This is a genomic window from Photobacterium marinum (assembly GCF_000331515.1).
In the GTDB taxonomy this organism is placed as follows: domain Bacteria; phylum Pseudomonadota; class Gammaproteobacteria; order Enterobacterales; family Vibrionaceae; genus Photobacterium; species Photobacterium marinum.
Genome location: NZ_AMZO01000006.1, coordinates 576,713 through 634,383, shown reverse-complemented (window position 1 = coordinate 634,383; position 57,671 = coordinate 576,713). Strand labels below are relative to the sequence as shown.

The following is a 57,671-nucleotide window of genomic DNA, read 5'->3' as shown; positions in this document are numbered from 1 at the left end:
TTCTACTATTTATTCGGCTCCCCGTATATGCGGGGAGCTTTCTCTCCTCCCCTTCAAAGTTACCTCTCTGCTCTACCTTTGTTCAGTAATCTGTATCCTCTAAACTTCAGCACTAAGCTTGGCCTTCTATTCTCGCTACAAACACCCAGACACAAAAAAAGCCAGCCGATAACCGGCTGGCTTTAGTGCTTTCACATCTACCTGAAGAGGTAATTAGAACACGGTTTGCTCATCAATCTTAGTCTGAAGCGCATTTAGTGCTTTCTCAACTAGCTGACGACGTGCGTATTTCTCTTCTTTTGGCTGCATCTTTGGATCACCCAGTGGGTGAGGGATCGCAATTGCAGGAACAATACGGTTTGCACCAACTGTTTTAGAGATTGGCACAACAGTTAGAACGTGAACTACAGGCATTACTTTTTCGATTTCTTTTAGCATCGTTGCGCCGCAACGGGTACAAGTGCCTCAAGTGGAAGTAAAGATAGCAGCTGTAACACCGGCTTTCTGCAGTTTCATCGCAATCTCAGCGCCGTATTCTTTCGCCTTCGCGACCGCCGTACCATTACCGACCGTGGTGTAGAACATGTCATGGAGGCTACCGATAACGCCTTCTCTTTCCATGTCTCGCAACACGTCGACTGGAAGAACTCGGTTAGGGTCTTGGTTGCAAGCAACTGGGTCATATCCGCCGTGTGCTGTTTCATGAGTCTCTGCCGTTAGCGCTTCAAGACCAGCAATGCTGTATTCACCGTACTTAGAAGCACTTGATGATTCAATATGGTCTGGGTTGCCCTTAGGAACAACACCGCCTGAAGTAACAAGCGCAATCTTAGCTGTGCTCATCATTTCAACTGGTGGCTGAGGTTCAACACGGTCAAATGCCGGCATTGGGTATTCTGTTGTGAACTCAGAACCAGCAAGCTTGGCAATCAACAAATCAACTGCACGCTCTGCACCACGTTTTTCAGCAAAGAAGTTTAGGCGGATACCGCGAGGCATATAGCCAGCTTCTTCTGGTGATCCTAGTTCGCCATCTGTTTCAACATAACGGTTAATCAGTTTAACCATCGCAGGAATAGCTTTACGCATACTTGCTGCGCTGTTGCCTGTTTCAACCATGTAAGCGTACTGACGGAACAGTTCGTAACCAGGGTTTTCAGGGTACATACCTGTGATAGTAGTGATGCCCATTTCGTGAGCAACTTTAGCTACCGTACCACAAGCCATGCCGTAACGGCCGGCGTTGAAAGCAGGACCGGCAATAACCAAGTCAGGTTTCAGTGATGCCAGAATTTCCTGAAGGTTATGGCAGCACAGGCTTTCATTTTCGTTGAAGTATGAGTCACCACAAACAATGGTATGAGTAACTTCAGCCTTTTCACCCAGCATGGTGTTAACCTGAGTACCAACACCGATGGTGCCCTCAGTCACTTCCATTGGAGTGTGGGCCATTTCTTCGCCACCTTTCTGAGCGAAGAACTGGTTCAAATAGTAAACGACTTTCAATGTCATGTGAGTATCCTCGCTTAGCTTGCTTTAGTGGTCAGGTTATGGTAGCCAAGTTCACTGGTTGCGCTAAGAATAGCTTGTATCTCAACCGTGATAGAGCCATCTTCATGCAAGCTGCCCTGGAAACCACCAGCAACCATATCAGCGTAACGGTCGTGACCGATCACTTTGTCCATTGCAGGAAGTGTTACCAACTGGTTTGCGTTACCGTTAGTAACTACTGCGTCTGCACTCTTGTGAGAGTCAGCAAGTGACTGGCTTTCACCGTTCTGACCAGCGTATTCGTCAGTCAGCAGAACTGTCTTGATACCAGCAGCTTCAAGCTTGGCACAGTTCATCATAAGGTCAGCGTCAGGGTTACCGAAGCCTTCCTCACTAACGATTGCTGCATCCCAGCCCATTTGTTTAGCAAGCTTAACAACGTAGTTAGAAGAACGTTCTTTATCACGCAAAGTCACGTTTTCGTTAGTGACAATTACGCCCATGAAGTTGTACTTCGAACCGTGGTGACGGTACAGGTCGTAAATAACCGGGCTGTTCTGGTGAACAAAACTGGTGTTCTTATCACACGCAGATACACAGTTACCACTGATGATTGCGCCGTCCATTACTTCTGTTGGGTAAAGCAGTGTTGGCAACATGCCTTTCACGTCAACACCGTAGCAGTAAGTGTCGTGTAGAAGGCCTTGGCTCTGAAGCATGTAAACATAACCAACTTTTGGCAAGTTAGGATACTCAGCAGCCTGCTCCAGCAGAGGCTTAGTTTCGTAAGTGTGGATCTCGTCTGGCTCTACATCAGCAGCCAACTTACCAATCCAGCGACCTGCTTCCAAACCAACCAGACGAAGTACACCTTCGTGATCGTACTGGTCGCAAGAGTCATCCACTTCACACTGGATAACCAGGTTCATGGTTGAGGAGAATGGAGTGTAATCTGCACCAGGGCCGCTCATATCCAGGATACCTTCCTGGAAACCGACAACCTCACCAGTAGTGATAACAGCCATACCTTTCAGAACGTGTGTACGACCTTCACCCACCATTGCTTCTTCACCTAGGTGACGTCCAGGGAAGATGCTACCTGCACCGCTCACTTTTACGCGAGGTTCAATCGCATCTTTCACTGGCATGATGCGGATGCTGTCACCAGGTTTCGCGATTGATAGTTCAATAGAGCGGATACGGTGATCCAATTCTGACAAGTAGCCGGTCAGGGCTTGCTGATCGATCACCACGGTGTTTTCTTTTACTTCGCTCACCGGCCCGAAAGCCAGATCGCGAACATGAATGTTGCCTAGTTCGAGTTTCATTTATATCTCCAAACAAGCGTCAATTGGGTTCAGGGCGGCTTCAGGAAACCTTAATGCCGCTACCGTTTTCGGCGTTGCCGACAACCCAACATGGTTCTTCACAATTGCTAAATTCAGTCAATAAAGCATCCAGACAATCTTTAGGTACAGCTGCCAGCAAGCCGCCGGAAGTTTCCGGGCAACATAGCTTGCTATGCCAGATTTCATCCAGTTCAGAGGCAAACTCAATATCTTCCTTGTAGGCATCCAGGTTGCGCTTAGCTCCGCCTGGGAACAGGCCTTGCTCGGCGTAATCTTCAGCTTCAGTAAGGAACGGTACCTGTGTTGCGTTAAAGTGCATGCACACTTCGCTCTTTTCAGCCATTTCTAATGCATGGCCTAACAGCGAATAACCAGTCACATCAGTACAGGCTTTCACCGGATACCGGGCAAAAATCTCCGCCGCTTTACGGTTAAGCTTTTTCATGCTGTCTGTTGAGGCTTTAATCGCCTTCTGACTCGCCTTACCCCGTTTTGCAGCGGTTGAAATCAAGCCGGTACCAATTGGCTTGGTCAGTACCAGAACGTCGCCGTTTTCAACGGCAGCTTTGGTTTGCACTTTGGAAGGATGAATTGTACCCATGACAGACAAACCGAATTTTGGTTCGCTGTCTTCGACGGTGTGACCACCGACCAATACCGCGCCAGCTTCACGGACTTTCTCCGCACCACCTTTGAGGATCTGGCCAACGATCTCTTCAGGAAGATCACCGGGAACACAAAAGATGTTCATTGCCAATGTTACCTGTCCGCCCATGGCATACACATCGCTCAACGCATTTGCGGCGGCAATGGCACCAAAGTCGTACGGGTCATCAACGATTGGAGTAAAAAAGTCCAATGTTTGAATCACAGCAACATCGTCAGTGATTTTGTAGACGGCAGCATCATCACTTACCGTCAACCCAACCATCAGATCAGGATATGCTTGTTGGGGAAATAGGGGTGAAATGGAACGCAGAACCTGCGCCATGGCCTTAGGGCCAATTTTAGCGGCTCACCCAGCTTTTTTGGTCATCTGCGTCAGACGTACTACTGAATCTGTCATTTCTAAATCCTTACAGCGGACGGCAAGAGCGCTACTCTCCGAGCTGCCGATTTCGCGCTCACGTTTATTTCTTTCTATTACTATCGAATTGGACTGGCTGGAGCCTTGTCAGGCTTTGCCGGTATTAACCAATGTATTTCGCTTCAGTTAACACTGCTTTGGCCTGTTCCAAATCTTCTTTTGCAACCAGTACGATAGGACCAGTACAGCCCATACCTGTGCGGGCAAAAATGTTCGCTTTCCACAGCACCTGGCAGGCATCTTCAATCTCAAGGATATCGATACCGCCGATGTCTGCGTCTGTCACCTTCTCAGGTGGCGCGGTCACTTCAGCCTTCGCTTCTGTTGGTTGCTTTGGCTGCTTGTACTTAGCCAGCGCGCTATTCAAACCTGCCAGTGATGCGGCTTCCCACTCTTCATCGACACGCTTCATAACATTCCCTTTTGCTGCGTCAGCACACAATCTCATGGCTCCTGCCACAACCGGTGCGCCAGACGCTCTCGAGATGATATTTACCAGCTTGTCTGCGCCCTCACCCAAACCAGGACCGTAGCCGTAGCCTGAAGCTTCGTAGCTACCACCAGTGGTAAAGGATGAGAACATCTTCATCAGAAGGTTACCGGTCAGGCTGTCTGTTACCATGACATCAGGTGTACCTTGCAGCAGGTCGTTACCGCGCATTGCGATGCCGCCGTCAGCACGTGCTGACTCTGCAAAGTTGATGTCATAACCCGCTTCTGCCAGTTCACGCAGGCTTCTTTCGCACAACGCTTCGCCATCAATGTTCAGCACACCAACAGTTGGCTTTTCAATGCCGCAGGCTTTCGCCAGCGCAATACCGTAGATGGTATTTTTCAGCATCGCTGCCTGACGGTTGGTATCAGAGGTACCGGTAGTTGATGCGATAATCATTTCGCGACCGATACCAGGGGTAACAACTTTACCCATGGTGCTGACACCCAGCGGGAAGGCATAGTGCAAAGTTACACAGCCATCAATTTTCTTGTCGGCAAACAGTTTTTCCATCACCTGGTGGCATTCGTGCAGGTCCGCTGCCGGATAGCACTCAAAACCACAGTCAGGACCTTCGCAACCAATGAGAACAGGTTCGATGTCGCTGTACTGGCGAGCGGCCAGTTGAGCACCACGAAGCAGTTCTTCAGGGCCATGTTCGCTGCCAGCCAAAGTCAGGCCGATACGCAGTTTCTTACCGAACTGACCACTCAGCAGGCCATCAGCCATGGCGTTGAAGGTGTCGGAAAGTTGTCGATTGATGTTACTCATAGCAACCTCCGATTACTGCTCGCCCTGTTCACGATTAAGCAAGTTCTCAGCTACATCACGCATTGCCTGAGCAACTACCTGTTTAACCTGAGCCTCGTCGAATACTTCACTCTGCTTACCGCTGTTCTTCTGAACAACAAAGCTCAGACCATCGAACAGGTTAGTCATACGGCCAAGGAACAAGCTGCCCTTACCGACCATCATGAAGTTGTTGATGTCGCCGTTCATGATCATTTCACGGCCGAAGCCAAGGAACGGAACACCTGACGGGATGTGGCCCTGAGTTGGCGCAAAGCCAGTCATACCGTGTTCCTGAACGAAACTAGGAAGCTGAGTACGTTCCAGTTGGCCTTCTTTCACTGCCAGTGCCGCAATCATCTTGTAGTTTGATTCTGGCACGTTACCTGCGCCGGCAGGCTTAGTGATTTCAGGGTTTTGCATTTCGACGGAGTATTTGTCGACATCTGTCATTGCCATACCGGCTGCTTTCAGCGGGTTGGCAATCAGCGCAGTCATTACTGCCTGTGGAGATGAACCAGTACCGATCTGGTGACGACCCACGATATCAGTGTTGATTTCAGGGCTTACGCCATCGTTCTCGCTAACCAGGCAGGCAAAACCAGCCAGGCAGTCTTCCAGAACCGGCATGTCATGTTTAACATGGTCACGGCCGTTCATGCCCAGTTTGGCAACTGCGCCACCGGCGACAACCATAACATTCTTGAAGATACCCGCTTTAACCAGTGCTGAAGCCTGAGTCATTGCGTGTGCAGGTGCTGCACAGAAACCACGAACGTCAGAGCCTGATGCCATGGTACAACCAACAACTTCACCGATAGCTTTAGCAAAGTTACCGCCACCGCGCTGGTTAATATCACCGCATGCTTCTTCTGAACATTCGATAATGTATTCAACCGACTCAAGATCGATGCCCTGCTGCTTCAGGTGCATTGCAGACATTACACCGGATGCCTTAGTACAAAGGTTTTCCAGCATGATATGTGCAGACAGGTTTTCATCTTCGTCGTGTGCTGCTTTCACACAGCCCGCAAGTTCACCGTTCATCATCAGCACTTCAGCCTGATGATTCTCAGCCATCGCCAGAATCTCATCTTTTGAGATTACCTGATGACCAGCCATCAAATCGACGTCACCGTAAAGTGGGTGGTGGCTGATCTTTTCCTGGTAGGTTTCGATGAACTCAGGGGTAAAGTAAACCAGGTTAAACACGTCAACGTGGTTTAACATGGCGTAAAATAGTTCCTGGCAGTAGATTTCACCGAACTTGCCCTGCTGAGAAGTATGTTCTTTATTCTCATACCAAGGCTGTGGGATCTCTGCTAATTGCTGGGGGGTAAGGTTACCGATATAACACTGGTTCGCTGGGTATGATACAACATCTTCGTATGGGCGAAGGTGAGCGTTCAGTTGCTGCAAATAGCTGTCTGACGGGTCTTTTGCCCGAGTCTGTACTTGCACAGAACCGTGTTGAATCAACACATCTGGGGTATGGGCGAGCACGTAGCTCACGCCTTTAATTACTGCGTATCCCATTGTTACTCCTGCATCCGAGCCGGATAAAAGGTTCGAACCTGCCTGTTGAAAAACAGATCCGAACCAGCATTGAGATATACTTATGCTAATGCAGTTTCGCTGCGGTATTGTTGCATTTCCGCTTTGATAGCATCGACATCAAGTACCATTTCCATCATTCCAACCTGCTCTTCATAAACAGCCGGATCGACGGCATTTTTAACTTCGTCTTCAACCACGTGATAACAAGAAAGTCCTAACTGGACTCCCGCCAATGGTCCTGCAAAAGTCGGATCGCCGGTGGTGACGGTTTCGCAAGCCAGGCCAGAAGCTTCAGCTTCTGCGCCACCCAGAATCACAACCAGATTCTCGGCGCCTTTTTCATCGGCTAGGGCTTTAATCCGCTTTTGGTTCTCAAGATCCATTGCGCCAGCGCTTGTTCAGACGAAACATTCTGTAGTAGAGAAAGCAACGTGAGCACCTGTAGTTTTCATGCAAGCTTCGATTGCCTGACCAGGTACGCCATCGCGGTCTCCGAGAATGATCACTGTCTTATTAGCGAACACAATCTTTCTCCCGATTAAACATACTTACCAAATTGCTCACGATACTCTTTAACCTCTGCCACGATGGCATCGACATCAAGTACCATTTCCATCATGCTTACCTGCTCGTCGTAGACTGCAGGATCCACATTGTCTTTAATTTCCGGCTCAACCACATGATAACAAGAGAGTCCTAACTGGACTCCGGCTAATGGTCCGGCAAAAGTAGGATCGCCGTTTGTAACGGTTTCACAAGCCAGGCCTGAAGCTTCTGCTTCAGCGCCACCAAGTACGACTACCAGATTCTCTGGGCCGAACTCGTCAGCAAAACCTTTAATCCTCTTTTGGTTTTCCAGATCCATAGCACCTGCGCTGGTTCAGACGAAACACTCAGTAGTGGAGAATAGAACATGTGCGCCAGCAGATTTGATACAAGCTTCGATAGCCTGTCCTGGTACACCGTCTCTGTCTCCCAAGATAACTACTTTCTTATCTTTGAGCATTTTTCACTCCAAGGGTACAGATTACTAAGGTCATGTTAAGCAGATAACTGCGATAACATGGGTTTAACTAAAAGCGTGGGAACAAGAATAAATCCTCAAACACCATGCTTTTTATTTGTGCCAACAGGTCAGATAACCTATTAAATACAAATTCTTTCTATCAGCCTCTCTGCGAGACCGGTTCAGCCTTACGCTTTTTCAGCGATGAAGCTTTCTACTTCTTGTGCGATCTCTTCGATCTCAAGCTCTTCACCAGATAGGTGCTTTACTTTTTCACCGTTCTTGTAGAAAACGATTGAAGGCAGGCCCATCACTTTCTGCGCCATAGCCAAACGGCGGTTGCCCTGAATGTTCAGCTTGCAGAATTTGATGTCTTCGCCGTATTTCTCAGCCAGTTTCATTACGTCTGGCATCAGTTCAATGCAGCGGCCACAGTTTTCGCTCCAAAAATCAACAAGAACGACGCCTTCAATATTCACTTCAGAATCGAAGTTCTCTTTGCTTAATTCGATCATTGTTTTTCCTTAATACAGAGTTTCTAACTCAGCGATATCCTTCACATCCACACGCTTGGCTTCCTGCCCAGCGTCAAATCGAATTACGACCGGCACTTCTTTTACATTAAAGCGGTTGGCAATGTTCTGGCTCTTATAGGTATCGATAGTCACCACACGCTGTTCAGGGTGCTCTTTACAATGCCCTTCAAGCTCGTTGATTACATCAAGGCTCTCTTTGCTCAGCGGGTTCCAGAATGCCACCATTGCAGTGCCGCCAAACTCAGCCACAGACTTGCGCCAGTTTTCTTCTTCTTCGATGTAACGGTCTGCTGCTACTGCTGCTACCGCACCATCGCCGGCGGCTGTTACTACCTGACGCAGGAATTTATCGGTTACGTCACCAGCCGCGAAAATACCCGGTACGCTGGTTTCCTGCTTCTCGTTGGTGATCACATAGCCTTGCGGAGTCAGTTCAATCAGATCCTTAACGAAATCTGTCTTCGGCACAGTACCGACAAACATGAACACACCGTCTGTAGTCAGTTCACTGATTTCACCTGTTTTCAGGTTCTTCAGTTTTACACCGTTAACCAACTCATCTCCGCAGATTTCTTCCACCACAGAGTTCCATACGAACTCAATCTTATCGTTGGCGAAAGCCTGTTCCTGAGCGGTACGATCCGCATCCAGAATGCCCTGTTCATGCAGTACAATCATGGTGACTTTGTTAACAAACTTGGTCAGGAATACGGATTCTTCAACCGCAGTGTTACCTGAACCAACTACCACAACATCCAGTTCTTCATAGAAGTCTGCATCACACGTTGCACAGTAAGAAACACCTTTACCACGGAACTCCGATTCACCCTTGATGCCAAGGATTCGAGGTGTTGCACCGGTTGCAACAATGATACTTTTAGTCTGGAACTCTTCACCTTTGCTGGTTTTCAGTGTTTTGATGAAGCCGTCTTCAGCGATGCTGATATCTGTGATCAAACCGCGGGCAAACTCGACACCAAACTTATTACAGTGGTCACGGAACATATCCATCAGCTGCGGACCAGTTGCTTCCAGAATGCCTGGGTAGTTTTCCATTTCGCTTGTTGTTGCTGCCTGACCGCCTGTATTGCGCTTATCTTCAATAATAAGCGTCTTCATTTTTCCGCGGGCTGCGTAAACACCGGCAGACATACCGCCTGAGCCACCACCAATAATTATGACATCGTATAGTTCTGACATATTTTTCACCGATTTTTATTTTCACTAACACATGTCATCTAAACCAAACTCAGCATCTATATAAGGCTTTATTTATTTGGACTAGTTATGACACTTCAAAACAAATCAGTTTTACAACGCAGACCTATTAAGCCCTGCGGTAAATGCAAACAGTGATTTATGTCATAGTTCACTTGTTAGCATTTTAAATTTGATAGCCAAAGGACTGTCATTATCTATTGGGTGCTTTATATATGTTGTCTTTAATTCCTGTCGAGATAACTTCTTATCCTTAACAACTTGAAGGCGATTATAATTAGTAATGTTTATTTTTTTGTGAGCAATGCCCTGTTGCAGGATAAAAACTCTGAGAATTAGACATTTATGATACACAGGTCATATGTTTTTAGCTGTTTAGGCAATATATGAGTCATCATGACCCTGCTTTTAGTTATAAAAAACAAATAATTTGACTACGATAGGAAACTTTTGCCCTTATAGTAGTCAATATTACCAATTTTCTCTGGCACATTAATAACTTATGAAAAAACTCAACACAGGTCACATTTCATACCAGACCCACCATTGCATTAGTATTTCTAATATCAAAAATTAAAAAATATATTGGTTCAGTTGCATACCAAGCCAACAATGTCCCACTGCTTTAATTTCACGCTCAAATTATTAAACATTCCTAATAAAATAGTATTCTTTTCTCATAAAAATCAATTCAACCGTCAAGCAATAAAACATAGAAGATACGGGATAGTGCAGGGTGTTTTTGAATTTGAAATGCTCTTGGTGATTTTTTTATCTCAAACCCATCAAAACAACAAAACAACAAATTAAATATCACCTTATCAATATCCACATGGAGGATTATTCCGCTGTTATTTGTTCTATAAGAAGATAGTGCTCACAAAAAGATAAGTTAATAGAATGATAATCTCCGCTCCGAATGTTCAACACATACATTTGGAGTTATGCAATGGAAACGCTGGAATTCAAAAATGGCTGGCTCAACCTCAAAGATGAACAAATTGAGGCTATCAATCATTTTTGTAAAAACTACAAACACTTTTTGAATATCGGAAAAACCGAACGCCAATGTGTTAAAGCAGCAATAAAAGAAGCTGAACAACATGGCTTCCGCCCTATCAATGAATTCGAAGAATTAAAAGCAGGCGACAAAGTCTACTTTATCAATCGTAATAAAAACGTTGTATTGACTGTTGTCGGTAAACGTCCGATCAGAGATGGTATCCGCTATGTCGTTTCCCATATTGATTCCCCTCGTTTAGACATCAAACCAAATCCAATCTACGAGAAAAGTGAACTGGCTCTGATGCGCACCCACTACTACGGTGGTATCAAGAAATATCAGTGGGCTTCCCGTCCGCTTGCACTACACGGTGTTGTTGTCACCAAGTCCGGTCGCACCATTGATATTGCTATCGGTGAAGATCCACAGGATCCAGTATTCACGATTCCTGATCTATTACCTCACCTTGATAAGAAAGTTCAGCGTGAACGTAATGCAGCAGAAGTTCTGAAAGGTGAAGAGCTGCAAATTATCGTCGGCTCTATCCCTATGGAGTTCGAAGATAAGAAGATCAAAGATAAGGTTAAGCATCATATCCTAACCAAGCTGCATGAAAAATATGACTTCACAGAAGCCGATTTTATTTCAGCAGAGTTGATGCTGGTACCTGCAGGTAGCGCTCGCGATGTAGGTATTGATGAAGGTATTGTCGGTGCCTACGGACAGGATGACCGCATCTGTGCTTACACCTCACTTGAAGCCATCCTTGATATTGAAACACCAGAACAAACTGCAGTTTGCTTCCTGGTAGATAAAGAAGAAATCGGTTCTACCGGCTCTACAGGCCTTGAGTCCCGCTACCTGGAATTCTTCACAGGCGAACTATTGGTACGCCAAGCTGGCGACAAGTATAACGACCAAATGCTACGCCGCTGTCTGTGGAACTCTTATGCCCTGTCTTCTGACGTAAACGCAGGCTTGAACCCTCTGTTCGAATCTGTTCACGATGCTCAGAATGCCTCAAAACTGGGTTACGGTCTGGTTCTGACCAAATACACAGGTCATGGCGGTAAAGTTGCCTCCAATGACGCAGATGCTGAATACGTAGCATCTCTGCGCCGCATCTTCGACGACAACGAAATCAGCTGGCAAACAGGCCTACTGGGCAAAGTTGACGAAGGGGGTGGCGGTACTGTTGCGAAATACCTGGCTCACTACGGTATCAACACTATCGATGCCGGTGCTGCCATTTTGTCCATGCACTCCCCGTTCGAGCTGGCTTCCAAGTTCGATATCTATGAGTTGTACCGCGCTTACAAAGCGTTCTACATCCAGGCATTTTAGTGCTACGGCACTAATGGAGACTAAGTTATGAAAAAACGTCATCCGTTAACCTTTTATATCCTTTGTTCATGCCAGTTCTGGTGGGCTTTGTCGTTCTACAGCCTATGGGCAATTCTGCCGGTATTCCTCGGTGATGAACTGGGTATCGACCAGAAAACATCCTTTGCAACTTTCGGTGCGTTCGCCGCACTGGGTGCCGCTATCCTGTTCATTGGTGGCTGGCTTGCCGATAAAATCTTAGGTGCGAAACGTACTCTGGTCTGGGGTTTCTTCTTCCAGGGCCTGGGTTACTTCATCATCGCCTACTCAGCTATCACAGCTCAGCCACACTTCGTGTTCATTGGTCTGGGTACTGTAGCTGTAGGTCGTGGTATCGGTAGTGTTGCGCCTCCGACTATCATCGCAGCATCTTATGACAAAGATGACCCGCGTCTTGATGGTGCATACACCCTGTTCTACATGGTTAACAACATTGGTGCATTCCTGGCTCAGCTTGGCGCGCCTATCATGGCTTACAGCATCGGCTGGACTTCAGCGTTCATCCTGTCTGCTGTGGGTATGACAGTTAACGTTGTTACTTACCTTCTGTTCAACAAGAAGATCAAAGAAGCAACCGAAGCCGACAAACATGCTGTACCGTTCAAAACCAACAGCCTGTTCCTGTCTGGTGTATTGCTAGCCATCGCAGCAGCAAGCTACTTGCTGACTAACCTGCCACTGGCTCAAGCCGTACTGGGTATCGCAGCTCTGGTTATCCTATTCCTTATCATGAAGGAAATGAAGAAAGAAGCACCAACCAGCCGCAAGCGTATGGTTGTTGGTCTAGTCCTGATGGTTCAGGCTCTTGCATTCTTCGTACTGTACAACCAAATGCCAACATCACTGAACTTCTTCGCCATCAACAACGTTGAAGCCGAAGTATTTGGTATCGCGGTCAACCCGGTTTCTTACCAGTCACTGAACCCAATGTGGGTCATCTTCCTGAGTCCGATTCTTGCCCACATCTACACCACTCTGGGTGAGAAAGGCAAAGACTTATCTATGCCAGGTAAGTTTGCACTTGGTATGTTGGTATGTGCTGCGGCTTTCGGCTGCGCTGGCTTCTCTCAGTACTTCGGCGACGAAAACGGCATGTTGAACCCATTCTGGATTGCAGCACCTCACTTCCTGTTTGCTATTGGTGAGCTGCTAATCTCCGCGCTGGGTCTGTCTGCTATCGCTAAGCTGTTCCCAAGCCGTATCCGTGGCTTTATCTACGGTGCATGGAACATGACGCTGGCAATTGCCTCCGTAGCCGGTGCCTGGGTTGCTGGCCTGTCTTCATCCGGCGAAGTTGAAATGACACCAGTTGAAAGTTTGGCTTCTTACGGTAACTACTTCTTTGCGCTGGCTGCAGCATCAACAGTTGTGGGTATCGTCTGTGTTATTATTGCTCCTCGCCTCAACCGTCTTATCGAAGCAGAGCCAGAAGCAGAAAAAGAAGAAAGTCTGCAAACTGCATAATTTCATCTTTGACTTTAAAACTATTAAGCGAGAGCTCCGGCTCTCGCTTTTTGTTGCAACAGCGTCAACAACAAACATCCCCTAGGTGCAGTGACTTATACCTCATTGAATAATCAGATATACTTTGTATCTGACTCCTTTATCCCTGAAACCCTACGGACCCGCATTCACCATGATGGATTTCGATGCCCTGCTTACCCTTTCAGAAAACGGAAAGATGTTTGCCAATCCTCGTCGTATCGCACTGCTAAAAGCGATACAGCAAACCGGCTCAATCAGCCAGGGAGCTAAACAAGCAGGGATTAGCTACAAAGCTGCTTTTGATTCCATCAAAGATATGAACAGCCGCTCAGAATCGCCGCTGATCACTAGTGAAAAGGGAGGCAAAGGAGGCGGTGGCGCGTCAGTCACCCGCTTCGGCGAACGACTGATTCAGATGTATGATCTACTCGATACAATCCAGAATATGGGACTGAAAGCGCTCAACGATGATGAAGCACCGCTGCACAGCCTGCTTGGTGTAATGGCAAAATTCTCATTACAGACCAGTGCGCGAAATCAGTTCTTCGGCACCATCAGTGATATTGAAAACCATGCCCTGCACGATCGGGTATTCATCCTGCTTCAAAGTGGTCAGCATGTCATAGCGACAATTACTCATGGCAGCACAGTTCGTCTGCAACTAAAAAAGGGTAAAGATGTTGTCGCCCTGGTTAAGGGCCCCGCGATTGAAATTTGCAGTGAGCCACCAGCAGACCCACAACTAGATAACCAGCTAAGTGGAACCATTCGCCACGTACAATATGATGAAAGTTCCGCCGAAGTATCAGTAAGGCTTGATGACAATGATGAGGTTTGTGCCCTCATCGACAGGAAAGAAAATGAACAGGATGAGCTTCAGGAAGGAAAGCATGCACTGGCATGCTTCTCTTCTTCCCAGGTAATTATCGCAACGCTCAGTTAGTAAACTGAATACAATCTCCACTAAAGGCGCTGTAGTCGGCGCCTTGCAACAGACAATCAACGAAATGTTTGTAATCCAGATACTGGGAAAGAACCAGTAGAACTGCTGTTAACACCAGCCCAAGCAACGAAATGCGAATCAACCAAACTTTCCTTTTCTTCAGTGCTAACATCAGACAAAACAATGAAATTGGTGCAATTAGCAGAGTAAAGGGTAAAAGGCTGGTTACGGAAAGGGCCATATTGAGCATCAAACCTCAGTGGATTCTTCGGGCGTCAATGATAAGCCTTTTTCTGCTCTCAACTCAAAGCTTTCAAACACAATTTGCAATAACTTACATTACTCTGACACAAGCCATTCACAGCCTCACAGGTAAGCAAACGATTCATCATCGTTAATATGAAACATATCAACGATACGTTGTGATCCATCCCTTCTTTTATTCACCAGAAGCATAATAGTTCTGATTTGAGTCACACTTTGTAAGCATAGTTAGTGCACATCGAAACGTTTCGCTCTACATTTACAGTCATCGAAACGTTTGCGTAAACGTTTCGATGAATAAAAATGATTTTGGATGCCACGCCACACAGGCTTGTTCATCTTGCTTCAATACCCTGCTCGAATAAGGTGCAAACCATGAAAAAAAGCGCACTCATCAATTCAGAATTGTCATACGTCATCGCGACTCTGGGACATACTGACGAAATTACCATCTGTGATGCCGGCTTACCGATTCCGAATGAAACGCAACGTATCGATCTTGCGCTTATTCCTGGTGTGCCAACCTTTATCGAAACCGTCAAAGCCGTGCTTGGTGAGATGCAGATTGAAGGCGTTATCATGGCAGAAGAGTTCATGAAAGTCAGCCCAGCTCATCACGAAGCACTTATCGGGCTGATTCGTGAAGAAGAAGCACAATGCGGCAAATCAATTAACCTTAGCTATGTCAGCCACGAAGAATTCAAGATCCACACCCAAAACAGCAAAGCAGTCGTTCGCACCGGGGAATGCACCCCATACGCCAACGTGATCTTCCAGTCCGGCGTAGTGTTCTAAACCCCAATCTTGTAACGAATTGCAAGGAACTGACATGAAACAGCCAATCTTAGAACTACAAGGCATTGATAAAGCATTCCCAGGTGTAAAAGCCCTTGATAATGCTTGCCTTAATGTCTACCCAGGCAAAGTGATGGCTTTGATGGGAGAAAACGGGGCCGGTAAATCTACCCTGATGAAGGTACTGACCGGAATTTATACCAAGGATGCCGGAGAAATCCGCTACGAAGGTCAACCGGTCAGCTTTAACGGTCCTCGCCATTCGCAGGAAGCCGGCATCAGTATCATCCACCAGGAACTGAACCTTATCCCTGAGCTGACTATTGCTGAAAACATCTTTTTGGGACGAGAAAAAACCAATGCCTTCGGCGGTATTAAATGGTCAGAAATGTATCGTGAAGCGGATGCCTTGCTGAAACGCCTGAATGTAAAACACAGCTCACGCCAGCTGCTGGGTGAACTCAGCCTCGGCGAACAGCAGATGGTTGAGATCGCCAAGGCACTATCCTTTAAGTCTCAGGTCATCATTATGGATGAACCGACTGATGCCCTGACTGATACCGAAACTGAGTCTCTGTTTAAAGTTATTAACGAACTGCGCGATGAAGGCTGCGGTATCGTCTACATTTCTCACCGTCTGAAAGAAATTTTCGAGATCTGCGACGACATTACAGTACTGCGTGACGGTAAGTTCATCGGCCAACGTGCGGTAGCCGACATCGATGAAGACACCATGATCGAAATGATGGTTGGACGCCGCCTGGATGAGCAGTACCCACGTATTGATGTCACACACGGTACAACCTGCCTGGAAGTAAAAAACCTTAATGGTTCCGGCGTTCATAACGTCAGCTTTAACCTGGATCGCGGTGAAATTCTGGGAATTTCCGGCCTGATGGGTGCAGGACGAACTGAGCTGATGAAAGTAATCTTCGGTGCCCTGCCCCGTGAATCTGGCGATATTGTGCTTGATGGTAAAACAATCAACCCAATCAGCCCGCAGGATGGTCTGTCGAACGGTATCGCTTACATTTCGGAGGATCGTAAAGGTGACGGCCTGATCCTGGGACTGTCGGTTAAGGAAAACATGTCCATCTGCTCGCTGGAACAACTTTCCAAAGGTGTTCAGCTCAATCACTACGATGAGGTGACCGCAGTTGAAGACTTTATCCGACTGTTCAACATCAAAACGCCGAGCAGAAATCAAATCATTGGTAACTTGTCCGGCGGTAACCAACAGAAAGTTGCCATTGCCAAAGGCCTGATGACCAAGCCTAAAGTTCTGATCCTCGACGAACCAACTCGTGGTGTCGACGTCGGTGCGAAAAAAGAGATTTATCAGTTAATCAACCAATTCAAAGCCGAAGGGATGAGCATCATTCTGGTCTCTTCGGAAATGCCTGAAGTGCTGGGTATGAGTGACCGAATTCTGGTCATGCATGAAGGTCAGATCAGCGGTGAATTTATGGCCGCCGATGCCGACCAGGAAAAACTTCTGGCCTGCGCTGTAGGTAAACAAATTAATGAGGTAGCAGCATGAGCACCAACGCTATGACTAAGACCCCTGAATCCGGTAGCACCAAGCTATTCAGTAAAGAGTGGTTAATCGAACAGAAGTCACTGATCGCACTTATCTTCCTGATTGTGGTGGTGTCTTTCCTGAATCCGAACTTCTTTACCGTTGACAATATTCTGAACATTCTGCGTCAGACATCCGTTAACGCCATCATCGCGGTAGGTATGACCCTAGTTATCCTGACCGCAGGTATCGACCTGAGCGTAGGCTCGGTACTGGCACTGTGTGGTGCGTTTGCTGCCAGCATGATTGCGATGGAAATCCCAGTAATTATTGCCGTTCCGACAGCTTTGCTGGCCGGCGCTGCTCTTGGCGCAATCAGCGGCGTAATAATAGCCAAAGGTAAGGTCCAGGCTTTCATTGCCACCCTTGTTACTATGACCCTGTTGCGCGGTGTCACCATGGTTTATACCGACGGTCGACCAATCTCTACCGGCTTTACTGATGTTGCAGACACATTTGCATGGTTCGGTACCGGTTACGCAATGGGTATCCCTGTACCAATCTGGCTGATGGTTATCGTATTTGCCGCAGTCTGGTACCTACTGAACCACACTCGCTTCGGCCGCTACATTTACGCTCTTGGCGGCAACGAATCGGCAACCCGTCTTTCAGGCATCAACGTAGATCGCGTCAAGATTGGCGTCTACGCAATCTGCGGCCTGTTAGCAGCCCTGGCTGGTCTTATCGTTACCTCTCGTCTTTCATCGGCTCAGCCAACTGCTGGTATGGGATACGAACTGGATGCGATTGCTGCAGTAGTGCTTGGTGGCACCAGTCTGGCCGGTGGTAAGGGCCGAATTATGGGTACTCTGATTGGTGCCCTGATCATCGGCTTCCTGAACAACGCACTAAACCTGCTGGATGTATCGTCCTACTACCAGATGATTGCCAAAGCAGTCGTTATCCTGCTGGCAGTGCTGGTAGATAACAAAAATAAGTAACACCGATTAATTACAACCTCTGTAGCGCGGGCACTCTCCTGCCCGCCTAACCCGACATATGTAGAAAGGAAAACGGAATGAAAAAGTTAGCAACCCTAATCTCAGCTGCCGTAATTTCAGCTTCTTTCAGCACGACCGCTGCCGCGCAAGATACAATGGCGATGGTTGTTTCGACCCTGAATAACCCATTCTTTGTCACAATGAAAGAAGGTGCAGAGGCAAAAGCAAAAGAACTGGGGTATAACCTGATTGTTCTTGATTCTCAAAACGACCCGAGCAAGGAATTGTCTAATGTTGAGGATCTGACTGTCCGCGGTGTAAAAGCAATCCTGATCAACCCAACCGATTCAGATGCCGTTTCTAACGCAATCCGTATGGCAAACCGTTCTAAGATCCCTGTCCTGACTCTGGACCGTGGTGCAAGCCGTGGTGAAGTTGTCAGCCATATCGCATCTGATAACGTTGCCGGTGGTGAAATGGCCGGTAAGTTCATCATGGAAAAAGTTGGTGAGAAAGCACGCGTTATCCAGCTAGAAGGTATCGCTGGTACATCAGCTGCCCGTGAACGTGGTAAGGGCTTCATGCAAGCAGTTGATGCTCACAGCATGAACCTGCTGGCCAGCCAGCCTGCTGACTTCGACCGCACCAAAGGCCTGAACGTAATGGAAAACATGCTGGCTGCAAACCCGGATGTTCAGGCTGTATTTGCTCAGAATGACGAAATGGCGCTGGGCGCACTTCGCGCAGTTCAGGCTTCAGGTAAAGATGTTCTGATTGTCGGCTTCGACGGCACAGATGACGGTATTGCAGCGGTTAAACGCGGCAAACTGGCAGCTACAATCGCTCAGCAGCCGGATCTGATTGGTGCTCTGGGTGTAGAAACCGCCGATAAGATGCTGAAAGGCGAAAAAGTAGATGCGAACATTCCTGTTCCACTGAAAGTTATTTCTAAATAATCAATAGTATCAGGAACCTGACTCCAGGCTCTGTAATGAGCCACTTAGGAACTGGAAGTCAGGTTCCGATCTATTAACCAGAATCTATCGTTTAGTGCCAACGTTGATGCCAAACGAAACACTAACCCATATATTCTGGCCCGATAAAACGGCAAACGTACAGTTAAAAAGGTTTCAATATGAATAAATTAGTTGTTCTTGGTAGCGTTAATGCCGACCACGTTTTACAGGTTGCTTCTTTCCCGCGTCCGGGAGAAACCTTACATGGCCACAGTTATTGCGTTATCCCCGGCGGTAAAGGTGCCAACCAGGCTGTTGCCGCTGCACGTCTGGGTGCCGATGTTGCCTTTATTGCCTGTGTTGGTGATGACAGCTTCGGCTACCAGATGCGAGAAGAATTCGCCAAAGAAGGAATGAATACAGAAGCAGTTCTTGTAGAAGAAAACGTGCCAACAGGCATTGCGATGATTCAAGTTGCTGCCACCGGCGAAAACAGCATCTGTATTTCTGCTGAAGCGAACGCCTGCCTGACACCGAAGCGCCTTGAGCCTCATCATCACCTGCTTGCTAATGCTGATACCCTGCTGATGCAGCTGGAAACGCCGATTGAAACAATCGAAGCTGCGGCAAAGGTGGCACAAGAAGCAGGTACTCGTGTTGTACTAAATCCTGCCCCTGCTCAGCCATTATCTGATGACTTATTGCAACTTATTGATATGATTACGCCTAATGAAACAGAGGCAGAATTGCTTACTGGCGTAAAAGTAGAAGATACAGCGTCAGCACAGAAAGCAGCAGATGTCCTGCATGCCAAGGGGATCAAACAGGTTATGATCACTCTGGGTAGCCAGGGGGTCTGGATCAGCAACGAAGGAAAAGGCCAGCAAGTACCAGGCTTCCGCGTTGATGCAAAAGATACCACCGCGGCAGGTGATACCTTTAACGGAGCCCTTCTGACTGGGCTTCAGGAAGGCAAAGCCCTTGATGATGCGATCCGGTTCGCACATGCCGCAGCTGCCATTTCAGTAACAAGAATGGGTGCTCAGACTTCAATTCCACACCGCAGAGAAGTGGAACGCTTTCTGATTGAGCACCATTAAGTAAATTGCCTGTATAACCAGCTTCAGACCCTGCCACACTCAGGTTAGAAGAATGTCAGTTATACAGGCTGTACCAGTTATCTGGTATGTGTCAGGGAGAACTCAATGGCGACAATCAAAGATGTTGCAAAGCGCGCCGGGGTATCCACCTCAACGGTCAGCCATGTACTCAATAAGACCCGGTTTGTCAGTGAAGACATTTCTGTCCGGGTAATGGCAGCAGTAGAAGAACTGAACTACGCCCCTTCTGCCCTTGCCCGCAGTCTAAAGGTAAACCATACCCGTACCTTCGGTATGCTGGTTACCACCTCTACCAATCCCTTTTTCGGTGAAGTCGTAAAAGGCGTTGAACGCCGTTGTTACGAGCAGGGTTATAACCTGATCCTTTGTAATACCGAAGGCGATGTCGAGCGCATGCGCTCTAACTTAGATACACTGCTGCAAAAGCGCGTTGATGGCTTGCTACTAATGTGCAGCGAAGTCGAAGGCCGGGATTTCGACCTTTTCACCCGCCACCAGCCGGTTCCGACTGTCGTTATGGACTGGGGCCCGATAGGCTTTCCAAGCGATAAAATTCAGGACAACTCACATCACGGCGGCTACCTTGCCACTCGACACTTAATCGAAAAAGGTCACACTAAAATAGGCTGCTTAACCGGCCCGCTGGATAAACTGCCGGCCCAGCAACGTTTGTCAGGTTTTGCTCAGGCAATGGAAGAAGCCGGACTGGAAATCAACAAGCAGTGGATCGTTTCCGGATCATTTGAATGCGAAGGCGGTGAGCAAGCCTTCAATGAAATATACGAGCGAGGCCCACTACCTACAGCCCTATTTGTCTGTAACGATATGATGGCAATGGGCGTGATTAATACAGCTCACAAAAAAGGATTGTCCGTACCGGATGACATTTCCATCATCGGATATGATGACATCAAGCTGGCTAAATATATCACGCCGTCACTCACTACTATCCATCAGCCAAAACATCGTCTTGGCCAGCAGGCTGTTGATACGCTATTGGATAAAATCCAGAACAAGCGAGCTTCTAACAAAGTCATTCAACTCGAACCGACACTGGTTGAGCGTGACAGCGTAAAAGCTATCTAGCTCCATTCGCAGAGCTAATCATCCGCAAGAAGAGTGCACATAACGCACTCTTCTCCTCTTTCACCAAAATACCTTCAATACCCCGAAAACATACCTTTCGACCAAATTATTCACAACAAGAAATATGTTGTCATCCGCAATCAGAGCAAAGCATCCTCTTCAGCACTAAAACCATTGTAAATAGCAGTTTTTTACTCACCATTTTATAAAATGCGCATCACATAACCATGATTTTTGAAATTATTACTGCATCAATTTCATAACAGCAACCAAACAAGCGTTGAGAAATCGACCAAACAAATACCCCTTTAGCAGTATTTATTACCGTATCAGCACTGACTTTTGTAGGATATTTCCGCTTATTTCACCTCATTAAAAAATATAAACAATGTCGATAAACAAATTTCAAAAATCATTAAAAATGAAGACGCTATTCGGGCTGCTGGCTCTTGGCGCACTTGGAGGCATTGCCGCATTTGGCACCGTAGCTGTCGTCATGCACAAAACAAGTTCAACTGAGTTTTGTGTATCTTGCCACTCAATGGAAAAGCCGTTGGCTGAATACCAAGGTACAATCCACTACCAAAATAAACACGGTGTGCGTGCTGAGTGTGCTGATTGCCACATTCCAACCGATACCATTGACTACCTGTTTACTAAAGTTCGTGCAGCAAAAGACATCTATCATGAACTGGCCGGCACAATTGATACTGATGAAGCCTATGAGGCACGCCGCCAACACATGGCAGAAACAGTATGGCAGCAAATGAAAGCCAACGATTCTGCAACTTGCCGTAACTGTCACGACTTCAATGCAATGACACTGCTTGAGCAGCGTCCGACAGCTCGCGATATGCACCAACAAGCGATTGCTAACAATCAAACCTGTATCGACTGTCACAAAGGTATCGCACACCTGCTACCAGACACCTCTGGTTCCGCACAATCAGGCGCAGCAAAACTAGCAAAGGCAGCCTTGTCAGCTTCAGAAACAGCGACACAACTGTTTACTTATGAAACCACCCAGTTCTTCCTTGGTGAAGCGGACAGCCATAACCAAGGTAACCTGCTGCCAACAACTGAAATCGAAGTAACCACCCGTGGTACTGAACGAATTCAAGGGGTTGTTCATGGTTGGCAACAGGACGGTGTTGACTCAGTGATCTACGGGCAACAAGGAAAACGAATCCTTTCTGCGCTTCTAGGTGATGATGCCAAAGCGGCGGTTGAGAAACTGGCAACTGTAACTGACGAAGCTACAGGCATTGTATGGCATCAAGTTAATCTGAAACTATGGGTGGAAACCAACAAGCTGCTTGATAATGACAAAGCCCTTTGGGACTACTCATCTGAGCTAATGTCAGCAAACTGTACCGGTTGTCATGGCTTAACCCCGCTGGATCACTTTAACTCAAACCAATGGATTGGTGTTATCAAAGGCATGGAATCCCGTACGTCTCTTACTCCAGAGCAAAGCAGAATACTAACTCAATACGTTCAGAAACACGCAAGCGATATGACGGGAAGTAAACACTAATGAGCAAGCAATCCATGACCAAAAAAGACGAAGTTTTTCTTAGCCGTCGTCGCTTCCTGAAAAGTGCGGCTGCCCTTGCCGCGGTACCGGCAATCAACAGCATTTTGCCCAAAACAGCGCTAGCAAAAGCCGTTGAAGAAGCACTTCCTCACTTCAGATACACAAAAACAGCCCATAAAGGCATTCTAAGTGCTGCTCACTGGGGCGCATTCCAGGGTGTTGTGAAAGACGGCAAAATGATCGATGCAATTGCCATAGACGATGATCCGGCACCAAATGAGCTGATCAAAATGGTTCCACATCAGGTGCACGCAAAAAACCGCGTTAAATACCCTATGGTTCGCCGAAACTACCTTGAAGGTGGCGCTGGTGCAAGAAAAGAAAAACGCGGTAACGATGAGTGGGTTCGAGTCAGCTGGGATAAAGCCACGGAGCTGGTTGCCGGTGAGATTACCCGTCTACAGGAAAACTTCGGTCCATCATCAATTTATGCCGGGTCATATGGCTGGAAGAGTACAGGTATGTTCCATAACAGCCGTACCCTACTTCACCGCCTGATGAATCTGACCGGGGGCTTCTTGGGCTATGCCGGTGACTACTCAACCGGTGCCGCGCAGATGATCATGCCGCACGTTATGGGCTCTATGGAAGTTTACGAACAGCAAACCGCATGGCCTGTGGTTGTTGAAAGCAGCGAGCTGGTTGTTCTGTGGGGCTTCAATGCAATGGCAACGCTAAAGAATGCGTGGAACGTGCCGGATCACGAAGGTCAGGCAGGCCTAAAAGCACTGAAAGAAAAAGGCACCCGTGTCATTGCTATCGACCCGATCCGCAATGAAACGATCGAGTACATGAACGCAGAGTGGATTGCCCCACGTCCGTATACTGACGTTGCAATGATGCTGGGTATGGCTCATACCCTTTACAGCGAGAATCTGCACGACAAAGAGTTCCTTAAATATTACACCACCGGCTTTGACAAGTTCCTTGCTTACCTGACAGGCGAAGTTGACGGCGAGCCGAAAACGGCAGAATGGGCAGCCAACGTTTGTGGTATCGATGCCGAAACTATCAAGATGCTGGCACGTGAATTTGCCAAAAACCGTACTATGCTGATGGCTGGCTGGGGCATGCAGCGCCAGCACCATGGCGAGCAACCTAACTGGATGCTGGTTACACTAGCTGCAATGTTGGGTCAGATTGGCTTACCCGGCGGTGGCTTCGGTTTTAGCTATCACTACTCCTCAGGCGGTAGCCCAACAGCAAAAGGCGGCATTCTGGCAGGTATCAACGCCGGTAAAGCACCAAAAGATTCTCCGGCTCCTATCCCGGTTGCCCGTATTGTTGATGCCATCATGAACCCAGGTAAGACCATTAAGTTCAATGGCCGTAAGGTTACCTACCCTAACATCAAAATGGTTTACGTGGCCGGCGGTAACCCATTCCACCAGCATCAGGACACTAATACCCTGCTAAAAGCATGGCAGCAGCTTGATACCATTATTGTTCAGGAACCTTACTGGACGGCATCAGCAAAACATGCAGATATCGTACTTCCAGCAACAACCGCTTACGAGCGTAATGATCTGGATATGGGCGGTGATTACTCACAACGTTATGTGTTCCCGATGCATAAAATCGTTGAGCCTCAGCACGAAGCCAAAAGTGACTTTGACATTTATGTATCGCTGGCAGCTAAGCTGGGTGTAAAAGAAGCTTACACCGAAGGCAAAGACGAAATGCAATGGCTAAAAGAAATGTATGACGGCATGGCTAAACAAGCTAGAGCAAACCGTGTACCTCTACCACCATTCGAGATGTTCTGGAATGCTAACGACTACGTTGTCTTCCCGATCCCTGAAGCCAACAAACGTTGGATACGTCACGCAGATTTCCGCGATAATCCGCTGCTTAACCCACTGGGCACTCCATCAGGCCGTATCGAAATCTTCTCCGATACAATAGCTAAGATGGATTATGCGGACTGTGCCCCGCACCCAAAATGGTATGAGCCACGCGAATGGTACAAAGCCGATATCGCTAAAAAATACCCATTGTCGCTCAACACCGCGCACCCGACTCAGCGACTACACTCTCAGTTAGACAACACGCCATTGCGTGATAAATATGCCATCGCAAACCGCGAGGCTGTGATGATCAACAACCAAGATGCAAAAGCCCGCGGTATAAAACATGGCGATCTGGTGCGAGCGTTCAACGATCGTGGTCAAATTCTTGTGGGCGCGCTGGTATCTGCAGATATCCGCCCAGGGGGTGTTCGTATTTGTGAAGGTGCATGGTACGACTCAGATAATCCTGGACAAACAGGAGGTATGTGTCGAAACGGTTGTGTGAACGTACTAACATTCGATCAGGGTTCATCACAGCTGGCGCAAGGTAACTGTGGTCATATGGCACAGCTGGAAATTGAGAAATACCTTGGCGATGCGCCGGTTAACCTGGCCCATACTTCACCAAAAAATGCTTAATTCACTTATTTAAGCCAAATAGCACATATAAATAAAATAAGGGCAGAACAAACGTTCTGCCCTTTTTATATGTGGATAGCTCAAAAAGCTTTATTTCTTCGCCAGTTCATCCAGTGGCAACCAGTTAATCTTTACTCCAGCTTGAGTAAACATATCCTGACTCACTTTGATTTTGTCCCCCCAACGAGACAGGAAATCTTCGGTCTGTTCCGGGCAGTTAACTACAGAAATACCAGTCTGAATGATTTTAGCCGCACAGTTCGGGCACGGAAAGTGTGTCACCCAGATATCACAGCCAGCCAAGTCACGTTTAGAGAACAAGATTGCATTCTCTTCCGCATGCAGCGTTTTCAGTAGCTTCATATCACGGTCATCAATATCCGCACTGTCTGATATACCATGCGGATAGCCGTTAAAACCAACGGATACGATACGGTTACCCTGCGTGATCACAGCCCCCACTTGTGTTGACGGGTCCTTACTCCAGGAACCTACCAACTCGGCCATTTGAAAAAAGCGCACAGCCCATTTAGAAATCATGATCTTCACCTTGTTGTAGCTATTGCCTTTATTCTGCAAGACTTAACAACTCACCACAAGGGGATTTTAAATGATATACAGTTGCAAAAAGGGAAATAAATTCAATAATGGCCAGTTTGATTTCTATTTCAACAACAATGACACCAAATTGTTAGTAATCACCTACTATTTACGACTTAACGACTGACTGAACGTGATAAAAGCTTACAACTATACATAAAATCAATACCCCAATTTACTTCTCATCAAGCTGTACAGGGATGGAAATCCACTGCTGGCCTGCACTTTCCCTCGCAAGAGAGGGTTGATCAAATAAACCTGTCAGCCTGTTGCCAGCTACATCTTCCAATACAGGGTCAACAACTACCTGATACTGGCTGCTCTCCCATAGCTGCTCCGGTGTGAAAATCCACTGCTGCTCATGCTTTGAAAGCGCGATGCTTCCAGCTACTGTGTTTCCGACTTCATCTTTCACCCGAATACGATATGCCAGCGAAACGTGATCCATTTTTCCGTTCAAATCTATCTTTAGCGGCTCATTAGAACCCTGCTCAGGCTGATGGATCGTCCATTCATGAATATCTGGCACTTCGTAATCAGCTTCTGTCGCTGTAAAAGTTTTCCGAAATGTGCGGTTCAGATAGCAGCCATCTACGTCCGCCGCCGATGTATCAATAACTAACTGATACTCTTCACCAGGCTTAAGTGCCCGTCCCATCGCATTATGTGCAACCAGCCCTGTTTTAACCCGCCCGGGGTCAAATAGAAGTGTCAAACGCGAGCTGTCCGGACTCCAAAGATCAAATTTATTATCAAGGAATACACCATCTAGCCTGTTCCCGTCTTGATCCACCAGATAAACCGAGGACAAGATATCCTGACGTTGCATCGGTTTTGAAAAATAGACGTAAAACCGAAGTAAATTCTCAGGCAGAACATCAGCAGTCGGATAGACTGCTGACACCTGAGCTTTGTCTGCCATTGATTCGCATTGAGAAGCTAACACTGTTGAAGAACAAATCATTAATCCCATTGCTATGCTGAACAGATAAGCTGCTTTCATACTTGCTCTCCTTAACGAACCAGATCGCTATAACCAGAATCAGTTTTCAGTAGATTCTGGAATGACCGGAACATATCCTGCTCTGGAACATACTTGTAATTAGAGAAGTTATATTCACTGATAAAATCATTCAGGCGGAAATATGCTCCTTTACGGAACGAGACCAAATCCATATCTCCGGTTACCATGTTTCTTTTCAAGGTTGCAATGAACTGCTCATCCTGATCCGCAGCCTGTAGAACACCCGCCAATGGTACCGGACGAGTTGCTACACCTGCTTTCGCCCACATTTCCGGCGTAGACAGTCCCTTCTGCTTATTAGCATTAACAATGTCCGAGACACGAATTAAATCCGCACTTCGCTCTTTATGAAGAACCAACACATAATCTTCCATTTTCTGCTGTTGATTCTGGGCTGTGAAATGAATGACATCCAATGGCGTGTTACCGTAACCAAGCTCGGCAATGGTTTTTCCTTTCACATGGGCATCGTTTTTTAATTGGCTGGTTGGAATAGTTACTAACGGAGTACAGGTATAAGCCGCCACCACGGTTTCCTCTCCATCCAGATCCAGTACAGTCATAGCCCGAATAGGAGCTCGGGTTTCAGTCTGGTTATGAACCGTATGGTAAATTTCCACATGTGAAGTCGTGGAGGATTTATCAAACGGATACGTAATCTTACGCAAGGTTGATGCAAACTCGCCGGTCGATAGACTGGAAACATAAAGAGTGCCATTAACGTAATCCAAATCAGTAATGCCCAGCGTAGATGCAGGAATGTCGCGCCAGAATTTGACCCCATCCGTTGCGGTATCAGTCAGCTTCTTAACCGTTTTAGGCAACGACTTTAAATCGACCTTAGCTAAATCACCGTTCTGGTTCGCACGGATGATAACTGGCGTCCGTTTTCCTTTTACCTGAGTGGACAAAGAAATAAAGGCTTCTTTACTTACCGGGTGGATCGCAATGTCATGATAGTTAATTGAATGGCTGTCAACACCGAGAAGTTTTGCAATCTTGCTACCGGCACCTTCCAGGTTATAACTGGCTGACGTTTTCGCTGGTTTCACTGTTGGCAATTCATACGCCAGAATTTGCCCGCCGTCTGAATCCGCAACAAAAAGTGTATTTTTATCTGCAAATTCAAGAATGGTCGCTGAGACGGGTTGTGCCCCGGCATTTACTGTCAGGCTTGCAGTTCCAAGTGAAAGAGCAGCAATGGCATTAAGTGCAAATACTTTTGACTTCTTCATGATAACCTCTTCTTTACACGCTCGGTAAAAGCTTGTTCATAGTCAGAATTAACTGTTGTTTGATCTCGGGATTACTCAGCTCCTCTGCTCCCATATCAAAATTGTCAAAGAAGCTGGGTATAGAAAGACTTGCTTTTACATCGGCACCAAAAAACTGTGCAGACTGATTAGCCGACATCAAAACACTCGCCGCTCCTCCAGGTCCCGGAGATGTCGAAAGGAAGACGACAGGCTTATGCTGGAAGACTTCACGTTTAATCCGGCTGGCCCAATCGAAAATATTCTTAAAGGCAGCCGTATAAGTGCCATTATGTTCAGCAAAAGAAACAACAATCGCATCTGAAGATTCAAGTTTTTCAATAAAATCAAAAGCCGGCTGAGGCTGCCCGAACATAGCCTCTCTATCTTCATTAAACAGAGGCATTTCATAGTCATTGAGATCCAGAATTTCCGTTTCGGCTCCAGGAACCAAAGAGGCAGCATAAGCAGCTAATATCTTATTAATCGACGAGTTACTGGTACTTGCTCCAAAGGCAACAACTTTCATTAATTTTTCTCCAATACTGTGAGTAATCTTTTTATGATTTATTGAAATTTCTCAGTGCCTTGAATCAGCACCAATCCAAAATCTTCATCTGAGGTAAGTTTCAATACTTCACCCTCCATGAGATCTCCCACTTTCACTGGCTGTCCATTAGCTACCGCAGTCCCCTTAGTAATCATGGCGACGAAAGGCTGTTCACAACTGACAGACTGGCCTTTTGAGATAAAACCAACCTGACAAGTCATATTGCTATGAAAGCTCTCGGTTCCCTTTCCACCCAGTACGGTTGTCAGCTCACCTTCTTTAAGGCTGAAATTCTGGTAATCCGGCTGCAGACCGTTTTCCGGAGGTAAAAACCAAATTTGAATAATTTCAGCCTTGGCATCGTTCATGCTGAACTCTGCGTGTTGCATTCCGGTTCCCGCCCGCTGAACCTGAACGCCTGGCCCTTCAATGACGGTTCCGTCACCAATCGAGCCTTTATGACCGACAGCACCATTCAGAATCACACTCACAATGTCTACATCATTGTGAGGATGTAGCGGTGCGCCATCATTAGGTTTGAAATAACCACTAGCGAGATAAATGAAATCTCCAAGGCCATGACTGATGTCCTGACGCTGACCCGCGTCCTTCCAAACGGCCGGATTCTTCACCATATGGGTTTCAACTATTCCGGCGAAACCACCGACAGGTAGATCATCCCGATGGATAATGCGAAGAGGCTGAGCATTCATAACTTTATTCTCCATTCCGAGCCTTTAATTGTAGAAATCACCCGCAAATTTAATTGAGTTTAGTTAAAGGCTCTGGTGTTGCGAGCTTGTAAATAAAGATAATCCATTCCTGAAACAATTAAATCTGTGTTAATTTGAATACTTAGTATTCTCTTCAGGAATAGTGATGACTGTGGATAAACTGGCTAGTTTTTAGTTATAAAGAACACGTACCACTTAGAGGATCACACGTTAATATACTTGGAGTTATTGAATACATTACACCATTACCCAGGTTCTTCTCTTTTATTAACCCTTGACTTGTAAGTTCCGCTAATATTTCATTCGCTCTTTTTTCTGAAATATTAAAAACAGTTGTCACTTCGATAAGAGCAACATTTTGGTGACGACTAATAAAGTCTAATACTTGAGCCATACTGGCCTTAATTTCTTTTTGTTTTATTTTATTATCGGACAACTCTCGTAAGCAGAACTCAAAAGTTTGATATGGGATGTAGCCATTTAATATAAATTCATCGTTATTTCCTTTCACAATATAACTAGGAAAACCATGAATAGCTTTTTGTCGACACTCTAGGCGATCACGGTGAAATGCTTTGATAGCAGCTCCACTTTCAATGCTATCTCTGAACAGTTCGACATCCAAACCCACCTCTAGTGCAAGAGCTTCCTGAACTTCTCTATGCTGAATGATTTGTCGTTCAATAGATGCCGCTTCCCGCAATCTTCTCAAATAGCGATGTGCCTTTATTTCTCCTTGAAATGTGGCGACTTCATAAGCAATGCAAGCCGGATGTGTTGAAAAATGCTCATTTTTCATATCATAGAAAACGCGCTCATCTACTGGCATTTTATGGCGGCTTGAAGCTTCCAACCAATGTGCCGCAACGTCTTTATACCAATATTCGCCACCAATACCGTTGGCCGGGTCATGAAATTGCCTGATGTCCTCAACTAAGCCCCCCATAACATAACGAATATGAATCTGTTCACCATACTGTTCTTTTAACTTTCGAAGTATTGGCTCTGATCCCCAACACCAAGTACAATAAGGATCTGTATAACAAATAATTTCAATAATATTCTCTTTCATAATATTCAACTTCAAAGTTATATATACCTATGAAAAATTAATCACGACCAAGATCTGAGCGTTTTTAATCGGCAACCTTAGACATATAAATAATGCAATGGATTTTTAAAAACCTTTACTACTAAAAACAACACTCCACGTAATTCTCATATAACGAGAGACTTTCCACTTCTAAAATCAGCTCTTCAATTTTAATTTAAGTGCCATTTTCAACTGCAGAACGATGCGTTATTTCCTTACTGAAATTTCAACGAAGCAATGTAAAATAAATTTCAACAATAGCCTACTCAACAGTTTTTTAGTGTAATCTATGCTTGTAATAACTACATTCAGGCTTTTATGAATACAAGGTATTCCCAATCGGAATAATGAAGATCAATGGATACACTAATTGCTATGCGCTCATTTGTACGGGTTGTTGAAACCGGGAGCTTTTCCACTGTTGCCAGAGAGGAGAACACCACCCAGGCAACAATCAGCAAACGCGTAGCTGCGCTGGAATCAAATCTGGGCACACAGTTGCTGGTAAGAGGAAGCCGAACTCACACACTGACTGAGACGGGACAAAGCTATTATGAGCGTGTGATTAATATATTACGTGAAATTGAGCAGGCCGAGAGTGAAGCCAGATCGTTAACAACGACACCAAGAGGAAAACTTAGGGTCACGGTTCCAGTCATGTTTGGAACCCTCTATATTGCGCCAGTAATTCCTGAATTTTTAGCCACTTACCCTGAAATCCAACTCGATCTGAAATTTAGTGAGAAGATGGTTGATCTGGTTGAAGAAGGCATTGATGTTGCCATTCGACTGGGTGACTTAAAAGACTCTTCAATGATAGCCCGACGTTTAGGCTCGGACGATCTCATTATTGTCGCCTCCCCCGGTTATCTGGAGAAACACTCAATACCTCAGCACCCACTTGAGTTAAAGCAACACAACTGCCTCGTTTATAGTCTGGGAGCCAAGGGAAATATCTGGAACTTCTCAAACCAGAAGGAAGATAGCGCCGTTCAGGTTTCAGGTAATTTTCAATGTGATACCGGATGTGGTCTGATGGAAATGCTACTGGCAGATACCGGCATCTCGTTTATGCCCACCTGGCTGGTGGCACCCTATATCGAGTCTGGGCAACTGGTTCATATACTCAAAGACTACTATAAAAGGTACCCAATCAATGCCGTTTATCCACTGAACCGTAACATCCCGCTTAAAACAAAATGTTTTATGGACTTCATAGAAGAAAAAATCAAAACGAACCCGGTTCTTGCTGCATAAAACCAAGGTTGAATGCAGCTGATTCAAATTCAACCAAACATGATCTTTCAACATGAAAATGGCTCGACTTTAATCCAGATTAAGGATCTTCATCCGTATTGTCGTTATTGTGCAGTTACTCATCAAACTCACTACACATACATAAAATATTGTATAGCTGTTCTTTTCTGGTTCTTTGTAACACTGATGAATAGCACTAAACCGATTTAAAGAGGATTGGACTTGAGCACTTTGTTTTCAGAAGCCCGTCTTGGCAACATGACGCTTAAAAACCGCTTTATCAGAAGCGCTACATGGGAAAACCTTGCCACAGAAGATGGTCATATGACGGATAAGCTATACGCTATCTACGAAGAACTTGCCAAAGGTGAAGTCGGTCTGATTGTAACGGGTTATGCCAATATTGTAGAAGAAGAGAAGCCCAATGCCGGCATGATGGGAATGTACAATGATTCCTTTATCGATGAGTACAAAAAGCTGACCGAATTAGTACATTCCCATGATTCCAAAATCGTCATGCAGCTTGCCTACGGTGGTACAAAAACCACTCACAACGTCGGAGAAAGGGTGATTTATGCACCGAGTGAAGTGCCAGAACGAGGTACAGGAACACTCGGTAAAGCGATGACTAAAAATGAAATCAACTACATCGTTCAGGCATTCGCACAAGCAAGCCGGAGAGCCCAGGAGTCAGGCTTTGATGGCGTTGAAATTCACGCAGCGCACACCTATTTGATCAACCAGTTTCTGAGCCCGTATTACAATCGTCGAGAAGATGAATACGGCGGCAGTCTCGATAATCGCATGCGATTCCTATTGGAGATATACACAGAGATCAGAAAACTAGTCGGTAATGAGTATCCAATATTAGTGAAACTGACGGCATCAGAGTTTTTTGAGGGTGGCTTAAGCTTCGATGAAACACGCATCATTTGTAAGAAATTAGAAGCCATTGGCGTAGATGGAATCATCATTTCTGGCAACATTCATGGCAAAGCAAACACTATGATTGGTGAGTCTTTTGACGGCCATACCCTGCAGGAAGAAGGCTATTTCCATGAATATGGCGATGTAATTAGCCAGGATGTGAATGTGCCTGTAATTACCGTTGGTGGCCTGAGCGATATTGATGCTATAGAAAAGATCGCAGATAAAACCAACATTCAATACTTTGCTCTATCACGACCTTTGCTTGCTGAACCTCATTTACTCAAGCGCTGGAAAGAAGGTAGCAGAGCACCGGTAGACTGTGAAAGATGCTCAAAATGCCGCACAAGACGTGGCAACTTTTGTGTCGTTCATAAGAAGAGATAATTGAGGCAGATTGCCTAGTAAACACAAACTGAAGTATCAGATCTGGCCTGATACTTCAGTTTGAAAAAAGAGAGTTACCCATTTGGATTAAGGCTCTGGCTCTGGCTCTTAATTCAAAAAACAAAAGCGGCAACTCTCATGTGGATTAATAGGTCTATTGACAGAGATCCAGTTCATTGTGGATCAATACCACACACTGAGAGGCAAACAGCATCTTTGGCCCTAAACTGATTTTTGTTGCTCCTAATCGCTTCAAACTGTTAAAGCTCTTCTTTGGCATAGGGATATGATCTGTAAGTATAAAGCAAGGGTTGCCGTTAAATTCCTGCTCGCGAATAAAAGTACCTTTTTTATCCATCATGAACAGCTGGTAATCCTCAGCTAACTCCTGCACCAGTTTTTCAAAACTAATAGTCTGAACGGTAATCCCGGCTTCTACTTCACGCTTTTGCTCCTTGCTCATACCTTTGGATAGGTCTAATGCCCGGGCTACTTTATTCATAAGCGCTTGCTCATGAAAACCACCGATATTACTAATCTCATTAGCTCTGAAGCAAATGGTACGGGAAAAGTCTTGAGTGCTTTCCAGCACCAAGTAAACCACGACATCTTCGCGGTGCGATTGTGCCACAAAGATAGAGTTCATCAGAGTGTGGGCCAGAATTTCGGTGTGGGCCTCCTGACCTACTGATGCCAATAATTGCTGACTGTCGGTAGGAGCGGATCTGGCTCGTAATACAAAGGCGCGCATAGATGATTGTCCTATTGATATGAATATTGCACTTCTTATAAGTACTGATGCCTATGGTAATTTAGTCACCATACATTGTGGTCGGCTATTATCACAGCTTTAGTTGGTTATGTAACTGTAATTAACCGCGTGAACAAAATTAAAGGAATGAGACCTAACTAGAAATGTGCTCCTTTACGTCCGTTTTTTACCAGAAGGTAAATGTTAGGAGGCCATTGGGGTGAAACGTCCTGCACGGTTGCAACGCATTTTCTAGTTAGACCTTGCACATCACACTGGAGCAGTTAGTTGAATTGGCTCGGTTAAAAAAACATACCGCTCGTTACTATAATCCTGGTGAATGGGAACACATTGACATGACAGTGAAATTGGTAATTGTTTGGAATACAAGAGATTGTCACACCTCAAAATCAGAATCTGGATTGGTGTTTAAAAAAAATGAAAATAAATCTTTACAACGTTCAACACTAAGGTATTATTCATCTCGCTCTGTTGTTCAGAATTATTAGTGAAACTCAAGTCAAAGTAAAACCTCAGAATTCCTTCGTTATTGTTGTTATCCTTAGTGTTTCCCTTAGCTTCATCGTCACATTCAATATTTCAGACCTTCAGCGCATCGCATTATCGCGGTTACATTATGAATTTATATATAAGGGACACATCATGTCTAACAAAACAACTGGTATCGTAAAGTGGTTTAACGAAGAAAAAGGTTTTGGTTTCATTACTCAAGACAACGGCGGCGCTGACGTTTTCGTTCACTTCCGTGCAATTGCTTCTGAAGGTTTCAAAACTCTGTCTGAAGGTCAAAAAGTATCTTTCGACGTAGAACAAGGTCAAAAAGGCCCTCAAGCAGCTAACGTAGTAGCGCTGTAATTTGACAAGTTGGCGTAAGTGGTACTATTACCATTTACGCCAATTAAAACTACCATTCTAAAATTATTCATTCCTCTCTTAAACAGATAACCATTTCAAAAATCTACTCTTTTCATATTGTCATGATCAATGATTTGCAAAAAAATTTGATCTCAGCAATATCGCTTGTTCATTAGCTACTCTCCATAGTGTGCAAAAATGCCTATTTGAACTGAGCTTACGAAGATGAATAACCATTTGCTATGAGATAAATCGTTACTAACGGTTTTGAAGCTACCTTACCCCATTGAACGAACTAAATGCTGAAAGCCATTCTCTGTTAAGCTAGTTTCCATTATTGAAATGACTTTTCGGCTAGTCTCAGAACGCATGACATCAGATTGATATTTTCCATTAAGTATAAGTGAAGAAATATGCTCAATCTCGTATTCAAATCCCCCACCTCTCACGAGTGTAGTAATTTGTTGCTTCTTTCCCTGATATAAAATGTCAATGGTTCTTGGGTTCCACCACTTTTCATGGATGGTTATTTCAAGTTCAGGACCTCTAATTATGGCTTCACGCTTTAGGTTACGAGTAATAGAGGCGCAAATTTTTCCTTTGATCTCTCCCTCAAAAAGTAACTCTACATTTTCGTCTACTTCAGATTTAACATTGTCTTTACTATGTTTCACTGAGGGTTCTAATACTGAAGTTTTCATGAGTTGGCATAAATCAGTGTACAGCCATAAAGCATACACACCCACATCTAATGTAGCCCCACCACATAAATCAGGGTTGAATATTTGCTGACTGGTATCGAACTCATGCCAGTTGCCAAACGCAGCCTCAACAGAGTCAATTTTCATATTGTTATCTTTAATAAGCTGTCGCAATTCACGATAAGCAGGAAAGGCAACTGACTTCATTGCTTCGACTAAAAGTAAGCCCTTCTCTTTAGCGAGCGAAGACATTTCATCCCAGTCTTCTGTATTAGTAAAAGCTGGCTTTTCAACCAAAACGTGTTTACCGTGAGTTAAAAACAGCTCAGCCATGCTTTTATGAAAAGGATGAATTGTAGCAATGTAGACAACATCAACATTTGGGTCTTCTGCTAATGCCTGATATGAACCATAACTATTTTGACAGTTGTATTCACTGGAGAACGCCTCGGACCGCTGCAGGTCTCTTGCCGCGACAGCATATAGTTCTCCATTTTCAACATGCTGGGTAAGATCTTTTGCAAATCGATGTGCGATTTTACCTAACCCGGCAATACCCCAACGAACTTTCTTATTAGTCATACTCATACTTAATAAATCTAATTTTGGAAGTCGGATATTTAAAGCCATAAGCATTCAGTTGCTAACGCTTATTCTTCGCTCGAACCAACATAAGTAAACATCACAAGCAACATTTACACAACTATTATTTTCTTTATAAAAGAAGAGCTTAGAATAGATCACCTCCTATCTATAGCTCCGGATTCGTATACTGTTTTTGAAACTGGAGCGGAGTTAACTGAGTTTGTTTTTTAAAGTACTTCACAAAGTTACTGGCATCCTCAAAACCGAAGTCGTAAGCCATTTGCTGAGAAGTAGTATTTGTTACAACTAAACGACGCTTCATTTCGATAATAGTAAATGCATCAACCATCTGTTTTGCGGTTAAGCCTGTTGCTAGCTTACACACTTGGTTGAGCGTCTTATAGGTTGTATTAATTTGACTTGCATACCAACTGGCATCTCGATTGTGCTGGAAGTGTGCCTGCATCAGTTCAAAGAAACGAGCGAGCTTCACGCTTTGCGCCTGTGTCAATTGGTCGTAACGAAGCTCAGGGCGCAGTCGGTGCAATATCAGGGTCAGCGCAGAGAACAGATACATCACAATCAGAGGATCGGATTGATCCAATCCAATCTCAGTGATCATTTCATTAATCAGTGCAGGTACTCGCTGAGAATTTAGCCCATCTAAATGCGATAAAGGGTTATGCTGGTGATTCAGGTGTGTCGGAGTAAAGTTCGGCAAGCGCATATTAGCATGCACCTGATCAAGAAATGCCTGAGTAAAGAGCATAACTTTACCTTGCGGCTTCGAGGAAAAATCAAAGGCATGAACCTGTTCTCGCTGGACAAAAATGAGCGAACCGGGTGAGAAAGCATAGTTGATAAAGTCGACCATGTGCACACCTTCGCCCTGCTCAATGTAAACCAACATGAAGAAGTTTACCCGATGCGGAGTTTGAGGATCATGAGACAAATTTTGTCTCTGGTACAGTGATGAAAGATCGAAAATTTCTAACTCAGCCTGATTGGTTTTCTCATGGTTAAAACCAATATGTGGAATGTCCATTCACCGCTCCATCCAAGACACGAAAACGCAGTGTAAAGGATGGAACTGATGAGCATCAAGTTATTAAGGTGTCCCTAGCCCATTGAACCGACAATGATGTATCCTGTGAATGACAGTACCGCAAAACTCAGTGTCAGCGGAAGTTGCGTTCTAAAGTGCCGCTCTGGCTCACAATCAGCCGCCGATGCAGCCACAATAACCGAATCTGAAATCGGCGAGCTTTGATCACCGAAAACGGCTCCCGATACTAATGCACCAATCACTAGCGCCACCTCAAGTCCAAGGCTCATTGCCATCGGAATAACAATTGGCGTCAAAATACTCACTGTCGCAGCTGAGCTTCCGGTAGAAAATGAAATCACAATTCCAGCCAGGAATATGACGGCAGGCATAAACCAAAATGGAAAATTAGTCGCCAGCATACCAGCGAGGTAATGCCCTGTACCTAACAGCCCTATGATATAGCTTAGGGTAAAAGCCAGAACCAGAATGACAACAGCTGGCAATATTTGCTTAAACCCCTCCATTACCCATGCCATATACTTACCGAACACAACACCCGCTAAGCGATATATAAAGCCTGAACCAATCAATGTAATGAAACCACTCCAATAAATAGCATCACTAATAGTTCCTTTGAGCGGATTCCCGTTTCCGGTCGTTGTCATTATCAAGAATATAGAACCCAGCAGAATTGCAATCGGCATCATTAACATCATCACCGTAACAACACTAATAGTTGCTTTTTCAGCGTCGGTGCTTTCCCGTTCTTTCTGAGTTCTTTCCCTATTAATGTTTGACGAAAAGTCATGCCTGAATATCGCTAATACCGGAACAGACAACAAAACCAGGATGGTATAAAACTGATAATGAATAGCGTCAAACAAGTAGACCATTGACTGCCCCGAAAGGACACCTTGTTCAACCTGCGCATTAAGCAGACTGGCTAAAAACACTCCAGCCCCGCTAACAGGCAGCAACCAGGCTAAAGGAGCACCGGTACTGTTAGCCACATAAGCGAGTTTTTCCTTCGACAAATGGTGTTGGGCAAACAAGGGCCGACCAACTAAACCGACCATCATCATCGAACCAATCCCTTCCAGACACATCAGAAAGCCCATCAGAAAAGTCAGGATCTGAGCTCCCTGCTGTGTTTTAACCCACTTTTTCTGCTCAGTCAGCATCAGGATGGCCTGACTAACCGCCCCCGACTGGCGAAGGACGTTAATAATGGCACCGATCACCAAAATAAAAATCAGACTTTTTACTGTACTCTCTGAGCTAAAAGTCTGGGCCACCGCATCAAAGCTCATGGTGATGCCTGCCAGTAAATCCCTTTGTAATAAAATCGCTCCAATTAACACACCAGAATAGATGGATAACAGAGCCTGTCGTGTCGTAATAGCAAGAGTAATAGCAATAATTGGGGGTAATAAGCAAACCCAAGTGTTCATGACTGGTACTTCAATATATGGACGGTATTAGTTTGACCATGAAGCTGAATCCCCCATGGTCAAAGGAGTATAAAAATAGATAAGCGGAATAATGACTCTGATTATTTCTCAAAAACAAAGTCAGGATCGGCCAAAGCCTGCTCCGGCGTCATACTCACCTGATATTCCGGATACAATTCTGCTGTACCAAGGGTTTCATCGGTGAAAGAGGCCAGCTTACCGATCACATAAATGACGTAATTAATACCCCAACGTTCACGATCGGTTTCCGCGCCCTTCTTCGCAGTCACTTCATCACCAGCAGTATTACGGGCCTCAGTAATAAACTCAGATGAGAAGTGTTCATACTCAAAATCATAATCAGGGAAATTAGCTTCAATCTGCTCCAGCATTTCATTTTGGCTAAGCACATTAAAATCCAACTGAACACAGCGGTTTACTGTCCGATCGTCAGTCAATGCCATAGCCGCAACTGCGCCGATATCATTGATGTGGTGGGTGTAAATTGGAATATCGAGATCACCAAACGTTGTGATCTTCCTGAAAAAGCGCAGGTTAGGCAGGAAGTAATCAAAAATCCCGCCAGTGTAAAAGAATGTCCAGCTTAGGCCAGACTCAAAGATCTTCTGATGCAGGGCTTTCTTATGGTCAAAGATAACCCCATCGCCCAGTTCTAAACCACGGGTATGAGCACCAAATTCAGTCGGAACAAAACGCTTCACACCAGCTTTTACCGCAGCATCTAACCATAACGGCTCTGCTTGGGTAACAATATATTTTGAACCGGGAACGGCGCAGATCAGAGTCTCGACACCTGCCAATGTTGTCGCCATCAGGTCGACATCCATCATGTCCTTCACTTCTACCATTCTGGCACCCAAAGCCTGAAATTCACTTATCTTTTCACTGTTTAGACTTCGGGTAAGAACAAGCACATCATGGCCTAATAACAATAAATTCTTTGTTAAAGGCGTACCAACCTGCCCGGTTGCACCAATTACTGCGACAGTTTGTTTTCTGAAGGTATACATAGCTCGGCTCTCTCTGAATCCGTTTCTGATAACGCAATCAGTGTAGCTCTGAGCTCCCTGTCACCACACGGTGCAGGTACGCCGAAAAATGGTAAATATCGAACCTAAAACTGAACCTGTCTCAATTAATCCAGCCAATAGTCCTATTGCGCATATTAAATGAGGATTCACTGTTTCCACTGATGAACACTTTTAGGCTGTTCAACAGGTTCAATCTTCTTTATTTTTTAGAGCTATCAGAACAAATAAAACGAGGGAATAATGAAACTGGATGCAATTCTTTGGGATTATGATGGAACTATAGTTAACTCGGTGCCTAAAAATATTGATATCACCAAGAATATTTTATCGATTGTTGCCCCGCATTTAACCGGTGATAACCTTCCTCATTATTTACGCAGTGAAACGGCTTACCATCAAGCAAATCACGCAGCCAAAAACTGGCAGGAACTCTATATTAAATACTACGGTATGACCGAGCAGGAAATGCTGACTGCCGGTTCATTATGGGCAGAGCATCAGTTAGCGAATAACACACCAGTAAGGTTGTTCAATGGTATCGACGATGCTGTTCGCGGCCTTGCTGACGTTCCCCATGGGATTTGCTCTCAGAACTCGTCAAAAAACATCTATAACGTATTAGCCGACTCTCAGGTTGAACACTTTTTTAAAGCCGTTGTGGGATACGATGATGTCCCAAGCCATAGCCAAAAGCCATCACCGGAAGGTGGCCTTATTTGCCTGGAACAAATATTCGATACCCCAGCAAATAAAACATTAATGTATATCGGTGATCATGAAGCGGATGTTCAGTTCGCTCGCAACCTTCATGCAGCTCTAGGCCAGAATGCCAATGTTATTTCAGTCGCAGCAGCCTATAGCGGAGCCAATCCTGACAGCTGGTCGGTAAAACCGGATTATGTTATTCACTCACCTCAAGAGCTGACAAACCTCTGTCATTCGCTCTGATAGAAAACATAGAACACACCATTAAAAATAAGGGCCGTACTTCCAATTCCGGCCCTTATTAGATGTTGAACTACCAAACTCATTCAAAATGAATGACTGGCTCCTCAATGGATAATGTTAAAACTCTCAATATTTACGTATTAACCTTCACACTGAGCCAACTCCTGTCCCTTAGCAAGGTCAAAACATTCATCTGCATGTTGCTTGAGTAAAATCACAATTTTGCTATCAAGCTTGTCTTTGATAACTAAGTCATCCAGCTTATCGATAGCCAGATTTAATGACATCCCTTCCTGATACATCCTGTCCTGTACCAATTCCTGAAAAACATCTGCGACCGCAATAATCCGGGCTTCAATTCTTGAATCTTTCTCATAAGGGTAAAACGGGTGTCCAACTCCATCCAGTCCGACATGGTGAAATGCAGCCCAGCTAGCGATGTCTTCAAGCCCATTTACATGCCTTAAAATTTCATAGGTTTCGTAGCTGCATTGTTTCATGAAAGCGCATTCGCTGTCGGTTAAGGTTCCCGGCTGCTCAACAATGGTATCAGGTATATAACGCTTTCCGAGATCATGTAGCAGACAGGCAATTTCAATCTTTTCACACCGTTCTTTAACCAACCCAAGGGAGACCGCCAAGTATTTCGCCAAATTTGCTACCCTCACGGAATGGAGATCAGTAAACGGACTTCTCTGAGCAACAATATCAGCCATAAGTAATGCGAACTGTTTAAGCTGAGGGATATTTAAAGTTCGACTATTATCAAATTGCCCCATATCCCTTGTATAACAAGTGACATGGCGCTCCTCCAATGCTGTCCAGAAGACCTCTGATTTGGCGACTTGTTTAAACGCCCACACAAATGACGGTTCAAAATAAGTTCCGGAATATTTGGCAATAGAACTGACGACTTTTTCACTCACCGGGGATGAATCTGTTTCACTGTGTGTAGCCGCTAGAACGTCAATCCGATCGGAAATAAATATCAGGTTTGCCATTAAAGCAACTTGAGCACTGACATCTGTTCTCTCAAGCTCTTCCCATGGCGTATGGTGGTAAAGCACAGGCGTGGCAAATTTAGCTAATGGTTTGAAACCATTTAATAAACGGTGACCATTTTCGCAGTGTATTTGAGCATCATTTCCGTTGAAATTATTAATAAGGTAGGAATGCATTTGTGCAGTCGATACACCACAGTCGTGCAATAAACCAAGTTCAAATGCAAATGCTATAGCCTCATCACTATATTCCAGCTGTTTTCCTAACTGACTGGCAATATAGCCTACCCGTTTACCATGGTTCCTGTCATCCATACCGACCAATGAAACCGCCGCCTCCATAGCAATTATCAATTGGCGAAGATCGACCTGTAGCCCCGAGATTCCGTTCATCTTATCTCCTTGATTTATTAATCTGCTTCCACCCCAATAAAAACTGTCCTTACGTATTTCGACCCAAATAATGAATGCATCTACTATCCAGACTAGCAACAGAAAGTTTTATTGAAATAATTCAACTTATATAAATCTGAAGTGCTTCAAATATCAGAAGTAATAACCGCTTAACACTGCGATTTTCAGATATATACAGAAAGAAATTTAGGTTACTTAGATATATAGGGAAGATTGCAGGCAGCAAATGATCACCACTACTTTTTCTTAGAGCTGACTACCTGCAATCTTAATAGGTCATGCTGAACTTCAATGAGAAATGGTTACCATCCGGCGATCTGGTGCTTTCAACACTGTAAAAGCATTTCAGCTCAGCCATAATAGCTGAACCACCCCACCGGCTTCGGTAGCTAAGTACAGGACCAAGCCCAACTCCGTGGCTTTTAAAGTCGCCTGAACTGGCACCGGAACCACTGTCTCCGCTAAGCTGGCGAAACAAGTAAGCACTCACACCGATTCCGGTAAAACCACCAAGTAAGATAGCGTATTGGACATAAGTCGACGCCAGATGAAACTGAGCACCAGTGTGATAATCCGTATCCGTATTCCTGGTATTAACTGCCATACCGCTAAACAACGAAAACTCCCGACCAACCGCAGGCTCAATATGAACCAGGCCAACAATGGGCTCGAACGTCCAATAATTAGTGCCGGTATTAGCCAGGCTTTCGGCATCATAACGTCCGGTCGGAGCATAAATATTAAAGCGAACATCCCCCCACCACGTTCTGTTGACAGCGTATGACAACATTAAAGGTGACAAAAGAATATCCCCGGCTCCGCTATCTTTATCACTCTTTCGAACGCCTGAATTTCCACTCCCTATCGTTGCTGTTACCTGTTGCGAAATATAAGGGATCTTCATCCCTGCTGAATACATCCAATCTTCAACAATCTCCCGCCCCGGATTCCAATTCACTGCAACAGCCAGCATTTCAGATTCAATATCAACATCCGTTGCTAGAAACCTGCCAACAGGCACAGGGGTTCCATTATGACTCACTCTGCCCTCATGACGTCTTGTAGAAACATTTATAACCAAAGACTCTGAAGGCGAAGCACGATCAATCACCGAAGCAATACTTCCCGGCCAATAATGACTCTGTCCTGCTTCAGCCGCCACGCAAGAAACACTTCCAACCCCAAGGAGTGATACAAAGAGCGGCATGATAACGGCACTTCTCAGCAGCACATTCAACATACCTTCTTCGCTATTAATACTGTTTCATTCAGCACAGCCAGCGCTACTCCGTTGGGATTATTCATCACATAGTCATAGCGTAGCCAAAACCATTCATTCAGATACCACAAGCAGAAGAAAACAAAGTAAAAATATTACTGATGAGAACATTCAGTAATAATGAGATCCAATTTATGTTCGGAAGCTTTAACCACTATTGGCTCACATAACAAAGCCTGATACGGAAAATCAGCCACCGTCTACTAACATAAACAGACAAACGTTTGGACAGATGAAGGCCCTTGCCATGAAAAAAATGATCAACCGGGTTGATGATGTCGTTTCAGATCAACTTAAAGGTTTTGCCAAAGCAAATCCGGATCTTATCGTCAGCTTGGATCCTTTCTATATCTCCAGACAAAAACCAGCCAATCCCAAGGTTGCACTCATCTCCGGCGGCGGAAGCGGTCACGAGCCAATGCACGGCGGCTTTGTCGGCCTCGGAATGCTAGACGGTGCCTGCCCGGGTGAAGTTTTTACCTCTCCGACACCGGATCAAATGTATGAATGTGCCAAACAGGTCGAGAGCGGTGAAGGCATACTGTTTCTGGTCAAAAACTACACCGGGGATGTCATGAACTTTGAAACCGCCGTCGAACTGCTTCACGGAGACGGTTTTAAAGTCCAGGCTGCACTAATTGATGATGACGTCGCGGTAAAAGATAGCCTCTATACCGCCGGGCGCCGTGGCGTTGCAGGGACCGTTCTGGCTGAAAAAATACTCGGGACTGCAACAGAGCAAGGTTACAGCCTTGATGAATGCAGCAAGCTTGCCAAAAGAATCACCAATCACACGCGTTCTATCGGAATATCCCTTGCGGCATGCACGGTTCCGGCAGCAGGCATCCCCGGCTTCACGCTGGCTGATAACGAAGTTGAATTTGGTATCGGAATCCATGGTGAACCCGGCATCAAACGAATGCCCTTCACAGACAGTGACAGCATGGTAACTCAAATGATGAAACGCCTGCTTGATAACACGCCCTATGAAAGAGATGTCCGCCGTTGGGATAATGACAAGGGCGAATGGCTTGAAGAAAACTGGACAACCTCACCGCTGATTCAAGGCGATAATGTAATCGTTCTGGTCAATAGCCTTGGTGGCACCCCCCTTTCTGAACTGTATTGTGTTTACCGTAAAGTCGCCGAAATTGTGGAAAAGAATGGACTAAGCATAGAACGCAACCTGATTGGCGCTTACTGTACATCGCTGGATATGCAAGGGGTATCAATAACAATACTTAACGCTGATGATGAAATGTTGTCTCTCTGGGATAAACCGGTTCATACTCCGGCACTGAGGTGGGGCTGCTAATCAGAATATTTTGCTTTTCTACGGCGACATCGTTGTCGTCGTTATTATTTCTGTTACCTAACTTGGATTCATTCACCAAATAACGATGAGAAATAAATTCATTTCATATTGAAAGTAAAAACAATACTCATTGAAAACAACAGAGTTATGTTCTGTACCTTTATATAAATCTTTCGTTAGTATGAATCTTCCGCTAATTCTTGATAATGAACTTGACCCAGTCCCTCATAAGACAATACTTCAATTATTAATAATAAAAAGGCTAGGCTGTCGTGATTAGTACAAGTAAGGGTGTTTCGTCGTTATTTATTTTTTTGATGCCTTTACTTTCTGAGGCTTCAACACAGTTTCCAGTAACCGTACAACACGCCTCTTATACAATCACAGCCGAACCAGCTGACAAACCAATAGTTCTCAATAAGATTCACCAATGGTTTATTTCCATCAATGATACAAATGGTATTCCCGTCCAAGGATTACGTTTCGACGTTAAAGGTGGGATGCCTGAGCATCGTCATGGGCTGCCAACCAAGCCTAAACTAATCAGTGAAGGTCAGCCGGGGCAATATATCATTGATGGCGTTAAATTTAATATGACCGGGAAATGGCTACTTGAGCTAATCGATTCGGATATTCCGATAACGTATCGAATAGAGTTTGAGTTAGACCATGCCAACAGCCAATAAAATTATCTTATGTCTTAGCTTATTTATCGGCGTAACTTTTGTTTATGTCGTTTTATACAATCAAAAAACAAGCACCGTTAGCTTAACGGAAACAGAGCTGGCGATAATTAACAACTTACGCCTACCACCTCGAAACATAGTTCAGGATGATTCAAACAAACTGTTACACAACCCCAAAGCTGAAATACTGGGAAAGTTTCTTTTTTTTGATACCGGATTAAGCCGCTCTAAACAGATTGCCTGTGTGAGCTGTCATCAACCTGAGCATTACTTCTCTCTGCCTTCAGACAGTGAGATCACACTGGATAAACAAGTTCCGACGTTACTCGGCGTCGCCAGTTTCAGCTGGTTTATGATGGATGGTCGAGCAGATAGTCTATGGGCACAGGCGCTACTTCCACTTGAAAACCATATCGAGCATGGCGGTACACGCACCCAATATGTCCAGCATGTACTGAGCCGTTACCCTGAACTCTATCAGGAGGTCTTCGGAGGCTTTCCCTATGAGCTGATAAGCGTAGATTTGCCCGCACAAGCCTCACCTTTAAGTCAGTACCAGCAAGAGCAACAAACATGGCAACAGATACCGCCTCATATACAGCAAGCCATTAATCGTGTTTTCAGCAATATCGGAAAACTGCTGGCCGCTTATCAAGCAACATTGTGGCCCGCTGAATCCCGATTTGATCACTTCGTAGATCAAATAAACACAGCAACCAACAGAACTATCGGCGAAGCCATAAGTCTCCTGACATCTGATGAAGTAGCCGGTCTGAAACTGTTTATCAGTGATCAGGGTAAGTGCCTACGCTGCCATAACGGTCCGCTTTTAACTAATGGCGACTTTCAGGCCACAACGGTTCCCACCCCTCACCCTTCAGCAGAAAAAGGCCGGCTGAAAGGCATCGAACTCGCTGTTGCTGATCCGTTCAATTGTCTAGGCATATTCAGTGATAGTAATCCATCGGAGTGTAAAGAACTCATTTACAGCAAGAGACACGGAGATGAACTTGATAGCGCCACCAAAGTACCGAGCCTGAGAAATATCGGTAAAACTGCTCCATACATGCACTCAGGGCAGTTAACCACCCTCAATGAAGTGCTTCATTACTATAACCGGGCAGCAACCCCTTTCGGCGCACACTCAGACTTAGAGCCTTTAAAACTATTGCCTTATCAACTCAACCAGCTCGAAGCATTCCTGTTAACACTGACTGAATATGACAGTCCGATACAACAACAGCAAGAAACGTCGGCAGCCACCAAATAAGCAATCAGGAGCTCTCTTATGATCAGAAACCAAACAACTAACATTTGGCGCTGGCTTCCCATCACACTGATCCCAATAGCGCTTTGCCTGAGCAGCAATTGTTTTGCTCATGTGCGCTGGTTCATCGCCGATGGCACCAACCCTGAAACCACATTGCCTTATGACACCGTCAGCCTTGCTATCGTTTTTGCAACTATAAGCCTGCTTCTGTTTGCGACAACTGTCAGTTATCTGCCATTACTGCCAAATCGCCTGAAAACAGGATTAACACGTCCTGTTATCTCTGATTACCCCTGGATGTGGTATCTGTTGATCCTTGTCATTAACTGCTATCTCGCTGTCAACCTGTTAATGGGTGAGTTTCTCGCGCCAAACCTGTACTTATCACCTCAGGTCGCTATCTATGGCGTATTAATTCAGGCGGCTGCAATAGTATTGATGGCGGTTTCCGTCAGCCTGACCGGCTTTGCGATTGTGCTCACCTCTTTAGGACTCTTTGTTTTCTTCCCGTTTTTCATTGCCCTCGACTATGTATTTGAATTCTTATTTGTCGGCCTGGCTATGATTTTTATTGGCCCAAGCCTGAACAATAACGACAACAAATTCTGTATATCACTCGGACAGCATAAAAAACAGTGGCGCAGCATTGCAGTAAACCTGATCCGTATCGGACTCGGCCTTCAACTACTTGAGCTTGGCATCCACAACAAACTCATGCTGCCGGGTATGGCTCTGGCCTTTATCGATCAAAATGCCTACTACAACTTCTTCCCGCTTCTGAATTTACCTCAGGTCAGCAACCTTCACTTTGTACTTTTCGTTGGCCTTAGCGAAGCCATCCTTGGTTTACTGCTGATCACTAACCTCGCAAACAGACTCATCTATGGATTGCTACTTATGATCTTTATGCTGACATTCCTGCTATCAGGTACGGAGGAGCTGGTTGGTCATATGCCGATTTTCACTGTGTTACTCATTCTGTTTCTTGAGGCAGGCGGACCACTGAATGTAAAACAGCCAATGTTCGGTAAAATTGAGAAAGGAAAAGCTTGAGTTTTTAGCCTCAAAAGCAACAAAGCCCCGCCAAAAATGGCAGGGCTTTTAAATTCGGTTATGAGGCGGAACATGAATAATTTCCATGCACGAATGTCAGTGTTCGATTGACTCTTGCTTCATAAGAACAGTGAATGATACTACCAAGGATTGAGCTTGAAAATAGCGAATTGAATCAACTGATTACCTTTCACTCAATAATTTCAACAAAGCTTGCAAGGCACTGAAAATAAAGAATTTTTAAGTTCAGTTATTTTCTAAATCTGAGAGAAAAAGCGACTCATTCACGGTAGGTCAAAAACGGAACATTTGTAAGCGGGAAATTTGATCTGAACCCCTTCATTTCTTCTGGGGGGGAACTGTCAAAGATACCTTTGAACGGCTCCGGTGCAAAGCATGTTTTCATGGAATTTGCACAATTATGCGATATATCACAATCTGGATTTTATCATCTTAACTCCAGCAAAATCGTCTGATAAAGATAAGTTGATTTCGACGCAAGGTTTCTATAGGAGGTAATTGTGTCTATCAATTCTATCGACCACACTGAGATTGCTGACGTTGCTTCTAAGTGGGATTACAAAGACGAAACTGCTTCAAACCTTTCGCCATCAAAGCGTCAACAGGCAGAAGCAAGACGTCGTATTGAAATGCTTCGCGACATTCGTGAAAGCGGCCTAACCATCGCAGAAGCGAAAGAACTGGGACTAATTCACTAATCAACCAAAGACCAATATAAACAAACAATAAAAAGCGTCACCGTTCGGTAACCTGCCGTTACGCTGACTCGTATTAACCAATAACTGTCTGAAATTACAGAATTAACTATATTAATAGAAATAACCTATTAAACTCATCGGTTATTCCGACTTTGATAATACTGGGGTAGTCGTTACATTATTGCCAAACGAATATGAAAGGAACGCAATAATGACCACAATGACTACCCGATGTCCTCATTGCAAAGCAATGAACCGCCTTCCTATTGATCGCGTAAAAGATGTTGCTTCCTGCGGCGCATGTAAAGAAAAACTTCTTGATGGTAAACCTGTAGAAGGTACAGCCGACAACTTCCTTTCTTTAATTCAAGGTGAACAACCTGTCGTTGTCGATTTCTGGGCTCCGTGGTGTAACCCATGTGTTGGCTTTGCGCCTGTTTTCGAAGATGTTGCCACCGAGCGCGATGGCACAGCACGATTTGTGAAGATTGATACCGAAGCCCAGCAAGCACTGGCCGCTCAATACCGCATCCGCAGTATCCCAACCATTATGGTGTTCAAAAACGGCCAGATGATAGGTACCCTGAACGGTGCGCTACCGAAGTCGCAGTTTGATCAGTGGCTAAATCAAGCACTGACGAAAGCATAACGCTATATCACTATTGCGCGATGGTGACAGCCATAGTACCTGTCACCATCGAGATTTTATCTGCATCCTCTCCTCTTCACTCTTCACTCTTCACTCTTCACTCTTCACAAGACAACTTCAAAAAATGTCCTGACTACCAGTAAATCGACATTGCAGCCACATACACTGAAAGCGTTAGTGTCACCATCGCAGGAATACCGTCTTTCCAGGTATCAAAACGCAGATGGAAAAATATCGCACCAGCCGATGTCCCACACAATGCCAACGCCCCCAGCAACCCAAGCCAGCTTCCCTGAAACCAGATCGTAATTGCACCAAACATCTCAACCGCACCAACCAAAGCCATTATCTGACGGTTAAGTCCGTAGGAATAAAAAAATTCCAGTTGTTTCTCAAAGATCACCTTCTGCCAGCCAAACAGTTTTATGGAGCTAGCAAATAAGAAAAATGCGGACAAAAATCCGATCACGACAGTTAGCATTTTTAAATCTCTCTATAACACGATTGAATCTTGAAATAAGCCTAATCGGCCACCATCATGAGCGATAGTGATTAAGGTTAATATCAGTTATGAATGAGAATAATATTGCTAAAATTGATCTCAACTTGTTGAAATCATTAAGAGCTTTGCTTGAAGAGAATCATGTCGGTCGAGCAGCTGAAAAAATGAATGTCTCCCAATCAGCCATGAGCCATACCCTTACCAGGTTGAGAAAAGTCTTCGACGACCCGCTGTTTGTTCGCACAGCTAAAGGACTGGAGCCAACCGACAGGGCTCTGGAACTGGATGGAAAGCTACGCTTTATTCTGGATGAAATTGATATTTTGCTAACTCCACCAGACTTTGATATATCCCGAGTGCAATACCGCTTCAGAATACAGACCCATGATTTTCTGGTCGCCGCTTATTTATCTGATGCATTCAGGACCATCAATAAACTAGCACCTGATATCGTTTTTGATATTCAGACCTTTGACAACAACGGCTACCAAAAGCTTGATAACGGTGAACTCGATATGATCATCGGAACAGGTTTACAGGCAAAACCCAAATTACGCCAAAAACGCCTGGCTGAAGAAAAGCTTGTCTGTCTGCTGGATAAGCACCACCCTGCACTCAACAACTGGAATTCAGCTTCCGTTTTCCAATCTCCCCATATCAAATCCAGCCTTATTCCGGAGAGAGATGATCCTGTCAGTCAGTATGCCAACACTGAAGTTGGATCTACTAAAGATTCCGAGAACAGAAAAGTATCCCGCCGCAATATCGGCTTGTACACAGAAACACTTAGCCAACAACTTCCCCTCATATCCGGCACGGAGTTCATTGGCTTTTTGCCGGAATCACTTGCTGGTCAAGGAGAACAATTTTACGGACTGGCGATAAAGCCTAGCCCGTTTCCCCTACCAGATATCATGATCCGGAGCATCTGGCACGAGCGTCATCAAAACCATCCTGTTCATAAATGGATCCGCGATAAAATCAGTGAGGTTTTTGAACAAAAAAGGGATTAATACGCCTCTCAACTCTGCGAAAGCAGAAGCGCAACGCTTATACCAGAATCTATGGCGGGTACGGCGTTTGTCATCATGCTTAGCACTGGGAGGCTCAATGGCGAATTCAATCATAAAAAAGCCACATTCAGATGTTAAAGCAAATCTGGATGATTACCGCCGTTGCTATCGCGAGTTTGACAGTTCAAACCTAAACGGTCCCTCCCCCAAAGGACTGCCAGCAAAGAACGGCCTCAATATCTGCTATGAAGCCATTGATTGCCACCTGAATACAGAGACTGCTGATAAAATCGCGATTCGTTGGATAAGCAAAGATGATCAGGTTCGCGACTTCACCTATCGTGATCTCAGTGAGCTAACCAGCCGATTTGCCAGCGTGCTGAATACATTAGGGCTGCAACCCGGAGCTCGCATATTCAGCCTAGCAGGAAGAAAACCAGAACTTTATATCGCCGCCCTAGGCACTCTCAAAGCCGGTTGTGTTTTTACCCCGCTATTTTCCGCGTTCGGGCCAGAACCAATCCGCTCAAGAATGGAAATAGGCACAGCTAATATGTTGCTGACAACCAAAAGCCTCTATCGCAAAAAGATCAAGGACTGGTGGCACAAACTACCAGAATTAAAGGCTATTTTAATCATTGACGGTAACGTGGAAGATAACGGCTGCCACGACCTTTCGGCTTTAATGGACGAAGCCGATCCAAATTTCTCCTGTGTTCAAACCAAACCAGAAGACATGGCACTGCTGCACTTCACCAGCGGTACGACCGGCAAACCGAAAGGAGTTGTCCATGTCCATCAGGCCGTTAGCCATCACATGTTATCTGCTTATTACGCACTGGATCTTAAGCCTGACGATGTTTACTGGTGCACCGCCGATCCGGGATGGGTTACCGGAACATCCTACGGGATCATCGCCCCGTTGTGCCTGGGCGTCACCATGCTAATTGATGAGGCCGAATTCGAGGCCGAACGCTGGTACAGCCTATTGCAGCAACACAAAGTAACGGTCTGGTACACCGCCCCTACAGCGATTCGGATGCTGATGAAAGCCGGAAGTGAACTCTGCCACCCATATGATCTGTCATCGCTGCGCTTTATTTCCAGCGTTGGCGAGCCACTCAATCCCGAAGCCGTGGTCTGGGGATATAAAACCTTCGACATTCCCTTCCACGACAACTGGTGGCAAACCGAAACCGGTGGGATCATGATTGCCAATTTTGCCAGTGAAAACGTAAAACCCGGTTCGATGGGCCAACCATTACCTGGCATTGAGGCTGTCATCGTTGAGTATGATCAGGACGGGAATATCAATATTATCTCATCACCGATGCAGGCCGGTGAACTCGCCCTCAAACCGGGCTGGCCATCCATGTTCCGTGGTTACCTCAACCAAGAGGAAAAGTATCGCAGTTGCTTTGAGGGCGGCTGGTATTTAAGCGGCGATCTGGCAATGCAGGATGAAGATGGCTATTTCTGGTTCGTCGGCCGTAAAGACGATCTGATCAAATCTTCCGGCCACCTGATTGGCCCGTTTGAGGTCGAAAGTACCCTGATGGAGCACGAAGCAGTAGCCGAGGCAGGCGTGATCGGAAAACCGGATCCTGTCGCCGGAGAAATCGTAAAAGCTTTTGTGGCTCTCAAGCCGGGATTCGAACCGGATGAAGCCCTGCTCAAATCATTAACCGGCTTTGCCCGCAAACGGCTCGGTGCCGCGGTTGCCCCGAAAGAAATCGTCTTTCGCAGCAATTTGCCTAAAACACGCAGCGGCAAAATTATGCGCCGCCTGCTCAAAGCCCGTGAACTCGGCCTGCCCGAAGGTGACATTTCGACGCTGGAAAGTGACGAATAATGACCGAACGACTTCATATCAACCGAAATCACCTACTGCACCAACTAAGACAAATGCTGCGCATCCGCCGCTTTGAAGAAAAATGCGCCGAACTTTATGCCCAGGAGAAGATCCGCGGATTCCTCCACCTCTATATCGGAGAAGAAGCCATCGCGGTCGGTGTCATGAGTGCGCTCAGCGGCGAAGATCAGATTGTCGCCACCTACCGGGAGCACGGCCATGCCCTGGCGCGAGGACTGACTATGGGCAGTGTCATGGCTGAAATGTACGGCAAAACCACTGGTTGTAGCCGTGGTCGTGGCGGCTCTATGCACCTGTTCGACAGACCGATGCAGTTTTACGGCGGTAACGCGATTGTCGGCGGCGGATTACCCTTGGCTACCGGGCTGGCACTGGCAAACAAAAAGCTGCAACGCCCGGCCATTGCAGCCTGTTTTTTTGGTGAAGGCGCTGTAGCCGAAGGCGAATTCCACGAAAGCCTAAACCTTGCTGCTTTATGGCAGCTTCCGGTGTTGTTTATCTGCGAAAACAACCGCTACGCCATGGGAACAGCACTGGCAATATCTGAATCCGAAACCAACATTGCCAAAAAAGCCAATAGCTACGGTATAGCTTCTGAGCAGGTCGACGGCATGAATGTAGTTGATGTCGAAGCCGCCGCTCTGGATGCCGTCGCTTATATTCAGGAACAGCAAAAACCTTACCTGCTTGAATGCCAGACCTACCGTTTTCGCGGTCATTCCAGCTTTGACAGTCAGCTATACCGTGACAAAGAAGAAATCACCCTGTGGGAAGAAAAAGGACCGGTTCGCCAGCTTATTAAATGGCTGAGAAACAACAGTCACTTTGAAGACAGCGAACTGGAAATGATTGAAAAAGAAATAGAAACAGAAATCGCCGCCGCCGTTCACTTTGCCGAGGAAAGCGACTGGGAGCCGGTCGAAGACTTACACCGGGACGTCTACACTCCACCACTCGACTCTTCGCGCCGAAATTCATCACAATCAGATTCTCAACAAAAATAAACAGGGCAAGCTCATGGGTTCGAGAACGTTAAGCTACCGGGAAGCACTACGTGAAGGTCTGGAAGAAGCCCTGAGTCAGGATCCGCGTGTTTTTCTTATGGGGGAAGATGTCGGTCATTACGGCGGCTGTTATGCCGTCAGCAAAGGCTTGTTGGATCAGTTCGGACCGGAGCGAATTATCGACACCCCACTTTGCGAGTCCGGCTTTGTCGGTGTCGGCATTGGTGCCGCCCTTGGCGGAATGCGTCCGGTGGTAGAAGTCATGACCGTCAATTTCAGCCTGCTGGCAATGGATCAAATCGTCAATACAGCCGCCACCCTCAGACATATGTCCGGCGGACAGTTTCATGTTCCGCTGGTGATCCGTATGGCCTGCGGAGCCGGAAAACAGCTTGCCGCCCAACATTCGCACAGCTGGGAAAATTTCTACGCCCATATTCCCGGCCTAAAAGTCCTCAGTCCGGCGACCCATTGTGACGCGCGATACATGCTTGGACAGGCGCTGGCCGATCCGGATCCGGTGCTGATTTTCGAACATGTCATGCTGCTCAATGAATCCGGAGATGTCCCCGACATCCCTGAAGCATCAATGGAGCAGGCAATTGTCAGAAAAGAAGGCACAGATATCAGCCTGATCAGCTACGGTGGAAACCTGAAAAAAGCCCTGACAGCAGCCGGACAACTTCAGGAATTCGGAATTTCTGCAGAAGTGATCGATCTGCGCTGCCTGCGACCGCTGGATAAACCGACGCTGCTGACCAGTGTGGCGAAAACCCACCGCGCCATCATTATTGATGAAGGCTGGTGCACAGGGAGCCTTGCCGGAGAAATCAGTGCCATCATCATGGAGGAAGGCTTCTGGCACCTGGACGCTCCGGTAAAGCGGATATGTACCGCAGAAGTGCCTATCCCCTACCCGAGCCACCTGGAGCAGGCCACTCTTCCGCAAATTCCGCAGATTGTTGCCACCGCCAAAGCATTAATGGAAGGCCGCTGATGGGCAAAACAACGATTGATATCACCATGCCGTCACTGGGTGCGGATATGCGCGACGGAACACTGGTTGAATGGCAGGTTGTCGAAGGTGACAAAGTCAGTAAAGGCGACATTATTGCCGTAATTGAAACCAACAAAGGGGCAATAGACATGGAATGCTACCATTCCGGAACAATCAGCCAGATCCTTGTCCAGCCGGTTGTTTCCCTGCCAGTCGGTACAGTCTTAGCCCGCCTCGAAGTTGAAGAAGAGCTGAGCGATATCACACCGAGTTCCCCCTCAGCTCCGCAATCAGCAGAAAGCCTCAGTCAGGCTTTACCAAAGGAAGAAATGCTAACAACAGAAGCACAGGCAGCAGAAGTAATAACCAAACAGCCGGCCCAGTATGACTTATCAGAAAAGAACCTTGCCAAACCTTCCAGTCAGAAGCCGACTTCAAGGATACTTGCTTCCCCTGTCGTCAGGAAGCTAACCGCAGAAAACCGATGGGATCTGACAGCCATAAAAGGCAGTGGGCCGGACGGAGCCATATTGTTGAGAGATGTTGAGGGAATTGCCGCAAAACCAGCCTCTACATTACCAGAACCCGGCCAATCCGTCCCTAAACAGCCAGCACCTAGAAAAAAAGCATTTTCGGCTCCGCTGGCAGCCAGCATCACTGAACCGGAAAGCAACAAACGCAAACATTACAACCCGGAAGCCATGCGAACAGCTATCGCCTCAGCAATGGAGCTATCGAAACGGGAAATCCCCCACTATTATCTGTCGCTCGATATTGATGTCACTAAAACCGTTAAGTGGCTTCAGGCAGAAAATGATAAGCGTGAGCCTGATGGACGCATTTTGCTGCTCGCCCTGCTACTGAAGGCAACGGCGCAAGCTCTGGCAAGATTTCCAACTCTCAATGGCTTTTATCAGCAACATCAGTTTGAACCGGGAAAAGGCATTCACATCGGTAACGCCATCAGCCTGCGAGACGGCGGCCTGGTAATTCCGGCTATTCACGATGTCGATCAACTTTCAGCTGACGCTATCATGCAAGCACTACGCGATGTTACCGAACGTAGCCGAACCGGTCACTTGCGAACCTCGGAGCTGACAGATGCCACCATTACCGTTACCAGCATCGGTGATCGTGGTTCCGACAGTGTCTTCGGGGTTATTTATCCGCCACAGGTTGCCATTGTCGGTTTCGGCCGCCTGCGCCAGGCAGCCATCGTCAAAAACGGGGAGCTTGTGATCGCCGACACTATCACTGTTACCCTCAGTGCCGATCATCGAGTGAGTGACGGCACCTTAGGCGCGAAGTTTCTCCGCACGTTGTCAAATAACTTACAAAAACCGGAAGCATTATGAATATTGATGAAATCAGAATGATTATCATGACAGCAATACAAGGTATTGCCCCGGAAATAGAAGAGGGAGATATCGATCCGGACGAAGATCTTCGTGACGAATGCGACCTTGATTCAATGGACTTCCTCAACCTACTCACTGCTATCAAAAAGGCATGCGGAGTTAATATCCCCGAACAGGATTACCCGAAAGTCAGAACGCTTAGCTGCATGATCAAATACCTTCACAGCCATTTAGTTCAATAAAGAACTATTCGCAAGAATCCTAACGCTCGGCAGGCAGGTATTGCTGCAACTCATCCCAACTAAACGTCGGACCGTCTGTACAAACATACTTACTTTTCGCGTAGCAATGCCCACAGGTGCCGACACCACAATGCATTCGACGTTCGACCGACATATAAATTGAATGCTCAGAAACCCCATAGGCAACCAGATATTCAGCCAGGCTGAACATCATTCCCTCTGGCCCGGCAAGCAATACAACATCCGGCAGCTCCCCGAAACTGTCGAGAACCGTCGGCATGATATCGGAAGGTGTGCCACTGTATTCACTTTCGTCACCATTGGTGTCACCGTTCTCAATCATATTGAACACCGGAATAAACTGCTGCCAACGCGTCCTTTCTCTATTGAGCATCTTAGCCTGGCGATTACGAGCGCCGTACACCACAGTCAGTTGAATATAGTTTTGCTGCTGAATCAGTTCATCAACAACACCAACTAAAGGCGCAAGCCCACAACCACCACCAACCACCAACACACGTTTGCCTGCGATCTTCTTCATCGGCCAGCCGACACCATATGGCCCACGCGCGCCTAGGACCTGCCCAGCTTCCAGCCGGAATAACTCTGATGTCACTGTTCCCATTTTCCGGACCAGACCATGAAAATTACCCTCTTCATCAGGGAGCTGGGTAAAAGTGAAAGGCGCTTCCCCCGCATTCGGCAGACACAACATGAAGTACTGTCCGGTTTTGGCTTTCTGCCATTGATCTATATCTGCGCCCGGCATCAGGCGAAAGTGAAAATGCCGGGCCAGTTCGCCGTCATCATAAAAGTCAATCAACTGAATCGCGGTTGGAGTTAGGCTATGCATCGTTGACTATCCTTTTCATTATCGAATGAACCCCTATTACCCCTGGACACGCCTGCTCGCACCGACCACAACCCACGCATCCATAGCGGCCGAATTCAGGCAAAAAATCATCACTGAACTTGTGATACCAGAAGCGCTTTACCCGCTCTCCGGCCTGCTCGCTCGGGTTATGGAAACTGGCTTCCCGCTGAAATCCTTCATACAGGCAAGAATCCCAGAACCTAACCTGCTCACTGGATTCGGGGGTCACATCAGCATTTTCATCAATCAATTTGTGAGTCTGGGTCCCATAACAGGAACAGGTGGGACACAAAGTTGTACAACCCGAACAGGCAAGGCACTGAACCCCGACCTTATTCCAAAAAGTTTCCGACGGTTCATCCCGGTTAATCAGTTCAATTCCCTGCTGGATATAAGAATGATCCTCAAATTCATGTTCACAATGACTCAAGCGATCCCAGCGCTGATTCATGTCATGAGAAGATGCCGGAGTCAGCGACATACCATGAATGGCATCTTTCCCCCGTGTGGTAACCGCGACCAGCAGCCAGTGTCCTTCCTCCAATGGATGAAGGATCAAATCAGCCGTTTCGTCGCGCACGCCGGGACCGGCATTGACCATATAACAAAACCCGTTTTTGCACGGGTGAGTACAGTCAATACCCACCAGCAGCGCCTGTTTGCGGCGAGCCTGATAATACGGGTCTTGTTCAAAAAACGTATCCTGATAATGGATGGCGGTTAAATCACAGCTATGCACCCCGAACAAAACAAAAGGCTCCGGCTCGGGCAATGTTTCGCGGAAAAACTGACCGTCAAAGACATACAGCGGCTCCCTTTCAGCAAAGAAGAACCCCTTAGCTGAACTCATGGGCTGTTGGTTTGTAAGCGGCGGAAAGATATCCGACTCGACCTGCTGCCAGTGAGCTTCACCTTCAGCGGTTTCCACCACCTGATAGAAACGGTGAGAACCAAACAAGTGACACTGTAACTCACCGATCGACTCGAGCAAATATTGCTGCATCGTTATTCTTCCTCCCATAAACGCTGGACGTCCTTAGGGTCTTGCCCTGATGGCAGCGGGAATACCGCCACAGC

Annotated in this window: 53 protein-coding genes (1 of these 53 cut by a window edge); 27 read left to right on the top strand and 26 right to left on the bottom strand. The window is 46.0% G+C overall.

What is annotated here, in order from left to right; all coding sequences use genetic code 11:
* Positions 1-213: 213 nt before the first annotated feature.
* The 9 genes from grdB to trxB all read right to left on the bottom strand — a co-directional run bounded on the left by grdB (position 214) and on the right by trxB (position 9,508).
* The gene (gene grdB, locus C942_RS07160; protein WP_083882318.1) at positions 214-1,512 is read right to left on the bottom strand and encodes a glycine reductase complex selenoprotein B; all 1,299 of its coding nucleotides are present in this window, start codon (positions 1,510-1,512) and stop codon (positions 214-216) included.
* Between the two features lie 14 nt (positions 1,513-1,526).
* The gene (locus tag C942_RS07155) at positions 1,527-2,819 is read right to left on the bottom strand and encodes a glycine/sarcosine/betaine reductase component B subunit (RefSeq protein WP_007464087.1); all 1,293 of its coding nucleotides are present in this window, start codon (positions 2,817-2,819) and stop codon (positions 1,527-1,529) included.
* A 40-nt stretch (positions 2,820-2,859) separates the two neighbouring features.
* A complete protein-coding gene (gene selD, locus C942_RS07150) occupies positions 2,860-3,906 on the bottom strand; it encodes a selenide, water dikinase SelD (RefSeq protein WP_083882317.1) in 1,047 nt (348 codons plus the stop codon).
* A 124-nt stretch (positions 3,907-4,030) separates the two neighbouring features.
* Positions 4,031-5,191 (bottom strand): glycine/sarcosine/betaine reductase complex component C subunit alpha, encoded by a 1,161-nt coding sequence (gene grdD, locus C942_RS07145; protein ID WP_007464083.1) that lies wholly within the window; start codon positions 5,189-5,191, stop codon positions 4,031-4,033.
* Between the two features lie 12 nt (positions 5,192-5,203).
* Positions 5,204-6,745, bottom strand: a complete 1,542-nt coding sequence (grdC, locus tag C942_RS07140; RefSeq protein WP_007464080.1) for a glycine/sarcosine/betaine reductase complex component C subunit beta — start codon at positions 6,743-6,745, stop codon at positions 5,204-5,206.
* An 80-nt stretch (positions 6,746-6,825) separates the two neighbouring features.
* A complete protein-coding gene (grdA, locus tag C942_RS07135; protein WP_157097639.1) occupies positions 6,826-7,290 on the bottom strand; it encodes a glycine/sarcosine/betaine reductase complex selenoprotein A in 465 nt (154 codons plus the stop codon).
* 14 nt (positions 7,291-7,304) lie between these two features.
* Entirely contained in the window at positions 7,305-7,772 is a 468-nt protein-coding gene (gene grdA, locus C942_RS07130; RefSeq protein ID WP_083882316.1) for a glycine/sarcosine/betaine reductase complex selenoprotein A, read from the bottom strand.
* Between the two features lie 188 nt (positions 7,773-7,960).
* Positions 7,961-8,287 carry a thioredoxin TrxA gene (gene trxA / locus C942_RS07120; RefSeq protein WP_007464076.1) on the bottom strand — a complete coding sequence of 109 codons (327 nt, stop codon included), beginning with the start codon at positions 8,285-8,287 and terminating at the stop codon, positions 7,961-7,963.
* A 9-nt stretch (positions 8,288-8,296) separates the two neighbouring features.
* A complete protein-coding gene (trxB, locus tag C942_RS07115) occupies positions 8,297-9,508 on the bottom strand; it encodes a thioredoxin-disulfide reductase (protein WP_036798973.1) in 1,212 nt (403 codons plus the stop codon).
* A gap of 967 nt (positions 9,509-10,475) precedes the next feature.
* Between trxB and C942_RS07110 the strand changes: the two genes are divergently transcribed.
* The 11 genes from C942_RS07110 (at position 10,476) to torA (ending at position 25,108) form a co-directional block, all read left to right on the top strand.
* The gene (locus C942_RS07110; protein WP_007464072.1) at positions 10,476-11,873 is read left to right on the top strand and encodes an aminopeptidase; all 1,398 of its coding nucleotides are present in this window, start codon (positions 10,476-10,478) and stop codon (positions 11,871-11,873) included.
* 27 nt (positions 11,874-11,900) lie between these two features.
* Positions 11,901-13,376 carry an oligopeptide:H+ symporter gene (locus tag C942_RS07105; protein WP_007464070.1) on the top strand — a complete coding sequence of 492 codons (1,476 nt, stop codon included), beginning with the start codon at positions 11,901-11,903 and terminating at the stop codon, positions 13,374-13,376.
* 172 nt (positions 13,377-13,548) lie between these two features.
* Positions 13,549-14,340, top strand: a complete 792-nt coding sequence (locus tag C942_RS07100) for a TOBE domain-containing protein (protein ID WP_007464068.1) — start codon at positions 13,549-13,551, stop codon at positions 14,338-14,340.
* 639 nt (positions 14,341-14,979) lie between these two features.
* Positions 14,980-15,399, top strand: a complete 420-nt coding sequence (rbsD, locus tag C942_RS07090; protein ID WP_007464064.1) for a D-ribose pyranase — start codon at positions 14,980-14,982, stop codon at positions 15,397-15,399.
* Positions 15,400-15,433: 34 nt separating this feature from the next.
* A complete protein-coding gene (gene rbsA, locus C942_RS07085) occupies positions 15,434-16,939 on the top strand; it encodes a ribose ABC transporter ATP-binding protein RbsA (protein ID WP_007464061.1) in 1,506 nt (501 codons plus the stop codon).
* Positions 16,936-17,919, top strand: a complete 984-nt coding sequence (gene rbsC, locus C942_RS07080) for a ribose ABC transporter permease (protein ID WP_007464060.1) — start codon at positions 16,936-16,938, stop codon at positions 17,917-17,919. The genes rbsA and rbsC overlap by 4 nt, the downstream gene beginning before the upstream one ends.
* A gap of 77 nt (positions 17,920-17,996) precedes the next feature.
* Entirely contained in the window at positions 17,997-18,875 is an 879-nt protein-coding gene (rbsB, locus tag C942_RS07075; RefSeq protein ID WP_007464058.1) for a ribose ABC transporter substrate-binding protein RbsB, read from the top strand.
* 179 nt (positions 18,876-19,054) lie between these two features.
* On the top strand, positions 19,055-19,975 hold the full coding sequence (rbsK, locus tag C942_RS07070; RefSeq protein ID WP_007464056.1) for a ribokinase: 921 nt from the start codon (positions 19,055-19,057) through the stop codon (positions 19,973-19,975).
* A 105-nt stretch (positions 19,976-20,080) separates the two neighbouring features.
* Complete coding sequence (locus tag C942_RS07065) at positions 20,081-21,082, top strand: substrate-binding domain-containing protein (protein WP_007464054.1); 1,002 nt, start codon at positions 20,081-20,083, stop codon at positions 21,080-21,082.
* 421 nt (positions 21,083-21,503) lie between these two features.
* Entirely contained in the window at positions 21,504-22,619 is a 1,116-nt protein-coding gene (locus C942_RS07060) for a NapC/NirT family cytochrome c (RefSeq protein WP_036798967.1), read from the top strand.
* Positions 22,619-25,108, top strand: a complete 2,490-nt coding sequence (torA, locus tag C942_RS07055; protein WP_007464050.1) for a trimethylamine-N-oxide reductase TorA — start codon at positions 22,619-22,621, stop codon at positions 25,106-25,108. The genes C942_RS07060 and torA overlap by 1 nt, the downstream gene beginning before the upstream one ends.
* A gap of 90 nt (positions 25,109-25,198) precedes the next feature.
* On the opposite strand, the gene C942_RS07050 is transcribed toward torA, so the two are convergent.
* From C942_RS07050 to C942_RS07025, 6 genes are all read right to left on the bottom strand, one after another.
* Positions 25,199-25,648 carry a dCMP deaminase family protein gene (locus C942_RS07050; protein WP_007464048.1) on the bottom strand — a complete coding sequence of 150 codons (450 nt, stop codon included), beginning with the start codon at positions 25,646-25,648 and terminating at the stop codon, positions 25,199-25,201.
* 235 nt (positions 25,649-25,883) lie between these two features.
* On the bottom strand, positions 25,884-26,711 hold the full coding sequence (locus C942_RS07045) for a hypothetical protein (RefSeq protein ID WP_007464046.1): 828 nt from the start codon (positions 26,709-26,711) through the stop codon (positions 25,884-25,886).
* An 11-nt stretch (positions 26,712-26,722) separates the two neighbouring features.
* Positions 26,723-27,967: a hypothetical protein gene (locus C942_RS07040; RefSeq protein WP_007464044.1), complete on the bottom strand. Its 1,245-nt coding sequence runs from the start codon at positions 27,965-27,967 to the stop codon at positions 26,723-26,725.
* A 13-nt stretch (positions 27,968-27,980) separates the two neighbouring features.
* Positions 27,981-28,514 (bottom strand): NADPH-dependent FMN reductase, encoded by a 534-nt coding sequence (locus C942_RS07035; protein ID WP_007464041.1) that lies wholly within the window; start codon positions 28,512-28,514, stop codon positions 27,981-27,983.
* 38 nt (positions 28,515-28,552) lie between these two features.
* On the bottom strand, positions 28,553-29,248 hold the full coding sequence (locus tag C942_RS07030; RefSeq protein WP_007464039.1) for a pirin family protein: 696 nt from the start codon (positions 29,246-29,248) through the stop codon (positions 28,553-28,555).
* 196 nt (positions 29,249-29,444) lie between these two features.
* Positions 29,445-30,341: a DsbA family protein gene (locus C942_RS07025; RefSeq protein ID WP_007464037.1), complete on the bottom strand. Its 897-nt coding sequence runs from the start codon at positions 30,339-30,341 to the stop codon at positions 29,445-29,447.
* A 378-nt stretch (positions 30,342-30,719) separates the two neighbouring features.
* Between C942_RS07025 and C942_RS07020 the strand changes: the two genes are divergently transcribed.
* Together C942_RS07020 and C942_RS07015 are read left to right on the top strand one after the other, a co-directional pair.
* Positions 30,720-31,619 (top strand): LysR family transcriptional regulator, encoded by a 900-nt coding sequence (locus C942_RS07020; RefSeq protein ID WP_036798964.1) that lies wholly within the window; start codon positions 30,720-30,722, stop codon positions 31,617-31,619.
* Positions 31,620-31,841: 222 nt separating this feature from the next.
* Entirely contained in the window at positions 31,842-32,933 is a 1,092-nt protein-coding gene (locus C942_RS07015; RefSeq protein WP_007464034.1) for an NADH:flavin oxidoreductase, read from the top strand.
* Positions 32,934-33,087: 154 nt separating this feature from the next.
* Here the strand turns inward: C942_RS07015 and trmY are convergent, their stop codons facing one another.
* Positions 33,088-33,684, bottom strand: a complete 597-nt coding sequence (trmY, locus tag C942_RS07010) for a tRNA (pseudouridine(54)-N(1))-methyltransferase TrmY (protein ID WP_007464033.1) — start codon at positions 33,682-33,684, stop codon at positions 33,088-33,090.
* Between the two features lie 663 nt (positions 33,685-34,347).
* Here trmY and cspE point away from each other — a divergent pair.
* The gene (gene cspE / locus C942_RS07005; RefSeq protein ID WP_007464031.1) at positions 34,348-34,560 is read left to right on the top strand and encodes a transcription antiterminator/RNA stability regulator CspE; all 213 of its coding nucleotides are present in this window, start codon (positions 34,348-34,350) and stop codon (positions 34,558-34,560) included.
* Between the two features lie 278 nt (positions 34,561-34,838).
* Here cspE and C942_RS07000 read toward each other — a convergent pair whose 3' ends face one another.
* From C942_RS07000 to C942_RS06985, 4 genes are all read right to left on the bottom strand, one after another.
* Positions 34,839-35,891 (bottom strand): Gfo/Idh/MocA family protein, encoded by a 1,053-nt coding sequence (locus tag C942_RS07000; protein ID WP_007464028.1) that lies wholly within the window; start codon positions 35,889-35,891, stop codon positions 34,839-34,841.
* 121 nt (positions 35,892-36,012) lie between these two features.
* On the bottom strand, positions 36,013-36,891 hold the full coding sequence (locus C942_RS06995; RefSeq protein ID WP_007464026.1) for a helix-turn-helix domain-containing protein: 879 nt from the start codon (positions 36,889-36,891) through the stop codon (positions 36,013-36,015).
* Positions 36,892-36,965: 74 nt separating this feature from the next.
* Positions 36,966-38,345, bottom strand: coding sequence for a Na+/H+ antiporter NhaC family protein (locus tag C942_RS06990; RefSeq protein ID WP_007464024.1), 1,380 nt, complete (start codon positions 38,343-38,345; stop codon positions 36,966-36,968).
* 101 nt (positions 38,346-38,446) lie between these two features.
* Entirely contained in the window at positions 38,447-39,376 is a 930-nt protein-coding gene (locus C942_RS06985) for an aromatic alcohol reductase (RefSeq protein ID WP_007464022.1), read from the bottom strand.
* 261 nt (positions 39,377-39,637) lie between these two features.
* On the opposite strand from C942_RS06985, the gene C942_RS06980 reads away from it, so the two are divergent.
* Complete coding sequence (locus tag C942_RS06980) at positions 39,638-40,345, top strand: HAD family hydrolase (protein ID WP_007464020.1); 708 nt, start codon at positions 39,638-39,640, stop codon at positions 40,343-40,345.
* Positions 40,346-40,485: 140 nt separating this feature from the next.
* Here C942_RS06980 and C942_RS06975 read toward each other — a convergent pair whose 3' ends face one another.
* Together C942_RS06975 and C942_RS06970 are read right to left on the bottom strand one after the other, a co-directional pair.
* On the bottom strand, positions 40,486-41,739 hold the full coding sequence (locus tag C942_RS06975) for an HD-GYP domain-containing protein (RefSeq protein ID WP_007464018.1): 1,254 nt from the start codon (positions 41,737-41,739) through the stop codon (positions 40,486-40,488).
* A 289-nt stretch (positions 41,740-42,028) separates the two neighbouring features.
* Positions 42,029-42,802 (bottom strand): SphA family protein, encoded by a 774-nt coding sequence (locus C942_RS06970; RefSeq protein WP_157372574.1) that lies wholly within the window; start codon positions 42,800-42,802, stop codon positions 42,029-42,031.
* A gap of 484 nt (positions 42,803-43,286) precedes the next feature.
* On the opposite strand from C942_RS06970, the gene dhaK reads away from it, so the two are divergent.
* The 6 genes from dhaK to trxC all read left to right on the top strand — a co-directional run bounded on the left by dhaK (position 43,287) and on the right by trxC (position 48,731).
* Positions 43,287-44,354, top strand: coding sequence for a dihydroxyacetone kinase subunit DhaK (gene dhaK / locus C942_RS06965; protein ID WP_036799164.1), 1,068 nt, complete (start codon positions 43,287-43,289; stop codon positions 44,352-44,354).
* Between the two features lie 272 nt (positions 44,355-44,626).
* On the top strand, positions 44,627-45,040 hold the full coding sequence (locus tag C942_RS06960) for a FixH family protein (RefSeq protein WP_232428143.1): 414 nt from the start codon (positions 44,627-44,629) through the stop codon (positions 45,038-45,040).
* The gene (locus C942_RS06955) at positions 45,024-46,310 is read left to right on the top strand and encodes a cytochrome-c peroxidase (protein WP_007464009.1); all 1,287 of its coding nucleotides are present in this window, start codon (positions 45,024-45,026) and stop codon (positions 46,308-46,310) included. The genes C942_RS06960 and C942_RS06955 overlap by 17 nt, the downstream gene beginning before the upstream one ends.
* Before the next feature lie 18 nt (positions 46,311-46,328).
* Complete coding sequence (locus C942_RS06950; protein WP_007464007.1) at positions 46,329-47,363, top strand: hypothetical protein; 1,035 nt, start codon at positions 46,329-46,331, stop codon at positions 47,361-47,363.
* A gap of 521 nt (positions 47,364-47,884) precedes the next feature.
* A complete protein-coding gene (locus C942_RS06945; protein WP_007464005.1) occupies positions 47,885-48,082 on the top strand; it encodes a hypothetical protein in 198 nt (65 codons plus the stop codon).
* Between the two features lie 211 nt (positions 48,083-48,293).
* A complete protein-coding gene (gene trxC / locus C942_RS06940; RefSeq protein WP_007464003.1) occupies positions 48,294-48,731 on the top strand; it encodes a thioredoxin TrxC in 438 nt (145 codons plus the stop codon).
* A 133-nt stretch (positions 48,732-48,864) separates the two neighbouring features.
* Here the strand turns inward: trxC and C942_RS06935 are convergent, their stop codons facing one another.
* A complete protein-coding gene (locus C942_RS06935) occupies positions 48,865-49,212 on the bottom strand; it encodes a DoxX family protein (protein ID WP_007464001.1) in 348 nt (115 codons plus the stop codon).
* A gap of 89 nt (positions 49,213-49,301) precedes the next feature.
* Here C942_RS06935 and C942_RS06930 point away from each other — a divergent pair, with 89 nt between their 5' ends.
* The 6 genes from C942_RS06930 (at position 49,302) to C942_RS06905 (ending at position 55,720) form a co-directional block, all read left to right on the top strand.
* On the top strand, positions 49,302-50,246 hold the full coding sequence (locus C942_RS06930) for a LysR family transcriptional regulator (protein WP_007463999.1): 945 nt from the start codon (positions 49,302-49,304) through the stop codon (positions 50,244-50,246).
* Positions 50,247-50,343: 97 nt separating this feature from the next.
* Complete coding sequence (gene acsA / locus C942_RS06925; RefSeq protein ID WP_007463998.1) at positions 50,344-52,098, top strand: acetate--CoA ligase; 1,755 nt, start codon at positions 50,344-50,346, stop codon at positions 52,096-52,098.
* Positions 52,098-53,123, top strand: coding sequence for a pyruvate dehydrogenase (acetyl-transferring) E1 component subunit alpha (pdhA, locus tag C942_RS25475; RefSeq protein WP_007463996.1), 1,026 nt, complete (start codon positions 52,098-52,100; stop codon positions 53,121-53,123). Before acsA ends, pdhA begins: the two co-directional genes overlap by 1 nt.
* 13 nt (positions 53,124-53,136) lie before the next feature.
* Positions 53,137-54,120, top strand: coding sequence for an alpha-ketoacid dehydrogenase subunit beta (locus tag C942_RS25470; RefSeq protein ID WP_007463994.1), 984 nt, complete (start codon positions 53,137-53,139; stop codon positions 54,118-54,120).
* Entirely contained in the window at positions 54,120-55,475 is a 1,356-nt protein-coding gene (locus C942_RS06910; RefSeq protein ID WP_007463991.1) for a dihydrolipoamide acetyltransferase family protein, read from the top strand. Before C942_RS25470 ends, C942_RS06910 begins: the two co-directional genes overlap by 1 nt.
* Entirely contained in the window at positions 55,472-55,720 is a 249-nt protein-coding gene (locus C942_RS06905) for an acyl carrier protein (RefSeq protein ID WP_007463989.1), read from the top strand. Before C942_RS06910 ends, C942_RS06905 begins: the two co-directional genes overlap by 4 nt.
* Before the next feature lie 19 nt (positions 55,721-55,739).
* Here C942_RS06905 and C942_RS06900 read toward each other — a convergent pair whose 3' ends face one another.
* The 3 genes in view from C942_RS06900 to fdhF are tightly spaced (at most 2 nt apart) and all read right to left on the bottom strand, a layout consistent with a single transcriptional unit that may run on beyond the window.
* Positions 55,740-56,573 (bottom strand): iron-sulfur cluster-binding protein, encoded by an 834-nt coding sequence (locus C942_RS06900; protein WP_007463987.1) that lies wholly within the window; start codon positions 56,571-56,573, stop codon positions 55,740-55,742.
* Entirely contained in the window at positions 56,566-57,597 is a 1,032-nt protein-coding gene (locus tag C942_RS06895) for a 4Fe-4S dicluster domain-containing protein (RefSeq protein ID WP_007463985.1), read from the bottom strand. Before C942_RS06895 ends, C942_RS06900 begins: the two co-directional genes overlap by 8 nt.
* Before the next feature lie 2 nt (positions 57,598-57,599).
* Positions 57,600-57,671, bottom strand: partial view of a formate dehydrogenase subunit alpha gene (gene fdhF / locus C942_RS06890; RefSeq protein ID WP_007463983.1) — the end only. It continues 2,019 nt past the right edge of the window; 72 of the gene's 2,091 nt are visible here — the last part of the coding sequence; its start codon lies beyond the right edge, outside the window — the gene reads right to left on this strand; it ends in the stop codon at positions 57,600-57,602.

Excerpts from the sequence above, each read along its gene's own strand:
- trxB (WP_036798973.1), bottom strand. The coding sequence starts at position 9,508 with ATGTCAGAACTATACGATGTCATAATTATTGGTGGTGGCTCAGGCGGT.
- rbsD (WP_007464064.1), top strand. The coding sequence starts at position 14,980 with ATGAAAAAAAGCGCACTCATCAATTCAGAATTGTCATACGTCATCGCG.
- C942_RS07155 (WP_007464087.1), bottom strand. The coding sequence starts at position 2,819 with ATGAAACTCGAACTAGGCAACATTCATGTTCGCGATCTGGCTTTCGGG.
- C942_RS06895 (WP_007463985.1), bottom strand. The coding sequence starts at position 57,597 with ATGCAGCAATATTTGCTCGAGTCGATCGGTGAGTTACAGTGTCACTTG.
- torA (WP_007464050.1), top strand. The coding sequence starts at position 22,619 with ATGAGCAAGCAATCCATGACCAAAAAAGACGAAGTTTTTCTTAGCCGT.
- C942_RS07040 (WP_007464044.1), bottom strand. The coding sequence starts at position 27,967 with ATGAAGAAGTCAAAAGTATTTGCACTTAATGCCATTGCTGCTCTTTCA.
- C942_RS06900 (WP_007463987.1), bottom strand. The coding sequence starts at position 56,573 with ATGCATAGCCTAACTCCAACCGCGATTCAGTTGATTGACTTTTATGAT.
- C942_RS07065 (WP_007464054.1), top strand. The coding sequence starts at position 20,081 with ATGGCGACAATCAAAGATGTTGCAAAGCGCGCCGGGGTATCCACCTCA.
- C942_RS07110 (WP_007464072.1), top strand. The coding sequence starts at position 10,476 with ATGGAAACGCTGGAATTCAAAAATGGCTGGCTCAACCTCAAAGATGAA.
- C942_RS07045 (WP_007464046.1), bottom strand. The coding sequence starts at position 26,711 with ATGAAAGCAGCTTATCTGTTCAGCATAGCAATGGGATTAATGATTTGT.
- C942_RS06910 (WP_007463991.1), top strand. The coding sequence starts at position 54,120 with ATGGGCAAAACAACGATTGATATCACCATGCCGTCACTGGGTGCGGAT.
- C942_RS06950 (WP_007464007.1), top strand. The coding sequence starts at position 46,329 with ATGATCAGAAACCAAACAACTAACATTTGGCGCTGGCTTCCCATCACA.
- C942_RS07035 (WP_007464041.1), bottom strand. The coding sequence starts at position 28,514 with ATGAAAGTTGTTGCCTTTGGAGCAAGTACCAGTAACTCGTCGATTAAT.
- C942_RS07105 (WP_007464070.1), top strand. The coding sequence starts at position 11,901 with ATGAAAAAACGTCATCCGTTAACCTTTTATATCCTTTGTTCATGCCAG.
- C942_RS06905 (WP_007463989.1), top strand. The coding sequence starts at position 55,472 with ATGAATATTGATGAAATCAGAATGATTATCATGACAGCAATACAAGGT.
- C942_RS06955 (WP_007464009.1), top strand. The coding sequence starts at position 45,024 with ATGCCAACAGCCAATAAAATTATCTTATGTCTTAGCTTATTTATCGGC.
- C942_RS07030 (WP_007464039.1), bottom strand. The coding sequence starts at position 29,248 with ATGAATGCTCAGCCTCTTCGCATTATCCATCGGGATGATCTACCTGTC.
- rbsC (WP_007464060.1), top strand. The coding sequence starts at position 16,936 with ATGAGCACCAACGCTATGACTAAGACCCCTGAATCCGGTAGCACCAAG.
- C942_RS07050 (WP_007464048.1), bottom strand. The coding sequence starts at position 25,648 with ATGATTTCTAAATGGGCTGTGCGCTTTTTTCAAATGGCCGAGTTGGTA.
- C942_RS07000 (WP_007464028.1), bottom strand. The coding sequence starts at position 35,891 with ATGGCTTTAAATATCCGACTTCCAAAATTAGATTTATTAAGTATGAGT.
- C942_RS07060 (WP_036798967.1), top strand. The coding sequence starts at position 21,504 with ATGAAGACGCTATTCGGGCTGCTGGCTCTTGGCGCACTTGGAGGCATT.
- trmY (WP_007464033.1), bottom strand. The coding sequence starts at position 33,684 with ATGCGCGCCTTTGTATTACGAGCCAGATCCGCTCCTACCGACAGTCAG.
- acsA (WP_007463998.1), top strand. The coding sequence starts at position 50,344 with ATGGCGAATTCAATCATAAAAAAGCCACATTCAGATGTTAAAGCAAAT.
- C942_RS06930 (WP_007463999.1), top strand. The coding sequence starts at position 49,302 with ATGAATGAGAATAATATTGCTAAAATTGATCTCAACTTGTTGAAATCA.
- C942_RS06975 (WP_007464018.1), bottom strand. The coding sequence starts at position 41,739 with ATGAACGGAATCTCGGGGCTACAGGTCGATCTTCGCCAATTGATAATT.
- grdD (WP_007464083.1), bottom strand. The coding sequence starts at position 5,191 with ATGAGTAACATCAATCGACAACTTTCCGACACCTTCAACGCCATGGCT.
- rbsK (WP_007464056.1), top strand. The coding sequence starts at position 19,055 with ATGAATAAATTAGTTGTTCTTGGTAGCGTTAATGCCGACCACGTTTTA.
- pdhA (WP_007463996.1), top strand. The coding sequence starts at position 52,098 with ATGACCGAACGACTTCATATCAACCGAAATCACCTACTGCACCAACTA.
- C942_RS06980 (WP_007464020.1), top strand. The coding sequence starts at position 39,638 with ATGAAACTGGATGCAATTCTTTGGGATTATGATGGAACTATAGTTAAC.
- C942_RS06935 (WP_007464001.1), bottom strand. The coding sequence starts at position 49,212 with ATGCTAACTGTCGTGATCGGATTTTTGTCCGCATTTTTCTTATTTGCT.
- C942_RS07025 (WP_007464037.1), bottom strand. The coding sequence starts at position 30,341 with ATGAAAGAGAATATTATTGAAATTATTTGTTATACAGATCCTTATTGT.
- C942_RS25470 (WP_007463994.1), top strand. The coding sequence starts at position 53,137 with ATGGGTTCGAGAACGTTAAGCTACCGGGAAGCACTACGTGAAGGTCTG.
- cspE (WP_007464031.1), top strand. The coding sequence starts at position 34,348 with ATGTCTAACAAAACAACTGGTATCGTAAAGTGGTTTAACGAAGAAAAA.
- C942_RS07100 (WP_007464068.1), top strand. The coding sequence starts at position 13,549 with ATGATGGATTTCGATGCCCTGCTTACCCTTTCAGAAAACGGAAAGATG.
- rbsA (WP_007464061.1), top strand. The coding sequence starts at position 15,434 with ATGAAACAGCCAATCTTAGAACTACAAGGCATTGATAAAGCATTCCCA.
- dhaK (WP_036799164.1), top strand. The coding sequence starts at position 43,287 with ATGAAAAAAATGATCAACCGGGTTGATGATGTCGTTTCAGATCAACTT.
- C942_RS06990 (WP_007464024.1), bottom strand. The coding sequence starts at position 38,345 with ATGAACACTTGGGTTTGCTTATTACCCCCAATTATTGCTATTACTCTT.
- trxC (WP_007464003.1), top strand. The coding sequence starts at position 48,294 with ATGACCACAATGACTACCCGATGTCCTCATTGCAAAGCAATGAACCGC.
- C942_RS06985 (WP_007464022.1), bottom strand. The coding sequence starts at position 39,376 with ATGTATACCTTCAGAAAACAAACTGTCGCAGTAATTGGTGCAACCGGG.
- C942_RS07020 (WP_036798964.1), top strand. The coding sequence starts at position 30,720 with ATGGATACACTAATTGCTATGCGCTCATTTGTACGGGTTGTTGAAACC.
- C942_RS06995 (WP_007464026.1), bottom strand. The coding sequence starts at position 36,891 with ATGGACATTCCACATATTGGTTTTAACCATGAGAAAACCAATCAGGCT.
- grdC (WP_007464080.1), bottom strand. The coding sequence starts at position 6,745 with ATGGGATACGCAGTAATTAAAGGCGTGAGCTACGTGCTCGCCCATACC.
- trxA (WP_007464076.1), bottom strand. The coding sequence starts at position 8,287 with ATGATCGAATTAAGCAAAGAGAACTTCGATTCTGAAGTGAATATTGAA.
- rbsB (WP_007464058.1), top strand. The coding sequence starts at position 17,997 with ATGAAAAAGTTAGCAACCCTAATCTCAGCTGCCGTAATTTCAGCTTCT.